General features: G+C 62.4%; 45 protein-coding genes. 26 read left to right on the top strand and 19 right to left on the bottom strand.

What is annotated here, in order from left to right; translation table 11 throughout:
• The 9 genes from LY622_RS00615 to LY622_RS00575 form a co-directional block, all read left to right on the top strand.
• Nucleotides 1-327: integrase core domain-containing protein (locus LY622_RS00615; RefSeq protein WP_234289114.1), on the top strand; the 327-nt coding region annotated here is incomplete at its 5' end.
• A gap of 88 nt (nucleotides 328-415) precedes the next feature.
• The gene (locus tag LY622_RS00610) at nucleotides 416-1054 is read left to right on the top strand and encodes a hypothetical protein (RefSeq protein ID WP_234289113.1); all 639 of its coding nucleotides are present in this window, start codon (nucleotides 416-418) and stop codon (nucleotides 1052-1054) included.
• Nucleotides 1055-1133: 79 nt separating this feature from the next.
• Nucleotides 1134-1670 carry a hypothetical protein gene (locus tag LY622_RS00605; protein ID WP_234289112.1) on the top strand — a complete coding sequence of 179 codons (537 nt, stop codon included), beginning with the start codon at nucleotides 1134-1136 and terminating at the stop codon, nucleotides 1668-1670.
• A gap of 96 nt (nucleotides 1671-1766) precedes the next feature.
• A complete protein-coding gene (locus LY622_RS00600) occupies nucleotides 1767-2096 on the top strand; it encodes a hypothetical protein (RefSeq protein WP_234289111.1) in 330 nt (109 codons plus the stop codon).
• A gap of 127 nt (nucleotides 2097-2223) precedes the next feature.
• Nucleotides 2224-3318, top strand: a complete 1095-nt coding sequence (locus LY622_RS00595; RefSeq protein ID WP_234289110.1) for a nucleoid-associated protein — start codon at nucleotides 2224-2226, stop codon at nucleotides 3316-3318.
• Nucleotides 3315-4298, top strand: coding sequence for a GTP pyrophosphokinase (locus LY622_RS00590; RefSeq protein ID WP_234289109.1), 984 nt, complete (start codon nucleotides 3315-3317; stop codon nucleotides 4296-4298). The genes LY622_RS00595 and LY622_RS00590 overlap by 4 nt, the downstream gene beginning before the upstream one ends.
• A gap of 395 nt (nucleotides 4299-4693) precedes the next feature.
• Complete coding sequence (rho, locus tag LY622_RS00585; RefSeq protein WP_234289108.1) at nucleotides 4694-5653, top strand: transcription termination factor Rho; 960 nt, start codon at nucleotides 4694-4696, stop codon at nucleotides 5651-5653.
• Nucleotides 5654-5783: 130 nt separating this feature from the next.
• The gene (locus tag LY622_RS00580) at nucleotides 5784-6341 is read left to right on the top strand and encodes a dihydrofolate reductase family protein (RefSeq protein WP_234289107.1); all 558 of its coding nucleotides are present in this window, start codon (nucleotides 5784-5786) and stop codon (nucleotides 6339-6341) included.
• A 72-nt stretch (nucleotides 6342-6413) separates the two neighbouring features.
• Nucleotides 6414-6731, top strand: a complete 318-nt coding sequence (locus LY622_RS00575) for an antibiotic biosynthesis monooxygenase family protein (protein ID WP_234289106.1) — start codon at nucleotides 6414-6416, stop codon at nucleotides 6729-6731.
• Between the two features lie 280 nt (nucleotides 6732-7011).
• Here LY622_RS00575 and LY622_RS22705 read toward each other — a convergent pair whose 3' ends face one another.
• Nucleotides 7012-7356, bottom strand: coding sequence for a tyrosine-type recombinase/integrase (locus LY622_RS22705; RefSeq protein ID WP_439649570.1), 345 nt, complete (start codon nucleotides 7354-7356; stop codon nucleotides 7012-7014).
• 242 nt (nucleotides 7357-7598) lie between these two features.
• On the opposite strand from LY622_RS22705, the gene LY622_RS00565 reads away from it, so the two are divergent.
• The 3 genes from LY622_RS00565 (at nucleotide 7599) to LY622_RS00555 (ending at nucleotide 9909) form a co-directional block, all read left to right on the top strand.
• Nucleotides 7599-8162, top strand: coding sequence for a hypothetical protein (locus tag LY622_RS00565; RefSeq protein ID WP_234289105.1), 564 nt, complete (start codon nucleotides 7599-7601; stop codon nucleotides 8160-8162).
• A 232-nt stretch (nucleotides 8163-8394) separates the two neighbouring features.
• Complete coding sequence (locus LY622_RS00560) at nucleotides 8395-9006, top strand: class I SAM-dependent methyltransferase (protein ID WP_234289104.1); 612 nt, start codon at nucleotides 8395-8397, stop codon at nucleotides 9004-9006.
• 111 nt (nucleotides 9007-9117) lie between these two features.
• The gene (locus LY622_RS00555) at nucleotides 9118-9909 is read left to right on the top strand and encodes a glutathione S-transferase family protein (RefSeq protein ID WP_234289103.1); all 792 of its coding nucleotides are present in this window, start codon (nucleotides 9118-9120) and stop codon (nucleotides 9907-9909) included.
• Between the two features lie 153 nt (nucleotides 9910-10062).
• On the opposite strand, the gene nirD is transcribed toward LY622_RS00555, so the two are convergent.
• The 5 genes from nirD to LY622_RS00530 form a co-directional block, all read right to left on the bottom strand.
• The gene (gene nirD, locus LY622_RS00550; protein ID WP_234289102.1) at nucleotides 10063-10434 is read right to left on the bottom strand and encodes a nitrite reductase small subunit NirD; all 372 of its coding nucleotides are present in this window, start codon (nucleotides 10432-10434) and stop codon (nucleotides 10063-10065) included.
• 148 nt (nucleotides 10435-10582) lie between these two features.
• Nucleotides 10583-13138, bottom strand: a complete 2556-nt coding sequence (nirB, locus tag LY622_RS00545) for a nitrite reductase large subunit NirB (RefSeq protein WP_234289101.1) — start codon at nucleotides 13136-13138, stop codon at nucleotides 10583-10585.
• Nucleotides 13135-14451: an NAD(P)/FAD-dependent oxidoreductase gene (locus tag LY622_RS00540; RefSeq protein WP_234289100.1), complete on the bottom strand. Its 1317-nt coding sequence runs from the start codon at nucleotides 14449-14451 to the stop codon at nucleotides 13135-13137. The genes nirB and LY622_RS00540 overlap by 4 nt, the downstream gene beginning before the upstream one ends.
• A 267-nt stretch (nucleotides 14452-14718) precedes the next feature.
• Nucleotides 14719-15756 (bottom strand): CmpA/NrtA family ABC transporter substrate-binding protein, encoded by a 1038-nt coding sequence (locus tag LY622_RS00535; protein ID WP_234289099.1) that lies wholly within the window; start codon nucleotides 15754-15756, stop codon nucleotides 14719-14721.
• 15 nt (nucleotides 15757-15771) lie between these two features.
• Nucleotides 15772-16371, bottom strand: coding sequence for an ANTAR domain-containing response regulator (locus LY622_RS00530; RefSeq protein WP_234289098.1), 600 nt, complete (start codon nucleotides 16369-16371; stop codon nucleotides 15772-15774).
• A 429-nt stretch (nucleotides 16372-16800) separates the two neighbouring features.
• Here LY622_RS00530 and LY622_RS00525 point away from each other — a divergent pair, with 429 nt between their 5' ends.
• From LY622_RS00525 to kynU, 7 genes are all read left to right on the top strand, one after another.
• Complete coding sequence (locus LY622_RS00525; protein ID WP_234289097.1) at nucleotides 16801-19548, top strand: nitrate reductase; 2748 nt, start codon at nucleotides 16801-16803, stop codon at nucleotides 19546-19548.
• 79 nt (nucleotides 19549-19627) lie between these two features.
• On the top strand, nucleotides 19628-20419 hold the full coding sequence (cobA, locus tag LY622_RS00520; protein WP_234289116.1) for a uroporphyrinogen-III C-methyltransferase: 792 nt from the start codon (nucleotides 19628-19630) through the stop codon (nucleotides 20417-20419).
• Between the two features lie 68 nt (nucleotides 20420-20487).
• Entirely contained in the window at nucleotides 20488-20625 is a 138-nt protein-coding gene (arfA, locus tag LY622_RS00515) for an alternative ribosome rescue factor ArfA (protein WP_305038551.1), read from the top strand.
• Nucleotides 20626-20690: 65 nt separating this feature from the next.
• The gene (locus LY622_RS00510; RefSeq protein WP_234289096.1) at nucleotides 20691-21740 is read left to right on the top strand and encodes an AI-2E family transporter; all 1050 of its coding nucleotides are present in this window, start codon (nucleotides 20691-20693) and stop codon (nucleotides 21738-21740) included.
• A gap of 138 nt (nucleotides 21741-21878) precedes the next feature.
• A complete protein-coding gene (locus tag LY622_RS00505) occupies nucleotides 21879-22466 on the top strand; it encodes an NAD(P)H-dependent oxidoreductase (RefSeq protein ID WP_234289095.1) in 588 nt (195 codons plus the stop codon).
• A gap of 106 nt (nucleotides 22467-22572) precedes the next feature.
• Nucleotides 22573-23430 (top strand): tryptophan 2,3-dioxygenase, encoded by an 858-nt coding sequence (kynA, locus tag LY622_RS00500; protein WP_234289094.1) that lies wholly within the window; start codon nucleotides 22573-22575, stop codon nucleotides 23428-23430.
• A gap of 14 nt (nucleotides 23431-23444) precedes the next feature.
• Nucleotides 23445-24695 carry a kynureninase gene (kynU, locus tag LY622_RS00495; RefSeq protein WP_234289093.1) on the top strand — a complete coding sequence of 417 codons (1251 nt, stop codon included), beginning with the start codon at nucleotides 23445-23447 and terminating at the stop codon, nucleotides 24693-24695.
• Between the two features lie 68 nt (nucleotides 24696-24763).
• Here kynU and LY622_RS00490 read toward each other — a convergent pair whose 3' ends face one another.
• The 7 genes from LY622_RS00490 to LY622_RS00460 form a co-directional block, all read right to left on the bottom strand.
• A complete protein-coding gene (locus tag LY622_RS00490) occupies nucleotides 24764-27268 on the bottom strand; it encodes an EAL domain-containing protein (protein ID WP_234289092.1) in 2505 nt (834 codons plus the stop codon).
• Nucleotides 27261-28628: a response regulator c-di-GMP phosphodiesterase, NosR family gene (nosR, locus tag LY622_RS00485; RefSeq protein WP_234289091.1), complete on the bottom strand. Its 1368-nt coding sequence runs from the start codon at nucleotides 28626-28628 to the stop codon at nucleotides 27261-27263. Before nosR (LY622_RS00485) ends, LY622_RS00490 begins: the two co-directional genes overlap by 8 nt.
• 244 nt (nucleotides 28629-28872) lie before the next feature.
• Nucleotides 28873-30135, bottom strand: coding sequence for a response regulator c-di-GMP phosphodiesterase, NosR family (gene nosR / locus LY622_RS00480; protein WP_234289090.1), 1263 nt, complete (start codon nucleotides 30133-30135; stop codon nucleotides 28873-28875).
• Nucleotides 30136-30167: 32 nt separating this feature from the next.
• On the bottom strand, nucleotides 30168-30650 hold the full coding sequence (locus LY622_RS00475; protein WP_234289089.1) for a peroxiredoxin: 483 nt from the start codon (nucleotides 30648-30650) through the stop codon (nucleotides 30168-30170).
• A gap of 51 nt (nucleotides 30651-30701) precedes the next feature.
• Nucleotides 30702-31121 carry a GFA family protein gene (locus LY622_RS00470; protein WP_234289088.1) on the bottom strand — a complete coding sequence of 140 codons (420 nt, stop codon included), beginning with the start codon at nucleotides 31119-31121 and terminating at the stop codon, nucleotides 30702-30704.
• A 175-nt stretch (nucleotides 31122-31296) separates the two neighbouring features.
• Nucleotides 31297-32397 carry a histone deacetylase family protein gene (locus tag LY622_RS00465; RefSeq protein WP_234289087.1) on the bottom strand — a complete coding sequence of 367 codons (1101 nt, stop codon included), beginning with the start codon at nucleotides 32395-32397 and terminating at the stop codon, nucleotides 31297-31299.
• A 107-nt stretch (nucleotides 32398-32504) separates the two neighbouring features.
• Nucleotides 32505-33416 carry a LysR family transcriptional regulator gene (locus LY622_RS00460; RefSeq protein WP_234289086.1) on the bottom strand — a complete coding sequence of 304 codons (912 nt, stop codon included), beginning with the start codon at nucleotides 33414-33416 and terminating at the stop codon, nucleotides 32505-32507.
• A 191-nt stretch (nucleotides 33417-33607) separates the two neighbouring features.
• On the opposite strand from LY622_RS00460, the gene LY622_RS00455 reads away from it, so the two are divergent.
• The 4 genes from LY622_RS00455 to LY622_RS00440 are packed head-to-tail and all read left to right on the top strand — an operon-like array spanning nucleotide 33608 to nucleotide 38300.
• A complete protein-coding gene (locus tag LY622_RS00455; protein WP_234289085.1) occupies nucleotides 33608-34588 on the top strand; it encodes a TAXI family TRAP transporter solute-binding subunit in 981 nt (326 codons plus the stop codon).
• Between the two features lie 22 nt (nucleotides 34589-34610).
• Nucleotides 34611-36530: a TRAP transporter permease gene (locus LY622_RS00450; RefSeq protein ID WP_234289084.1), complete on the top strand. Its 1920-nt coding sequence runs from the start codon at nucleotides 34611-34613 to the stop codon at nucleotides 36528-36530.
• Complete coding sequence (locus LY622_RS00445) at nucleotides 36527-37915, top strand: acyclic terpene utilization AtuA family protein (protein WP_234289083.1); 1389 nt, start codon at nucleotides 36527-36529, stop codon at nucleotides 37913-37915. Before LY622_RS00450 ends, LY622_RS00445 begins: the two co-directional genes overlap by 4 nt.
• The gene (locus LY622_RS00440; protein WP_234289082.1) at nucleotides 37902-38300 is read left to right on the top strand and encodes an AtuA-related protein; all 399 of its coding nucleotides are present in this window, start codon (nucleotides 37902-37904) and stop codon (nucleotides 38298-38300) included. Before LY622_RS00445 ends, LY622_RS00440 begins: the two co-directional genes overlap by 14 nt.
• 121 nt (nucleotides 38301-38421) lie before the next feature.
• On the opposite strand, the gene LY622_RS00435 is transcribed toward LY622_RS00440, so the two are convergent.
• Complete coding sequence (locus tag LY622_RS00435) at nucleotides 38422-39774, bottom strand: NarK family nitrate/nitrite MFS transporter (RefSeq protein WP_234289081.1); 1353 nt, start codon at nucleotides 39772-39774, stop codon at nucleotides 38422-38424.
• A 312-nt stretch (nucleotides 39775-40086) separates the two neighbouring features.
• Nucleotides 40087-40815: a murein L,D-transpeptidase catalytic domain family protein gene (locus tag LY622_RS00430; RefSeq protein WP_234289080.1), complete on the bottom strand. Its 729-nt coding sequence runs from the start codon at nucleotides 40813-40815 to the stop codon at nucleotides 40087-40089.
• 165 nt (nucleotides 40816-40980) lie between these two features.
• Between LY622_RS00430 and LY622_RS00425 the strand changes: the two genes are divergently transcribed.
• On the top strand, nucleotides 40981-42618 hold the full coding sequence (locus LY622_RS00425; protein WP_234289079.1) for a L,D-transpeptidase family protein: 1638 nt from the start codon (nucleotides 40981-40983) through the stop codon (nucleotides 42616-42618).
• A 54-nt stretch (nucleotides 42619-42672) separates the two neighbouring features.
• On the opposite strand, the gene LY622_RS00420 is transcribed toward LY622_RS00425, so the two are convergent.
• The 4 genes from LY622_RS00420 to LY622_RS00405 all read right to left on the bottom strand — a co-directional run bounded on the left by LY622_RS00420 (nucleotide 42673) and on the right by LY622_RS00405 (nucleotide 48148).
• Complete coding sequence (locus tag LY622_RS00420; protein ID WP_234289078.1) at nucleotides 42673-42966, bottom strand: hypothetical protein; 294 nt, start codon at nucleotides 42964-42966, stop codon at nucleotides 42673-42675.
• Between the two features lie 349 nt (nucleotides 42967-43315).
• On the bottom strand, nucleotides 43316-45148 hold the full coding sequence (locus LY622_RS00415) for an ABC transporter ATP-binding protein (protein ID WP_369413698.1): 1833 nt from the start codon (nucleotides 45146-45148) through the stop codon (nucleotides 43316-43318).
• 143 nt (nucleotides 45149-45291) lie between these two features.
• The gene (locus tag LY622_RS00410) at nucleotides 45292-47040 is read right to left on the bottom strand and encodes a peptidoglycan DD-metalloendopeptidase family protein (protein WP_234289077.1); all 1749 of its coding nucleotides are present in this window, start codon (nucleotides 47038-47040) and stop codon (nucleotides 45292-45294) included.
• 256 nt (nucleotides 47041-47296) lie between these two features.
• The gene (locus LY622_RS00405) at nucleotides 47297-48148 is read right to left on the bottom strand and encodes a pirin family protein (RefSeq protein ID WP_234289076.1); all 852 of its coding nucleotides are present in this window, start codon (nucleotides 48146-48148) and stop codon (nucleotides 47297-47299) included.
• Between the two features lie 100 nt (nucleotides 48149-48248).
• Here LY622_RS00405 and LY622_RS00400 point away from each other — a divergent pair, with 100 nt between their 5' ends.
• Nucleotides 48249-49166 (top strand): LysR family transcriptional regulator, encoded by a 918-nt coding sequence (locus LY622_RS00400; protein ID WP_234289075.1) that lies wholly within the window; start codon nucleotides 48249-48251, stop codon nucleotides 49164-49166.
• An 89-nt stretch (nucleotides 49167-49255) separates the two neighbouring features.
• On the top strand, nucleotides 49256-50260 hold the full coding sequence (locus LY622_RS00395) for a glutathione S-transferase family protein (RefSeq protein WP_234289074.1): 1005 nt from the start codon (nucleotides 49256-49258) through the stop codon (nucleotides 50258-50260).
• The last annotated feature ends 231 nt before the right edge of the window (nucleotides 50261-50491 follow it).

The following is a 50491-nucleotide window of genomic DNA, read 5'->3' as shown; positions in this document are numbered from 1 at the left end:
GAGGCCTTCACAAGCCGGAATCCAGCACCTGACCTGCTGTTCCATACGGATCGCGGCATCGAGTACCGGGCTCACAAGACCCAGGCGCTGCTGAATCATCACCGGGTACGGCACAGCATGAACCGCCCGGGACAATGCACTGATAATGCCGAAGTGGAGTCGTTCTTCAAAACGCTGAAGGGAGAATTGCTGCACGCCACCAGCTTCATGACGTTGCGTCAGTTACGAAAACATATCAGGGGCTATATTGATGGCTACTATAACAGCCATCGGCTGCACAGTGGCCTTGGTTACCGGACTCCGATAGAGTTCGAGGAGATTAACTGATGGTGGCGTGTCCACTTTGTCGGGGGAAGTCCATCAATTTTCGCTGCGCTCAAATTGCCCGTTGAGTTGGGCGTTATGTGGGAGAGGAATGTCGATGCCGGAAGCTGGTCCGATCGCGGTCATGAGAAGATCCCTTCAAATGCTGCATCAGGAGCATGTCGGCAACTTGCTGCGGATACCGCAGCCATACCTAGATGAGCTGCGACCCGACCGTCCTGTACCGCTATTGGACGTGTTGGAGAGCTACAACCGGGACGTGGCAGTAGAACTTGCCCGCTTCGGTGACCAGCTGAAGGCGGAGGTGGTCCGGGTTCTTGAGAGGGCTTCCGCAAACGGTGTGTCCGACTTGAAAGAACAGGTTCTCTCGCTGGTCTCGGATGTGCTTTGTCCCGACCTGTACCGGAAGCGGTTTGCGATCTTCATATCCTGCATCGAAAGGCATCTTGCTCGATATGGGCTGCCGCTGGACAAGAGCCGCTATCGCATCGACATCCCAGAATCGCTCGCTTCCGCTCATGCCGAGAACGCATGTAGAAGACTCAAGGCCCAGGTGGGGAACGAGATAGATTTGCTAGCGCTGGGGGTGGGCGCTCAGGGTGCTCCGCAGCAGGACCAAGCGCGGCGAACGACGTACGAACGCCTCAATGACTTGTATGAAAGGCACCAGATGGCGTTCTGGTTTGTAGGCTTGGTGGGGTCGGCGGCCCTCGGCCTCCTCTTCCTTTGAGGGGGCGCACATAACACCTCGGTGGAGCGGACGGCGCTAAGCGCGCCGCCGCTCACCTCTGCGTTAATGGTATCGAAACATGATCTACGAGTCTCAATATTGGAAGAACGATTTGCAGAAGAATGTGTTCTTCCTATTTGAAAAGCTAGATCAAAAAGTTTGGAGGGAGGCTTCATTCGCTGCGGTAGAAAAGCGTGTCATGCTTTCCTGTTACATCGCTAGAAAACTAGCGGAGGCGAGCAAAATTCCTCCAAGTTTGTTCTCGGCTGATGTTCCCCTGTATAGCTATAAAAATAAGGGGAAGGTGGTCGATCTCATGAACTGGCATAGAATTGATGAGTTATACGAGATTGAGGATGCTCAGAAAATAACCAAGCCTTTTTCCTATATCGTGAATCAGATTATCCATAGCTTCATATTTTCGTTTGCATTCAATAACGATAACAGGCTGGAAGGCATCCTCTTTAACTCCGACCGTAGCAAGAAGAAACAGCTCTACATGATAAAGGTCCAAGACTTCATAGATGCTTTGTCACCAATCGCGCAATGCTACATTTCAAGCGCAGTTCTAGAGAGAAATGAAAAGGGTGAGCTCGTCGTTGTGCAAGCAGAATAGACCATTAACAAGGCGCTGTTGTCGGACAATTTTTACACCGCTTCGCGGCTCCAAAATTGCCGCAAAGCTCCGCGTTAAACGTCAAAAGGAATCTCGATGGATCTCGAAAATTTTATTAAAGAGACACTAGTTCAAATATCAAAAGGCGTCAGTTCCGCAAATGACCATCTTGCGCCTGAACGAAAAAAGGAAGATGGAACCGATCTTCCAAAACTATTTCTGCTGCCGCCAGGAACCCGACAGGATCAAGGTCATGGAGTTCACTTCGACGTTGCAGTTACAACACAAAATAAAGATGAGGGCGGCGGCGGCCTAAAAATGAGGCTAGCGGTAGTTGATGCAGATTTAGGAGGTAAGCTTACCTCTGCACATGAGTCAGTGTCACGAATTCAGTTTTCGGTAAATATTGGCAACTGGCATGGCTAGAACGTTTAACCAGCGCAGGCAATCCGACGGCTTTTCCGTTCCGCCTGCGGCTCCACTACAAAGCCGCGGTTGCTGCGGGCGTTAGGCTGAAAATAAAAATCGATTAACACTACCATCAGAGGTGGCAATGCAATTAGTGAACATGACTATCGATAGAATAATAATTCATCAAGTTTATCGAAGAGATCAAGATGGAAACAAAGTAGAGCCTCTGCAAAGCCATGAATATACAAGATTCGATAGCAGCGCCATGGAGGAATTCAAATCGAGAATAAGAGATGCACTTGGTGAAGGCTCAAAGGCAGTCCAAATGCAAATAATGGATCAAGGAGCAGGAGATCTGCCCCACATTGTAGAAAGCATCATATCTGAGGATGACGCGAACTTTGCAGTTTCGTCTTATGATTTTGCTAAAAAGCTAACTGATGCTCAGCAACGGAAATCCATTCCTGGCGGAATATTGGTCGTTTTCACTGGAAAGCAAGGGCATCTGCAAAAGAGGTTTTTGGGTGTCATTAAGGCGGAAATTCATAGCGGCTATGAAAAACATGAAGATCCAACCACTCAGGAAATATCTCTAAAGTTTGTTCAGGAGCTTTTGCTCACGCCAGGAACAAGACTATATAAGACTGCTGCGTTTTTTGAAAAAGATGGCACTGAAAATGGTAGCCAAGATCTAAATGATAAATGGGCTGTTATGATATCGGACTATCAAATAAGCCAAACGGATGGAAAGGCGGCAGCTCAATATTTTTACTCTGATTTTTTAGGTTGTGGTTATCCAGAAACCAGTGCCAGAACTACTAAGAAATTCTATGATTCGGCAAGCTCTTTCATTGATCATCTAGACGTTTCCTCTGAAAAGAAGAGTGATCTTTATAATGCGCTGACCACCTACATGAAAGTTGATACCTCTTCGACAATAACACCATCTGAATTTGCGTCAAGCTATTTCGATGTAGACACCCAAGATTCATTTAGCGCGTATATGGAAGAGGTTGGTATCCCTAACACTTCATTCACTAAAGACAATGCTCATATAGAATCGAAGCTTAAATTTAGGAAGGTTAATTTCAGCAAGAATGTCAAGATCACTGCGCCGTCAGATGTTTTTAAGAACTACGTTGAAATTGAATCAATTGAAGGTGATCCAGACGAATCGGGAACTCCTCAGATCTGGACTAAAGTCATCGTCAAAGACAGGATAACTCAACAAGAATGAATGAATCCGACTTTAGAAAGACATGGGAGGAAGAAAAGCCTGTTTACAGGGCTTGGGGTAAGTACGTTGTTGATAAAATAATTAATTCTATTGAAGATAGCGATATAAAATCTAACGAATTCTTTAAGATCCCGCCTGGCTTCAGGCTTAAAGATGATGGCTCTTTAATTGATAAGGCTTTCTATCGTAGCGGGAAAAATTACTCGGATCCTTACAATCAAATTGAAGATAAGGTTGGTTCACGATTTGTCGTATTGCTCTTAGAAGATATATCTAGAATATGCCAAATAATTGAGTGTTCCGGCGCATGGCAATTTGATAGGTGTAAACATTTTGATGAAGACCGAAAAAATGATCCTTTATTGTTCACCTATCAGTCGGTGCATTATATTCTTCGTCCAAAGTCTGATCTTGAATTTGATGGGGTTACGATTCCTTGCTCTACTCCTTGCGAAGTGCAAATTAGAACTCTCTTACAGCATGCCCACGCAGAACTGACCCATGACGCCATCTACAAATCTAAAAGAACCGTACAGCCTGCTGTGCACAGAACTGTTGCTAAAAGCATGGCTCTCATTGAGACAACCGACGACTTTTTTGTCGATGTTACGAAACAGTTGAATTTTGGCCCGCTAGAAGAACACGCTATTCCCGAAAGATTAGATGGAATTTACTGTAGTGTTACTGGATATAAGCCCCACAATCAGAAATCATCGATTGTGATATGGGATGCATTTGAACAGTTTTTGGATCAGGATCTAATTGACAGTATCCAAGATTTAGTTGAAAAAAATCCACATATTCCTGAAGCAATTAAGTCTCGATATATGAAGGGCAATCTTTATCAGCAGAGCGTGGTTCTTTTCGTATACTGGCTCTTAAAAAAGAAAAGAAGACGTTTATTGAGTGACTGGCCTTTGCCAAAAGAAACTTTAGATCCGCTGGCGAATGATATGGGTGTTAGCACCTGGGATGAGTAGAGTTTACCTAGTTGCCGACATAGCCTAACAATCGGCTGCACAGCGACCGATTTTCCGCCGCTTCGCGGCTCCAAACCGTCGCGTGAGCCAGGCGTTGAGGCTGTAGAAAAAGCCCATAGCCTCCGTCGGTTTGGTAGGACCGGGAAAACAGCCTAGGAGTGGTCATCATGCCCCGCTTCAAGCCCTACAACCATGATCAAAACGCCATGGTGGTGAATCCACTACCAGGATCAGCTCCAACCCGGTACCCTTGAGCACGCAGTGCATTACCTGATCGAGCATAAACTCGACTTGTCGGTTTTCCATCCCAGGTATCGCAACGACGCGACAGGTCGGCTGGCCTATGATGCAGTTATTCTATAAATTCAGGTTATTCAAGGTGATCCATCGATATTATGGCGAGAAAAATACTAGGTTTGAAAGTGAAAAAACAGATAGATGCCAAGCCCGCCGACGAAGTTGCAGATCAATTTCCTAATGATTCCGAAAAACGTTTTTTAAATGGCGTCGCTATTCATCCTTCACCACGCATTTATTTAGAGCTAGGTTCTAAGCAGCGTAGTGTGCGAGCGATGGATTTAATTACGCCAATTGGGATGGGGCAGCGAGGGTTGATTGTTGCGCCGCCAGGCTCTGGCAAAACGACGATGTTAAAACATATCTGTCAGGCCGTGGCAGAAGCTTATCCTGACATAAAGCTGTATGCCTTGCTTATTGATGAGCGCCCTGAAGAAGTGACAGATTTTAAGCGCAGTGTTGCGGCAGAAGTACATGCATCGTCTTCAGATGAAAGCTACACGCAACATGTAAGTGTGGCGGATAAGCTTCTTGAGACGGCTCGTAAGCAAGCAGGCGACGGTCATAATGTGATGATTGTGATTGATTCTCTTACGAGACTCTCGCGGGTTCATAATGCCGAGCAGCGAGGCAATGGTCGCACTATGTCGGGTGGGCTGGATACCCGGGCGTTGGAAATACCACGCAAACTGTTTGGCGCTGCGAGAAAGATTGAAAACGGCGGATCGCTCACCATTCTGGCCACAGTGCTGGTGGATACGGGAAGCCGTATGGATCAGGTGATTTTCGAGGAGTTCAAGGGCACGGGCAATATGGAAGTCGTGTTATCACGGGAAGTGGCAAATCAACGGATTTTCCCTGCGATAGATATTGCCAAAAGCAGCACCCGACGAGAAGAGCTTTTGATTGATGCAAAAGATATTGAAAAAGTAAGGGCGTTGCGTAGAGCTTTGACAAATCTTAAGCCAGCAGAAGGTGCGCAGAAGTTGCTTGAATTATTGGAGAAATATCCAACGAATGCCGAGCTATTAGATATTTTTCACCAGCCTAATGGTTAGAGAGAACTGTACAGTGATGGTGTTCGCCGGACACTCGCTTCGCTCGCGCCGCTGTGCGCGGCGTTAGCCGCTGCAAGGAACTCGTCGACAAGCGACAATTTAGCGGGACACCAAACTCGGAGTAAATGGCATGGGACTTCTAACCTTCAGTCTCAACGTCACCCTGGACGGCTGCGTCGACCACGAGGAAGGCATCGCCGACGACGAGACACACGCCTTCTTCACCCGCCTCATGGACGAGAGCGGGGCGATGCTGTGGGGCCGCGTCACCTACGAGATGATGGAGGGCTACTGGCCGGCGGTCGCCCGCGGCGAGGAGGAGGCGCCGCCAGCGATGCGCAAGTGGGCAGTCAAGCTGGAGGCCAAGCCGAAGTACGTGGTGTCCTCGACGCGAACGGAATTCCCTTGGACCAACAGCCACCACATCGCAGGCGACCTGTGCAAGAGCGTGCAGAAGCTCAAGGACGCGACCCCTGCCGGCGTGCTCCTCGGTAGCGGCAAGCTCGCGACCGAGCTGGACCGGCTGGATCTGATCGACGAGTACCAGTTCCTCGTCCACCCCAGGATCGCCGGCCACGGCCCGACCCTGTACGAGAGCGGGCTGCCCGGCACGCGACGGCTCGAGTTGATCTCGGCGAAGCCGCTCCGCAGCGGCGCGGTCGCCATGCACTACCGGCGCGCGCGCTGACTCGGAGATGGGGCATGTCGCCTAATCACTATTAGAAGTACCCCTGACAGCCATTGCTACCCGGAGGAATCCATGTCGGACATTGCCAACACGCCTGCACCGCCGTATTACGCCGTGATCTTCAGCAGCCATCTCAGTGCAGATGACAAGGGCTATGAGGCAATGGCCGAGCGTATGGTGGCGCTGGCGGCAACGCAGCCGGGGTTTCTGGGCATCGAGTCCGCCAGGGAGAACCTGGGGATTACCGTCTCCTACTGGGAAAGCCTGGAAGCCATACGGCAGTGGAAAAGCAACGCCGAGCATCAGGAGGCGCAACGGCTGGGGCGCGAGCAATGGTACTCCAGCTTTCGGTTGCGAATCGCCAAGGTGGAGCGCGACTACGGCGCTTGATCGTAGCCGTAGGCACTATTTGACCGAAAACCGCCGGCGCTTCTCGAGTGCCGGCGGTTTTTTTTATATCCGTTTGACCCTTACGCCTCGATCCACACCTCATCGCCCTTGAAACTTACTTTCCAGGTTCTCGCGCCGTATCGAAAAGCGCTTCAAGCCCTGAGCGGCAGACCAGCCAAAAGAGCCAGCGAGCAACGACTTTTTCTCCAGTTGCATTACGCAGGCCGGTGATTCATTGAGTAAGCTGAGTGTAATGACATGTTCCGCACGGATTCCAATGTTATCCCGATAAAGGCACACCGGCGGCCTGTGACCGCCAGGAAGGGCTGGTGAGCGGCTCCCAGGCGGTAGCGTGCCCGAATTCCTCGATTTCCCTTATCCCAGTGTGTTTCCGTACACCGGCAAAGCCCTTGCCCAGCACATGCGTGTAGATCTGGGTGGTTTCCACGCCCTTGTGCCCCAGCAATTCCTGAGCAGTGCGGATATCGATTCCATGGCTTAGCAACTGAGTGGCGAATCTGTGTCGCAGGGTATGTGGGGAGTGGCAGCGATGCGGCTCGCATGGCGTGTCTGACGGCTCTTTGCACTGCCGATGGTTGGATATGGTGGAGTACCACCTTGCCATCCATCGCGCGGCAGGGACGGCTGGCAGGGAAGAGCCTTTGCCAAGCCAAGAAGAGGCCGGCATTGGGGTCCAAGTCGCTGTAGTACGCGACCAATGGCCGCTGGACGCCCTTTTCATTGCGGCTACGCCTCCATTACAAGGGCACCGCTAAGCTCAGCGATAGGAGGTGCTAGTCGAATGTCAACTTGTCATTTGGTGCGCCACTCACACCCGTACTCGCGATGCTAATTGGGGGATCTACTATGTCCAGTCTCGTGAACGTCGATTTCGCAGGCGCCGCCAAGCTCCTGAAGACAGCCGCAGAAGTTATCAAGACCGCGACAGAGGCGCTTCGGGACTCCGTAAAGGCTGGCGTCGAAACCATGGATATAGTGGCCGGCCGGCGTGCTCAACACCGGCTCAGGAATATGTATCGTGGCGCAGTAGAGCTTACAGTTCAGCAAGGTATCGCATTATTACCAACTGCTGAGAAGTACCTGAGGGTTCCATCTCCCGGGGCCTGGCAGCAGGTACGGCGAGACATTGAGAAAACCTTGGCTCAGGTTGAGCCATTGACTGCCGATCTGCGTGCCCTCCGCGGTGACTTCATACTCGAGGAAACTTACGCTGCGCTTCTGATAACTATGAAGCAACGCAAGGTTGCTCTTCGACAAGTTCTCGACCTGGCTGAGCCACCGACGAGCACGGAAGATTTAGAGGCATTCCGCGAATTCTTGGTGGGGTACGTTATACTCGTGAGGGAGCTTCAGGGGCTGACCCATGCTATGGCGATTTTCCTGAAGGATAGTGCTCGGAGTGGCGAATAATGCCTTTGGTGGACTTTCCCCCACTCCAGTGGACACGCATCGCGTTAGGCACTGTCTGAAAAGTCGGCGAGCGAGGGTTAGACAAGGCAACAATCGACCGTAAACCGCCGGCCTCCTCGAGTGTCGCGGTTTTTTCTATCCGTTCGACCCCTTACGCCTCGATCCACGCCTCGTCGCCCTTGAAGCTCACCTCCCAGGTGCGCAGCTCATGCCTGACGTTAGGGAGAAGCTCATGAATTGGAAATTCTCGTACGCTATTGGCTTTCATCCCTGGGAGGATACCGACCAGGAGTTCTTTCGATCCCTGGCATCGCTCCTGGAAAATGAGGAGCAGGGCCGTGAGCCACCCTACGGGCGTGCCCTGGATATCGGCACGGGCAGCGCCATCTGGGGCATCGAGCTGGCCAAACGGGGTTGGGATGTCACCGGCGTGGACTTTGTGGAAAAAGCCCTGAACCGGGGGCGCGAGCGTGTCCGGGCCGCGGGTGTGGAGATGAAGCTTGTGCTGGGGGACGTTACTCGGCTTTCAGAGGCTGAAGTCGGTTCCGGCTTTCGGCTCATCCTGGATACCGGCACCTTCCATGATTTCGATACTGAGCAGCAGCAAGGAATGGCCCGCAGCGTAGATGCCCTGGCCACCGAGGACGCTACGGTGTTCCTGCTGTGCTGGCCGCGGCGCCTTCGCCCGTTGATTCGGGGCGTAAGCCGCGAAGAAATCGAGGCCGCTTTTGCTGGCTGGCAGATCACCGACGTGAAACCGTCCTTCTTCAAGCTGCCGCGACTTATGGAATGGGTGCTGCGCCCGGACGAGCACTGGTACCGCCTGCGCCGTGTACAAGCCTGATGTGCTGTCTAACTACCGATTGCCAGCAACAGATTTTCTGAGCCGGGCGTTGGGCGGCCCATTGTATGTCTTGGATGACAGCTTTCCCGGCATGGCTTGAGGATCCGAAGTATGGCTGAGCTGACCGTCTTTCACATTCCCGTCTGTCCATTCTGCCAGCGTTTGGAAATTCTGCTATCGCTGAAGGGCCGTAGGGACGACGTGACGTTTTCCGTGATCGACATTACTCAGCCTCGGCCAGACTGGTTGCTGGCAAAGGCCCGCGGCACTACGGCCCTGCCGATCCTGGAGAACGCGGATGGGCAGGTCATCAAGGAGAGCCTGGTCATCTTGCAGTACCTGGAGGATCTATACCCGAAGCCAGGCGTCGCGCAGCGTGACCCGTATCGGCGTGCGGTAGAGAACATGCTCACGCAAATGGAAGCTCAATTTTGTGCCCAAGGATATACGTATGTGATGAACCAGGACCTCGAGCGGCGCGATGCCCTGAGGGAGGGCATGCTGAAGCAATACGCACGGCTGAATGACTTCCTGGTGGAGCATGCCCCCTCGGGGCCGTTTCTGTACGAGGATTTTGGATGGGCGGAGACGCTCTTCACGCCGTTGTTTATGCGTTTCTGGTTTCTGGAGTATTACGAGGATTTCCAACTGCCCAAGGGGGATCAATACGCCCGGGTGCGGGAGTGGCGTGATGCTTCAATCTCACACCCTGCCGCACAACAAGTCACGAAGGAACAGATCGTAAAGCTTTACTACGACTACGCCAAAGGCGCTGGAAAAGGCATGCTGCTGCCAGGCCGCAGGCGATCGTCCTTCGCATTCGAACCCCATTGGCGAGCGCGTCCATGGCCGCCCAAGGCCAAGTACGAATATGCCGCGACAGATGAAGAGCTAGGGTTGTGATGCTGGCAACACCGCCGGGAGGCCTGCGGCCTCCAGTCGCCGATGCGTCGGACCGGAGCTGAAGCTGCTCCTACAGCGTATTTTTCTTATGTAACCCAAAGCCGCCGGCGCTCCCCAGCGTCGGCGGCTTTTTCTTTTCCGATGGCTGAAACCTCACGCCTCGATCCACACCTCATCGCCCTTGAAGCTTACCTTCCAGGTGCGCAGCGCTACGCTGTCGTCTTCCAGGCACTGGCCGTCTTCCAGGCGGAAGTGCTGCTTGTAGATCGGAGAGGCGACGACGAGCTGGCCCTTGATATCGCCGACGATGCCGCGGGCGATGACGTTGGCGTGGGAGAAGGGGTCGTGGTGGTCGATGGCGTAGAGCTCCTGCTCGTACCCCGGCAAATAGAATATGGCGACTTGTGCCGGGCCTTCCGGGGTTTCCACCCAGGCGGCAATGCCGGAGTAGGGCACCAGGTCGGCGCGGGTGCAGAGGGTTTGCCAGGTCTGGGTCATGGTCTTGGCCGCAATTGCTGAACTCATTTTTTTAATCTCCAGATTCGTTTCGGGAAATCGGCGAGCGGGATGAAGCGCTAGGCGCGCGGCGGACCGAAGGCGAGACATAACGTGGGGTTAGGCGAGCCTTCGGGGTGCCGCGCAACAACGCGATTCGCTCGCGCAGCGATTTCCATTAGGCCGGGCGAAGCTGGCCGCGCTCAGTGGTGTAAATAATGTCCGGGTCCGGGCGCGCGTCGTTGACGAAGCTGCGGAAGCGCTTGAGCTTCTCCGGGTCGCTGATGGCGTTGGCCCATTCGCATTCGTAGGCGTCGATGACGGTTTGCATCTGCCGGTCGAGTTCTTCGCCGATGCCGAGGCTGTCCTCGAGGATCACCTGCTTGAGGTAGTCCAGCCCGCCGTCCAGGTTCTCGCGCCATACCGAGGTGCGCTGCAGGCGGTCGGCGGTGCGGATGTAGAACATCAGGAAGCGGTCGATGATGCGGTAGAGCTGTTCGTCGTCGAGGTCGGTGGCGAACAGTTCGGCGTGGCGCGGGCGCATGCCGCCGTTGCCGCACACGTACAGGTTCCAGCCGTTCTCGGTGGCGATCACGCCGATGTCCTTGCTCTGGGCTTCGGCGCACTCGCGGGTGCAGCCGGAAACGCCGAACTTGATCTTGTGCGGGGCGCGCAGGCCCTTGTAGCGGTGCTCAAGCCTGATCGCCATGCCCACGCTGTCCTGTACGCCGTAGCGGCACCAGGTGCTGCCGACGCAGGACTTCACCGTACGCAGCGACTTGCCGTAGGCGTGGCCGGTCTCGAAGCCGGCTTCGATCAGCTCGCCCCAGATCGCCGGCAGGTCTTCCAGGCGGGCGCCGAACAGGTCGATGCGCTGGCCGCCGGTCACCTTGGTGTAGAGCGCGTACTTCTGCGCCACCTGGCCCAGCACCACCAGCTTGTCGGGGGTGATCTCGCCGCCCGGCACGCGGGGAACGACGGAGTAGGTGCCGTTCTTCTGCATGTTGGCCATGAAGGTGTCGTTGGTGTCCTGCAGCGGGATGTGGGCCGCGTCGGTGATCGGCTCGTTGAAGCAGGAGGCGAGTATCGAGGCCACCGCCGGCTTGCAGATGTCGCAGCCGAGTCCTGGGGCTGATGAAGAGCCGAGACCGTGACCCACCTTGGAGCCATGCTTTTCCATCAGCTCGCTGAAGGTCTTGATGCCCTCGACGCGGACGATGTCGTAGAGCTCCTGGCGGGTGTGGGCGAAGTGTTCGCAGATCGACTTGTCGACCTCCACGCCGCGGGCTTCCAGCTCGTGGTCGACCACGCTCTTGAGCAGTGCGGCGCAGCCGCCGCAGCCGGTGCTGGCCTTCGTTTCACCCTTCACCGCGCCCAGGTCGACGGCGCCGGCGTCCAGCGTCGCGCAGATGTCGCCCTTGGTCACGTTGTGACAGGAGCAGATCATGGCCGTTTCCGGCAGGGCGTCGGGGCCCAGGGTGGGCGCGCCTTCGCTCGAGGGCAGGATCAGCGCGGCGGGGTCCTCGGGCAGGTCCATGCGGTTGGCGTAGTACTGCAGCAGGGTGTCGTAGTAGCTGTTGTCGCCCACCAGCATGGCGCCGACCAGGCGCTTGCCGTCGCTGGAGACCACCAGCTTGCGATACTGCTGCTTGATCGGATCCAGGAAGCGGAACATGCGCGCGCCGGGGGTGCGGTCGCCGTGGGCGTCGCCGATGGAGCCCACGTCCACGCCCATCAGCTTGAGCTTGGTGCTCATGTCGGCGCCCTTGAAGCTGCCGTCCTGGGTGCCGCTGGCCGTGGCGAGCAGGGTGGCGGCGGCGGCCTTGGCCATCTGGTAGCCGGGGGCCACCAGGCCGAAGATGCTGTTGTTCCACAGCGCCACTTCACCTACGGCGAGAATCGCCGGGTCGTTGGTCAGGCAGCGGTCGTCGATCACCACGCCGCCGCGCTCGCCGATCTCCAGGCCGCAGTCCCGGGCCAGGTCGTCGCGGGGGCGAATGCCGGCGGAGAACACGATCAGGTCGGTCTCCAGCACCTTGTCGTCCTGGAACACCATGCGGTGGCGGCTGGCCTCGCCGTCGACGATCTCCTGGGTGGCACGGCCGGTCAGCACCTGCACGCCCAGCGACTCGATCTTCTCGCGTAGCAGCTCGCCGCCTTCGCTGTCGACCTGCATCGGCATCAGCCGGGGGGCGAACTCGACCACGGCGGTGTCCAGGTTGAGGCCACGCAGGGCGTTGGCGGCTTCCAGGCCGAGCAGGCCGCCGCCCACCACCACGCCGGTATTGGCGGTTTCGGCCATGGCGCGAATGGCGTCGAGATCCTCCAGGGTACGGTAGACCAGGCAGCCTTCCCGGTCGTTGCCGGGGATCGGCGGCACGAAGGGATAGGAGCCGGTGGCCAGCACCAGCCGGTCGTAGGGGTAGCGGCCCTGGGGTGTCGTCACCTCGCCGCGGTCGCGGTCGATGGCGGTGACTGCCTCGGAAAGGCGCAGGGCAATGCCGTGCTCGGCGTAGTACTCGGCGGTGGAGAGGGCCAGCGAGTCGGCATCGCGGCCGCTGAAATACTCGGAGAGGTGAACCCGGTCGTAGGCCAGGTGGCGCTCCTCACCGAACACGGTGATCTCATAGTGCTCGGTGGCGCCCTGTTCGACCAGTTGCTCGACCAGGTGGTGGCCGACCATGCCGTTACCGATGACGATCAACTGGGATTTGGTGGCGTTAGGCGTGTTCATGCGGCCTCCTTGACGGGGCGTTCCGGAGAGTCTGGATTGGCGTGTTCGTGAAGCAGGGCATCGGCATCGGCGGCGCCCAGCAGCAGGGCCTGGCGGCAGGGGCCGAGGTCGGTGCCGGCCAGCGAGTGTTCGAAGTACCAGGGGCCCATGGCGGTATCACCGTAGAGAACGGCACCGACGATTCGCCCGTCGCACAGCAGCAGGCGGCGATAGTCGCCCTGCAGCGGGTCGCGGTAGGTGAGCACGTCGTGGTCGGGTTCCGCCTCGGTGGGGCCGAAGGCGTAGAGCGATACGCCGCTGACCTTGAGCTTGGTGGCACAGGGCGTCTCCACATAGCCTGCCGTCGGCTCGCCGGCCAGATGCGCGGCCAGGACCTCGACCTGCTTCCAGATGGGTTCCACCAGGCCGAAGGTATTGCCCTGGAATTCGCAGCATTCGCCCAGGGCGTGGATGGCCGGGTCGGAGGTGGTGAGGGTCTCGTCGACGACGATGGCGCGGTTGACCTCGAGCCCGGCCGCCTGGCCCAGCTCCTTGTTGGGCGTGATGCCAATGGCCACCACCACGCACTCGGCCGGGAGCCAGTGTCCGTCGCTCAGCATGGCGCCGGTGACATGGCCCTGGTCGTCTCCGGTCAGGTGGTCCAGGCCGGCATCGGTATGGATGTCGAGGCCGCGGCTGCAGAGCTCGGCTTCGAGCAACCGGGCGGCGGTGATGTCCAGCTGACGGTTCATCAGCCGGTCGTCACGCTGGATCAGGCTCACGTTCATGCCGTGCTTGGCTTGGCCCTGTTTCCGCAGGCCTTCGGCGGCTTCCAGGCCCAGCAGGCCGCCACCGATCACCACGGCACTGCCGCCGGCTTGCGCGGCACGTGTCAGGGCGTCGGCATCGTTCAGGTCGCGAAAGACGTGGACGCCGGCAAGTGTGAGGCCGGGAATGGGCGGCATCGCCGGGCGTGACCCGGTGGCCAGCACCAGGCGGTCATAGTCGAGGATGCGGCCGGCGTCAGTGGTCAGGCGGCGTGATTGGCGGTCGATGTCGGTGACCCGCTCACCGAGAATCAGGTCGATCTGCTGTTCGGCATACCAGTCGGCATCGCGCAGGGTAAGCGCGTCGCGCTCCATCTCGCCGGCCAGTAGCGGCGAGAGCAGGATACGGTTGTAGGCTGGCTGCGGCTCCTCGCCGATCACGGTGATACGCAGCGACAGGGCCGGCCGCTTGGCCAGGGCTTCAACCAGCCGGTGGCCAGCCATCCCGTTGCCGATGATCACGAGATGCTCGAGCGTGGCCGGCTGGGGTGCGGACTGTGGGTGCATGTAGTGACACCTCCGAAGCGGGTAAGAAAGCAGCGGCACAAAAAGAAGACGCTCCGGCACGACCCCGCCTGGGGTGTGCTGGAGCGTCTTCGCCCGTTGCTACTGTTCGAGAGCGACCGCCATTGATCGCGTGGTTGACTAGTAGCAATCAAGAAGCTGGCCAGAACCCTCTTTCTGTTGGTTTTGTCGTTTTATTTCAGTTTCTTGGGAATGCCTTTCCAGAGGGATTGTCTGGCGCTCAGCCGTTTCCGATCGGCCGCCTGCACGTCACTGGTGCATGGCAGCATCGAAATGCACAGGGGCGTAGCATTCGTGGAGCGTCGGGATGTCCAGGGCACGATCCAGGTGACGCAGGGAGCGGTCCAGCTGTTCGGCAATGCGGCCCATGGCGTCCACGTCGGGGCGCAGGACGCCAGGGCCGAACAGCCGCTGGTGAATCGGGGCAGCGCCCAGGGGCAGGGTGTCGAGATGGCTCACCGAGCGGTCCAGGTAGGGCGGCAGGGCGAGCCACTCCAACGCCTGCCGGCGGTTGTCGGGAGAGTCGGCGAGCCAATCGCTGGCCGCCACCAGCGCCCGGATCAGGGCGGCAAGCGTGGCGGGGTAGTGGTGGGCCCAGGAGCGGGTCACGCCCAATACCTTCTCGGGGTGGTCGGGCCACAGCTGGGCACCGCTGGCCATGAGCTGGCCCACACCCTGGTGCGCGGCCAGGCTGCCCCAAGGTTCGCCGGCGCAGAAGCCGTCGATCTGGCCTTCGCTGAGTGCCGCCACCATGCGCGGGGGCGGCAGGACGACCAGCTCCACGTCGCGGTCGGGGTCGAGGCCGCCCAGACTCAGCCACTCCCGCAGCAGGTAGTGCTGGCACGAGAAGGGGTAGACCATGGCCAGCCGCGGGCGATGAGGGCCGCGCTGCTGACCGAGCCAGGCACCGACGGCGAGTGCGCTGTCGGCCGGGTCGCTGCCCAGGGCGGCACCGCTCTGCTGGCAGAGGGACTCCGACAGCACGATGGCATTGCCGTTGCGGCTCAGGGTGATCGGCGCCAGGGTGTCGCAGGGCGCACGCTCCAGCCCGAGGCTCATGGCCAGTGGCATGGGCGAGAGCATCTGGGCGCCATCGAGCAGCCCGGCGGCCACCTTGTCGCGCAGGGTCGACCAGGCGTTCTCCCGTGACAGCGATACCTCGACCCCCTGTTCGGAAAAGAACCCCCGTTCACGGGCGATGACCAGCAGGGCGGCATCCAGCAGCGGCACGAAGCCCAGGGTCAGGTGATTCAGCTCGGGTGTGGTGTGCATGTCCTGCGGATTCATGAATAGGACCTCGGTTCAGTCAGGCGAGCGCGCGTTCAGGCGTTCCAGGATATCGATGACGCTGTCGGCCACCTCGGCGATGCGTTGGCTGCGGTCCATGGCGAGCTTGCGCAGCATGCGGTAGGCCTGCTCCTCGTCGCAGTCCTGATGCTTCATCAACAGCCCCTTGGCGCGTTCGATGCGCTTGCGCTCGGTGAGCTGGTTGCGGGTCTTCTCCAGTTCGCGGCGCATGGACTGGAAGGCATCGAAGCGGGCAATCGCCACCTCGATGATCGCCTTGACCCGGCCGGGAACCAGGCCGTCGACCACATAGGCGCTGACGCCGACCTTGAGGGCGGCCTGGAGAATGTCCGGGTCGTGCTGGGCGGCGAAGAAGACCACCGGGCGCGGGTTCTCGCGGTTGAGCAGCGCCATGCTGTCCAGGGTGTCGCGGTCGGGGGATTCCATGTCGATGATCACCACGTCGGGCTGGTGCCGGGCGACCATCTCGTTGAGGCTCGCCGGGCTCGTCAGGCGGCAGACCACACGGTGCCCATCGGCGACCAGGGCTTCTTCGACCATGGCGGCGCGCACGACTTCATCATCAACCAGCAGCACATTCAGCGGTGGGGGCATGGCAGTCTCGCTAGTCACGTTGCATCTCTACGCTGCAATGCAAGATACATTCCACATGCCGCTACACCTTGTGATGACAGGCCCTGCCGCCGGGGCGCGTTGGCCTGGTACATCGCCTTGGCCGTTGCCCTGGGCCAGTGCGGGAAATTTCGGCACTACCGTGGTGCAGCATGGCCGTTGGGGTGAGATATCCTGGGGCAGTGGCTGGATGGCGGACCGCCGCCGGGCAGCCAGAGAGCCGTAATGCCGGCGGAAGCCGCTGTCTGGCACGAAGATTGCTTCATCCTGTATAGAAAATGCTCAACGCTGGGCAAAGCAGCAAGAGGCGCCCACCGCGCTTCATCGGCAACGACGCCCACCCGCCGTCTCTTCTACAGAGTCGGCGGGTGGGCGTTTGCATTTTGCGAACATGCGTTACAGGAGATCGTCATGCACCAGGCTCTAACCACTTGCCCCTACTGCGGTGTTGGCTGCGGCGTGCAGGCGGAAGTCGACGGCGAGCGCATCATCGGCGTCAGCGGCGACAGCACGCATCCGGCCAATTTCGGGCGGCTCTGCGTCAAGGGTTCGGCGCTGCACGAGACCCTGGGTGAGCATGGCCGGCTGACGCGTCCCCGGGTCGATGGCGTGGAGGTGGACTGGGACACGGCACTGGATGCCGTGGCCGACAGGCTTCAGGCCACACGCCGTGACCATGGCAACCATGCCGTGGCGGCCTACCTCTCGGGTCAGTTGCTCACCGAGGACTATTACGTCGCCAACAAGCTGTTCAAGGGCTTCCTGGGGACACCGCACCTGGACACCAACTCGCGGCTTTGCATGGCCTCGGCGGTGGCGGCCTACAAGCGCGCCTTCGGCGCCGACGCCGTGCCGTGCAACTACGAGGACCTGGAGGAGGCGGAGCTGGTGGTGCTGGTGGGGTCGAACCTGGCCTGGAACCATCCGGTACTGTATCAGCGCATCAAGGCGGCCAAGCAGATCAATCCGCTGATGCGGTTGGTGGTGATCGACCCCAGGGTCACCGACAGCTGCGAGATCGCCGACCTCTATCTCGGCCTCGCTCCCGGCAGCGATGCGCGGCTGTTCAATGGCCTGCTGGCCTGGATGGACGACCGTTCCAAGCTGGACCGGGTCTACCTGGACAACCATACCCAGGGCATGGAAGAGGCCCTGGCGGCGGCTCGCGAGGACGACACCTCGCTGGAGGCCATTGCCGCCGACTGCGACCTGGACCCGGAGCGGCTGGAAACCTTCTTCTACTGGTTCGCCAGCCACCTCCACGTGGTGACGCTCTACTCCCAGGGCGTCAACCAGTCCTCCAGCGGCACCGACAAGTGCAATGCCATCATCAATTGCCATCTGGCCGGCGGCAAGATCGGCCTGCCGGGGGCGGGCCCCTTCTCGATCACCGGCCAGCCCAACGCCATGGGTGGCCGCGAGGTGGGCGGGTTGGCCAACCAGCTGGCCGCACACATGGATTACCACACGCCGGGCGCCCTCGAACGGGTCACGCGCTTCTGGACGACAGAATCGCTCGAGCCCACCCTGCCCGACGCGCCAGGCCACAAGGCGGTGGAGCTGTTCGAGGCCATCGAGCGGGGCGAGGTTCAGGCGGTGTGGATCATGGCCACCAACCCGGTGGTGAGCCTGCCGGATGCCAACCGCGTGCGGGCGGCCCTGGCCAAGTGCCCGCTGGTGATCGTCTCCGAATGCATGGCCGACACCGATTTGCTCCCCTACGCCGATATCGTGCTGCCGGCCTCGAGCTGGTCCGAGAAGGACGGTACCGTGACCAACTCCGAGCGTCGCATCTCGCGCCAGCGCGGTCTGCTGCCGCCCCCGGGGGAGGCCCGTCACGACTGGTGGATCATCGGCGAGGTCGCCAGGCGGCTCGGTTTCGGCGAGGCCTTTGCCTATGGGCATCCCAGCGAGATCTTCGACGAGCACGCCCGGCTGTCGGGATTCGAGAACGCTCCCGACACCCGGGGCGAAGGCAAGCGGCTGTTCGATATCTCCGGTCTGGCCGGGCTCGACCGCGACGCTTATGATGCCCTGTCGCCGATCCAGTGGCCGGTGACGCGGCAGGCCCCCCATGGCACCGCGAGGCTGTTCGAGGACGGGCGCTTTGCCACCCCGGATGGCAAGGCGCGACTGATTGCCGTGTCCCCCCGAGGGCCCCGACAGGCCTTGAGTGAAGCGCGTCCGCTGCGGCTTAATACCGGCCGGGTGCGCGATCAGTGGCACACCATGACGCGCACCGCCCGTGCCCCGAGGCTGATGAACCACCGCAGCGAACCGTTCATCGAGCTGCATCCCGACGATGCGCTCCACTACGGTATCGGTGACAAGGAGCTGGCGCGGCTGGAGGGTGCGGGTGGAGACTATGTGGGGCGCGTGCGGATATCGAAGGCGCAGCGGCGTGGCGAAGTGTTCGTGCCCATGCACTGGACCGGCCGGTTCAGCGGTGCCGCCCGCATGGGTAGCCTGCTGGCGCCCCACTGTGACCCTATCTCCGGCCAGCCGGAATCCAAGCATGGGGCCGTGTCGATAGCGCCGCTGGCGCCTGGCTGGCAGGCTACGCTGATAGTGGCCGACGACCTGACGCTGGATGCGGCATGGTGCGAGAGTTCGCGTTACTGGGCGCGCATCCCGCTTCCCGACTGTCAGCGATGGCAGCTGGCGGGCGGCAAGGGCGATGCCGAGAGGCATGACTGGCAGGCCTGGCTGGCTCGGCACCTGGCGGTGGCGCCGACGCTTTGGTGCGATGATCCCGTTGGCGGTCGCCTGCGTGCGGCGGGCATCGAGGACGGCCGACTGCGCTGGTGGCTGATGGTAGGCCCCCCCGGCGAGCTGCCCGGCCTGGCCTGGCTCGACGAGCGCTTCCAGGAGGCCGCCCGGGGCGAATGCTTGGATGCGGCGCGGCAGCGGCGCCTGCTGGCCGGCTGCGACGATGGCGCCGCCGACAGCGGCCCTGTGGTGTGCAGCTGCCACCAGGTCGGGCAGCGTACCATCCGCGATGCCATTCGCGGTGGCGATGGCAGCGTCGAGGCGCTGGGCGCCCGGCTGGCCTGTGGTACACAATGTGGTAGCTGTATTCCTGAACTGAAGTCACTGATCGAAGAGGAGAGGGCCTATGCGAGCGCTGAGCCGAAGCCTGAAGGCATTGCTATCGCGTGACATTCTGGCTGCGGGCCTTGCTCGTCTCGGCTTCGGCCGTTCCTTCAGCTGCCTGGGCGACGCCAGGGAGTGTGGCAGCATGCCCTCGCTGGGGCTGCGCGGCGATTGCCAGCCCGGACGTGTCTACCTGGTGGGGGCCGGCAGCGGTGACGTGGAGCTGTTGACCCTCAAGGCCGCCCGCCTGCTGCAGCAGGCCGACGCCATCGTCTATGACCGTCTGATCGGCGACGAGGTGCTGTCACTGATCCCCGCCGGCCGCGAGCGCTACTATGTGGGCAAGGCGCGGGGTCACCACAGCGTGCCCCAGGCCGAGATCGGCGAGCTGATGGTCAGGCTGGCGGGGCAGGGGAAGTCGGTGGTGCGCCTGAAAGGCGGCGATCCCGGTATCTTCGGGCGCATGGGCGAGGAGCTTGCCGCCCTGGCCGAGGCCGGGGTGCCTGCCGAGATCGTACCTGGTATCACTGCCGCCTCGGCCGCCGCCGCCGGCATGGGCATCCCGCTGACCGACCGCGGCCACGCCCAGCAGGTGCGGTTCATCACCGCCCAGCTATGCCGCGAGGGTGGCGAGCCCGACTGGGCGGAGTTGGCCCGCAGGGACGAGACCCTGGTCTTCTATATGGGGCTCTCCAAGGTGGGGGCCATCTGCAGCGGCCTGCGCCTGGCGGGGCTGCCGGATGATTGGCCGATCATGCTGGTCGCCAATGCCAGCCATGACGACCAGCAGTCGCTCACCGGCACCCTGGCGGACATGCCGGACAAGCTTGCGGCCCAGCCGCTGCCTTCCCCCTGCCTGATCGTGGTGGGCAGCGTGGTGAGCATGGTCGCAACGAGCCCCGTGGCGGCGAAGCCGCAGCATGAAACCTTCCCCTGATCTGCTACTCTCAGGTTGAGCCACGCCCAGTCAGCCCCTGCTGCTGACGGACTCGACCGGAGAGGATGATGAAGAAAGCCAGGATTCGTGACAATGCCCTGAAGGCACAGCTGCGCACGCCGATGTTTCGCATGCGCCAGGAGAAACCCAGGAAGGGCAAAGGGAGCTACTCCCGCAAGGGACGGGAGCATCGCCAAGCGGCCTGATCGGCTGTTTCGCGATACTTCCATCCCCCAGGCAGGATGCCTGGCACCAACAGCAGGGAGCTGACATGGATGATGGCTACGGGAACCTGTCGCTGTTTACGCGGCGGTTGCTGATCACCGTGGGGCTGGTCGCCCTGGTGGCGATCCTGCTCTATTTCGCTGCCCAACTGATCGATGTACTGCTGCTGGTATTCGCCGGCATCCTCGTGGCGGTGTCCATTGATGGGGTCTCGCGACTCTTCGCTCGCTACCTGCCGCTCTCGCGGTCCTGGACGCTATCCTTCGCCTTTCTGCTGATCGTGCTCTTGTGCGTAGGGCTGGGTGGCATTATCGGCCCTCCCTTGATGGCGCAGTTCCCGCTGTTGATCCAGCAGCTACCCGAAGCGCTGCAGGAGCTCGCGGCCACGCTGCTGGGCCTGCCTGGTATCGAAGCGGCGCTCAAGGAAGTGGAGGGCCCGGGCCAGCTCATCAATCCGCTGCTGGAACAGTTCACGAAAATCTTCACTTCCACCTTCGGCGCCATCGCCAGCTTCTTCCTGATCCTGCTGATCGGCTTCTACCTGGTGCTGAGCCCGGCCATGTACCTGAGCAACATGCTGCTGCTGTTTCCACCGGCCCGTCGCGGGCGCTGGCTGGAGGTCCTTGCCACCCAGGGCAGGGCCCTGCGTCTCTGGCTGCTGAGCCGGCTGATCTCCATGCTCTTCGTCGGCATCTCTATCAGTATTGGCTTATATTTTATGGACGTGCCCATGGCCGGCGCCCTGGGCCTGATTGCCGGCCTGCTGACCTTCATCCCCTATCTGGGGCCGATACTGGGCATGATTCCCACCGTGCTGATCGCTTTCCTGGCGTCACCCGAGCTGGCGCTCTATGCCATCGTGCTCTATTTCGTCGTGGAAACGCTGGAGTCGAACGTGGTCATGCCGGTGGCCGCCAAGGGGGTAGTGCGCCTGCCACCGGCCTACACCGTCATCGTGCAGCTCGCCGGGGCGGCGGTTGCCGGCCTGGCCGGTGTGATTCTGGCAACGCCACTCGCCGTGGTGGCGGTCGTCGCCATCCAGATGCTCTATATCGAGGATGTGCTAGGTGACGAGGTGGATGTGTTAGGTAAATGATCGGCTGTGTTGACGGCTTTGATGCGGCGTCACCCCAGGGAAGGCCTTATGCTTGATGACAGTCAAGCTTAAGGTGTCGGTTTGTGAGTAGTGTGAAAGCGGTACGGCCTTGCAAATCACCTGGGAGCGCTCGCTGCCATGACAACGCGTATCTTGATTCTCCAGGGGCATCCCGACGCTGGCACGATTCACCTGTGCCATTCGCTGGCCGACCACTACCGGGCGGGTGCTGAATCACATGGGCATGAGGTGCGGGTGGTGGATATCGCCACACTCGAGTTCCCCCTGTTGCGCAGCCAGAAGGCATGGAAGGAGGGGCCGCTGCCCGCTGACCTGCAGGCGGCACAGGATGCCATCGCCTGGTGCCGGCACCTGGTGCTGATCTTCCCGCTTTGGCTGGGCGACATGCCGGCCCTGGTGAAAGCCTTCCTTGAACAGGTGATGCGACCCGGTTTCGCCTTCGAGTATGAGGACGGCAATCCGCTGGGCAAGAAGGGCCTGACCGGCCGCACCGCGCGGCTGGTCGTTACCATGGGCATGCCCGCTCTGATCTACCGGCATCTCTACCGTGCCCACAGCGTCAAGTCGCTGGAGCGCAATGTGCTCGGCTTCGTCGGTTTCTCTCCCATTCACGAGACCCTGATCGGCAGGGTCGAATCGATGAGCGAACGGGGGCGCGCGAAGTGGTTTCGCAAGATGCACGCGCTTGGCACCGAGGCGGAGTAGGGCGGCATCGGGGGCGATTGAATATACGGGCACTGGCAGCCTGCGTAGACTGGCAATAGCATGAGTAATAGCCAACAACGCAGCGTGAGCAGGGAGTGCCCGCAGGATGACGAAACGCGATACCCGCCCGCCGGAAGCCCGGACAGTGGCGCTGGACGGTGAAGACGTCCATTGGGACCAGGACATCAGTTACGGCCAGTACCTGCAGCTCGAGCCCCTGCTGGCCTGCCAGCAGCGGCGCTCGGACCAGCACGACGAGATGCTGTTCATCGTCATACACCAGGTCTCCGAGCTGTGGCTCAAGCAGTGCCTGCATGAAGCCCACGCTGCAGCGGCGCATATCGCTGAAGAAAAGCTCGCTCCCGCCTTCAAGATGCTCGCGCGGGTGGCCCGCATCCAGGAGCAGATGATCCATGCCTGGGAAGTGCTGGTCACCATGACGCCGGCGGACTATGCCAGTTTCCGTGACAGCCTGGGCCAGAGTTCGGGGTTTCAGTCCTATCAATATCGGGAGCTGGAGTTCCTGCTCGGCAACAAGAATCCCAGGCTGGTCGAAGTCCACCGGGGCCACCCGCAGCATTACCAGCGGCTGAGCGAGGTGTTGCATGCCCCGAGCCTCTACGACATCAGCCTGCAGCTGCTGGCGCGGCGCGGCTTCGCAATCCCGCGCGGCTGCATCGACCGCGACTGGTCGCAGCCCTACCAGCCTTGCGATGCGGTGGAGCAGGCCTGGGCCGAGATCTATCGCGCGCCGGAAGCGCATTGGGATCTCTATGAGCTGGCCGAGAAGCTCGTCGATACCGAATACAATTTCCACAAGTGGCGCTTCAGCCATATGAAGACGGTGGAGCGCATCATCGGCTACAAGTCCGGCACCGGCGGTACCGGCGGTGTCTCTTTCCTGGTCAAGGCGCTGGACCTGCAGTTCTTCCCCGAGCTGTGGTCGGTCAGGACCACCATGTGAGGAGTGACGAACCCATGGAACCGGCAACACCACCCAGCCGAGCCGATCTGGCGCGGCTGGACCACGACGATCCCCTGGCCGAGTATCGCGACCGTTTCGTACTGGAGGAGGGGCTGATCTATCTCAACGGCAACTCCCTCGGCGCGCTGCCCCGGGCGGCCCTGAGCCGGGCCGCCGAGGTGGTGGAGCGGGAGTGGGGGCAGGGACTGGTTCGCAGCTGGAATCGTCACGACTGGGTGTCGCTGCCCGAGCGGGTCGGCGACAGGGTCGCGGGGCTGATTGGTGCCGAGCCCGGCGAGGTCGTGGTGGCCGACTCCACCTCGGTCAACCTGTTCAAGTTGGCGGCGGCGGCGATCCGCATGCGCCGGGGGCGAGGCAAGATCGTCTCCGAACCGGGTAACTTCCCCACCGACCTCTATATTCTGCAGGGTCTGGAAGGCTTCCTGCAGGGCGAGGTGCGATTGGAAACGGCGCCCAGGGAGCTGCTGGCATCCCACATCGATGAAGACACCGCCCTGGTGGTGCTCACTCATGTGCACTACAAGTCCGGCGAGCTGTTCGATATGGCCGCCATCACCGCCCGGGCCCACGAGGTCGGCGCCCTGATGCTATGGGACCTCAGCCACAGCGCCGGGGCGGTGCCGGTGGACCTGAACGGGGTGGGGGCCGACTTCGCCGTGGGGTGCGGCTACAAGTACCTCAATGGTGGCCCGGGAGCGCCTGGCTACCTGTTCGTGGCGCGGCGCCATCTGGCCGATTTTCACCAGCCGCTGAGCGGCTGGTTCGGGCACACCGAACCCTTCGCCATGCGTGACGACTACCAGCCTGCCGATTCCATCAAGCGCGGCCTGTGCGGTACCCCCGGCGTGCTTGGCACGGCGGTGATGGAGGTGGGTGTCGAACTGCTGGCTTCGGCGGACATGGCGCTGCTGCGGGCCAAGTCACGGCGGCTTGGGGAGCTGTTCATCCAACTGGTCGAGGCGCACTGCGACGGCATGGGCTTTGCGCTGGCATCCCCCCGGGACGCCGAGCGGCGGGGGAGCCAGGTATCGTTTACCCACGAACACGCCTATCCGATCATGCAGGCCTTGATCGCCCGCAATATCATCGGTGACTTCCGGGCACCGGATATCCTGCGCTTCGGCTTTGCGCCGCTATACGTCCGCCATGTCGACATCTGGGACACCGTGCAGGCCCTGGCCGAGATCATGGCCACGGGCGCGTGGGAAGAGCCGCAGTTCCGGCAGCGCAGCGCGGTGACCTGATGACCGGGCTGTGAGAGCCAGGCTGTGAGAGCCGGGCGAGGTGTGACGTGCGGCGCAGTACTCCTGCTTCAATCGGCCGCCGGACTCTTCATGCTTCGCAACCGAACCTTGAGCATGGCCGCCTCGCGAAAGGCCTGCTGGACCACCAGCCGCAGCTCGTCGTCGTCCCATGGCTTGGTGAGAAACTTGTAGATGGCGCCTTCGTTGATGGCGGCGGTGACCGTCTTGAGGTCGGTGTAACCCGAGAGCACGATCTGGATGGCCTGGGGGTGGAGCTCCTTGACACGCTTGAGGAACTCCGTGCCGCTCATCTCGGGCATGCGCTGGTCGCTGATGACGACGTGCACCTCCTGGGTGGCCAGCAGTTCGAAGGCCTGCTGGGCGCTGTCGGTAGCAAGGATGTGATAGCCGTCACGACGCAGCGCGCGGGTCAGGGAGCGCAGGATATTGGGCTCATCGTCGAGCAGCAGCAGGGTCTGGCTACTGGCGCTGCCGTGCTGGTCGTCCTGCTGCAGCTGACTCGCGGCCTGGTTCTCATGCAGGAAGGTGATCAGGTCGTCGATGGGCATGGGGCGGGCAAAGTAGAAGCCCTGGTAGAGATCGCACATTTTCTTGCTGAGGTAGGCGTAGTGGGCCTGGGTTTCCACACCCTCGGCAAGGACCTTCAGCTGCAGCTGGCTGGCCATGGAGATGATGCCCTGGACGATGGCGGCGTCGCGGTGATCGCTGATGACTTCCCGTATGAAGGAGCGGTCGATCTTGATCTTGTCGATGGGCAGGTATTTCAGATAGCTGAGGCTGGAGAAGCCGGTGCCGAAGTCGTCGAGGGCGATAGTGATGCCCAGGCGGCGTAGCGTCTGGAGGATCTCGATGGCTTTCGTGGTGCTTTCCATCAGGATGTTTTCCGTGAGCTCCAGCTCGAGCAGGGGGGCTGCGAGCCCTGTCTTTTCCAGCGTCTCCAGTATGCCCGGCACAAAACTGGCCCGATGAAACTGCATGGGCGACACATTGACCGCCATGACGTACTCCCCAAACCCCAGGGCGTTGAGCCGAACGTTGTCGCGGCAGGCGGTGCGTAACACCCACTCACTGATGGGAATGATCTGTCCGGTATCTTCGGCCAGGCCAATGAACTCGGCCGGCAGGATGTAGCCACGTTCGGGATGATGCCATCGGATCAGTGCCTCGAAGCCGATGATTCTGCCGCTGGCGTCCTGGACCTGCGGCTGATAGTGCAGCTCGAACTGCTGCTGGTCGATGGCATGCTGCAGGGCATTGCGCAGCATGACTCGTCCGCTCGCCTTCTTTTCGAGACCCTCGGTGTACCACTGGTACGTATTGCGACCCTGACGCTTGGCCTGGGACTTGGCCTGATCGGCCTGCTGGATCAGTTGGGAGGGGTTCGCCACGCCACCCGGGTCCAGGGCGATGCCGATGCTGGCGGTCAGGTGCAGCTCGCTCTGTTCGATTCGATAGGGGCGAGCCACGCTGGCCAGCAGCCGCTCGACGACGAGGAGGACGTCACCTGGGTCGGCCAGGATGATGGCGAACTCATCGCTGCCACAGCGGGCTACGGTATCGCTGGCGCGTACCTGCTTGACCAGGCGAGAGGCCACTTCGACCAGTATCTGATCGCCCAGCACGTGGCCGAGGCTGTCGTTGATCGACTTGAAGTCGTCCAGGTCGATATAGAGCAGGGCGACACTGCCGACCTGGTGTCGGGCAGGGTGATAGCACTGCTGCAGGCGCTCCTCCAGTAGCGCGCGGTTGGGCAGCCCGGTGAGGGTGTCGTGAGTGGCATTGTGCGCCAGGCGCGATTCGTAGGCACGCTGGGTTGAAATGTCATTCTGTACGCCGATGAAGTGGCTGACCTCGCCGTTCTCGTCGAGCACCGGCGAGATATGGAGATCGTTCCAGAAGAGCGAGCCGTCCTTGCGATAGTTGCACAGGGTGGCGTGGGTATAGCGCTTTTCGGCAATGCCGCGCCGGATGACGGCCCGTGCCTCGGGGTCGGTATCGGGCCCTTGCAGGAAGCGACAGTTGCGGCCTATCACTTCCTGTCGAGAGTAGCCGGTGATGTGTTCGAAGGCCGAGTTGACATAGATGATCGGCAGGTCCGGGTGATCGGCTTCGGCGATGATGACCCCATTGACGCTCGATTCGATACCGCGCTCCAGGATGTGCAGCCGCTGTTCGTCATGCTTGCGCTGCGTGATGTCCCGTGCCACCACATAGATGACCGCTTCCGTTCCCAGGTCGGCATTGATCTCTACCCAGAGTATGGCGCCATGTGCATCACGAACGCGTACCTCCAGGGCGTGGACTCGCTTACCGGTCTTGATTCTCTCGATGGCAGCGTCGACCAGGGGCTGGTCTTCCTCCACGACCAGCTGGCTGTAATGGTGGCCGACAAACCATTGCTCCGAATAGCCGAGCAGCTGCTCGAAGACGGCGTTGGTCTGCAGGAACCGACCGTCGAGGTCGATCCGGCAGAACAGCTCCAGGGAGAGGGTGAAGAACTGATCGCGCTGGCGCAGGGCTTCGCGTAGTTCCCGCGGGCTGGGATCAGGCATCGCTTTCACCGATTCCAGGCTTGCACACCATCAGCGTATAGCTGGTGCCCTCGACCTCTTCGAGCTTGCGCAACTTGTCGATCAGGTGCTGGGTCAACTCCTTGCCTTCATTGAGCAGCAGGATGCCGGTTGCTGAATGAATATCCTGTCCCAGGATCATGCCCGGCTCGAGTTGACGGGTCTCAAGCGACAGCATGGTCTTCCCGGCCTGGCCCAGGTCCGGGGCCTGGTCGACGCACAGTGTGATGAAGGCCTTGCAGAGAGCGGGGTCATAGACGCGCCCAGAGAGCTTGCGCATCAAGTCCAGGGCCTGCTGGCGCGGGACCTTGCGGGGCAGGATCATGCCGCGCTGGAGCTCGATGAAGTCGACTGCCAGTGCCAGCAGGCGTGACCCGTAGGGTATGGCCTCGCCCTTGAGGCGGTTGGGGTAGCCGTCCCCATTCCAGTGTTCCCGGTGGTGGCGAATGAGCCGGGCGGTCCCTTGCAGGTGCTCCAAAGACATCAGCAGGCTTTCGCCGGTTTCCGGGTAGCGACGGTAGGCCTTGCGATCCTCGCCGAAGAGGCGCTCCGAGGGGGTGGTCAGCATGCGGTCATTCCAGGCCAGCTTGCCGAGGTTGTACAAGGCGGCCGACATGAGCAGGTCGCGCCGGAGTTCGCCCTCGAGCTCATGGGTATCGGCAAACGCCTGGATCAGGTCGCCGACCTGGGCATTGGCGTGCAGATGGCGCGGCATGCGCTGGGTGATGAGCGACGAAAAGACGCGAGTGGCCATGACATAGCTGTGCTTCAGCTCGTCATAGGCGGTGTCCAGCATGTCGGCGATCTGCTTGAGCTCCTGGGTGCGCGCCTCGACGCGCTGTTCCAGCGTGGCGTTGAGCTCGATGAGTTCCTGGTTCTGCTGCTGGGTCAAGGCTTCAAGGCGTTTCTGTTCGCGCTCGGCCAGCTGATGGGCGACGGCCTGGCGAAGCGTAAGGCGCAGCTTGTCGTCGTCCCAGGGTTTGGCGATGTAGCAATAGATATGGCCTTCGTTGATGGCGCGGACCGTGGCCTGCATGTCGCTCTGCCCGGTCAGCAACACACGGATGCAGTCCGGTGACAGCTGGTGGACCCGGCTCAACAGTTCCGCACCGTCCATGCCCGGCATCATGGCATCGGAAACCACCAGGTCGACGCTCTCCTGTTCCAGTATCTCCAGTGCGGCTTCGCCACCGCTGGCCGTCAGGACACGATAGCTTTCACCACGCAGCACTCGTTTGAGAGAAGAGAGGATATTGGGCTCATCGTCCACCAGTAGCAGGGTGGCCACGGGAGCCTGAGGTGTCGCAGGGTCGGGCAGGGTCTGGTTGGCTTCAGCAGTCAAGGTGAGCCCTCCTCATGGTCAACGCCCTGGGGATGTTTGACTGCAGCAGCTGTGGATTCGCCTGCCTCAGGTCGCATAGCGACCGGCTCATGCGGGCTGCATCGTGATCCTGCATATCGACTCCCCATCCTGGTGGAGCAATCTATGCCTGAAACGGCATGATCCTCACACTTAGATCGGCAGGCGGGGGCTCGGCTTGAGGGTTACTTGGGAAAATTCTTCCGGCGTGTGATGGCAGAAGGGGTCAGGAAAGGTCCTTGGCGAGGGGCCTGTCGGGCTGGTGGTTGAGGCTGTCCGGCGCGATCGCGGATGCCGTGGTCACTGCCAGGTCGGGGGCCTGCTCGAGGCTGAGCTGGATGAAGGCGGCACACAGCTCAGGGTCATAGACACGCCCCGAGAACTTGCGCAGTAGCTCCAGGGCCTGCTGACGCGGCAGCTCGCTCGGCAGGATCATGCCACGCTGCAGTTCGACGAAGTCGACGGCCAGCCCCAGCAGTCGAGCCCCGTAGGGGATGGCTTCCTGCTCCAGCTGGTCGGGGTAGCCGCTGCCGTTCCACCGCTCGCGGTGATGGCGAACGAGCCGGGCGGCTCCCTGAAGCGGGTCCAGCGACATCAGCAGGCTCTCACCGGTTTCGGGGTAGTGCTGGTAGGCTTTCTGTTCCTCGCCGAACAGGCGTTGAGAGGGTGTGGTAAGCAGGTGGTCGTTCCAGCTCAGCCGTCCCAGGTTGTAGAGCGACGCCGCCATCTGCAGGTCGCGTTGTAGCTCGCCTTCCAGCCCATGCACCTCGCTGAAGGCCTGGAGCAGGGCGCAAACCTGGGCATTGGTCTGCAAGCGGTGGGGCAGTCGCTGGTTGATCAGCGATGAGAATACCTGGGTGGCAGCGACATGGCTGCGCTCCAGTTCGGCATTGGCGGCATCCAGCATGGCGGCAAGTTGCCCCAGCTCCTGGCTGCGAGCCTCGACGCGCTTTTCCAGGCTGGCATTGAGCTCGCTCAGCTCCCGGTTCTGCTCCCGGGTGAGTGCCTCGAGCCGCTTCCGTTCGCGCTCGGCCCGCTGGTGGGCGAGAGCCTGGCGAAGGGTCAGGCATAGCTCCTCCGCCTTCCAGGGGATGCCGATGAAGCTGTAGATATGCCCCTCGTTGATGGCACGCACGATGGCGCTCATATCGCTCTGGCTGTCGAGCAGTATGCGCAGACAGTCAGGCCAGCCCTGCTGGATGCGGTTCAGGAGGTCGATGCCGCCCATGTCGGGCATGCGCGCGTTGGCCATGACCAGGTCGATCTCTTCGGCATCCATCAGCGCCAGTGCGGCTTCGCCACCGTCGGCGGTCAGCAGGCGGCAGCCCTCCGGCTGCAGGGTCTCCGCGAGGAGTGCGAGGGTATCGCCATCGCTGTCGACCAGCAGCAGCGTGGCGCGAAGGGGCTGTGTTTCCGGCTCTGCTGCCTGTGTCGACGCGGTCATTCCTGCCTGCGCAATATCGTCACTGTGACTATCGGTTTGCGGCATCCGCCCCTCCCGGCTCCAGGTTGTGCGCCAAGCTAGAGATTCGCCAGCACTGCGTCGACGCTGCTCTTGTCGACCACACCGCGTTCGGTATCGACACCGATATACTGCACCACGCCATCGTCGGCGATCAGTGCGTAGCGCAGGCTGCGCAATCCCATGCCGGCGGAGCTCCGGTCGTTCTCCAGGCCTGCCGCTCGTGTGAAGTCGGCATTGCCGTCGGCCAGCATCAGGATAGCCTGGGCATTCTGGTCCTTCTGCCAGGCGCCCATGACGAAGGCATCGTTGACCGAGAGGCAGGCCAGGGTATCGACGCCACGCGCCAGCACCTCGTCGGCTTTCACCACGAAGCCCGGCATGTGCGTGTTGGAGCAGCCCGGAGTAAAGGCGCCAGGTACGGCGAAGAGCACGACACGCTTGCCCGCGAACAGCTCACCGGTGGCGATATCTTCAGGACCGTCTGGCCCGTTGGTCTTGAGGGTGACGTTCGGGATGGTGTCGCCTGCGGAAAGAGGCATGCATTGACTCCTGGGTTGAGGGGCGGCCTGCTGTCGAGCAAGTTACGGTGTTCAACTGCCCTGGTAGGCGTCGAAGACTTCCTGCCCGGTCATGTTGTGGGTTTCGTTGGCGAAGGTATAGTAGTTCGGCTTCTGGTCGATGAAGATCTGGCTATCGAAGGTCCAGGCCTCGCCGCCGTCGACCAGGCCCACCGGGATGGCATAGTGGTCGCCGGTCTTCAGGCGGAAGAAGAGATGGGTCCCGCAGCGCTGGCAGAAGCCCCGTTCGGCCCATTCCGAAGAGGCGTAGACCGTGATGTTCTCCTCGCCTTCCATCTCGACTTCGCTGACCGACTCCAGGGCCAGCATCGGGCCGCCGCTCCAGGTCCGGCACATGCTGCAGTGGCAGGCGCCCAGGTTTTGCTTGCGGGCGACTACGCCGAGCCGTACGGCACCGCAAAGGCAGCTTCCGCGTGCGGTCATTCCATCCATCGTTGCTTCCTCCCGATTTCGGTAGGCGTTTCATCGCGAGCCGTCACCAGGCTCCGGTAATTTCGACATAGACATAGACATAGACATAGACATCGACAGTGTAACGGCTAGGCCAGGCTTGGGCCTGTGTCCCGTTTCAACCCTGACCATCGCCCGGCGACTTTTCAGACAAAGCTTAGTCCGGCGCTGAGAAGGCCGGGCGATGGAATATGGCGGCCACTTCCACCTCGGCCAGGCCGGTGAGACCGGGCTCCGGGGCCTCGGCGCCGGCGAGCACCGACAGCACCGTTCTCACGCCGCGGGACAGGGAGAGCAGGTGATACCCCCCTTCCAGCACGAAGACCAGCCGACTGTCACAGTGCTTTTTGGCCAGGTCCTGCAGCATGCGCGTCATTGACGCGAAGCCCTCGTAGGAGACATTCAACGCCAGGTCGAAAGGGTGAGGGTCGAACCCGACCGATACCAGTATCAGGTCCGGTTGAAAGGAGTTCGTGGCGGGGACCAGGATGTCCTCGAAGGCCTTGAGGTAGGCTCGGTCGCCGGCTCCTGCCGGCATGGGCACATTGACGGTGGTGCCTTCACCGAGGCCCACGCCGACATCCTCGAGGTTGCCGGTGCCGGGATAGAAGGGGGAGGCACGGTGGATATCGAAGAGCATCACGTCGGGGTCGGCCCAGAAGATGTCCTGGGTACCGTTGGCGTGATGGGCGTCCCAGTCGACGATCAAGACGCGCTCGCAGCCAAGCTCCGCCCTGGCATGGGCCGCTGCCACGGCCACGTTGTTGAACAGGCAGAAGCCACGGGCGCGGACAGGTTCGGCGTGATGGCCGGGTGGCCGAACCAGGGCGAAGGCGCTCTGGGTTCGCCCCTCGATGACGGCTTCCACCGCGGCGATGGTGGTGCCGGCGGCCACTTCTGCCGCCTCGACGCTCCCGGGGGAGACGGCGGTGGTATCGACGTCGAGCCAGGCATTGTGGCCGCGCAGTTCGTAGACATGGTCCAGATAGGAGCTGGTATGGACTCGCCCCAGCTGTTCGCGAGTGGCGGCTTTGCCACTCTCGAATAGCAGGCCGGGTACCGGTTCGAGTTCGAGCAGCTGTCGAATGGCGGTCAGCCGTCCGGCATGTTCCGGGTAGACCCAGGGCACCTTGAGTGCCGACAGTAGTTCGCGCACACGCCGATCCATGCGCCCCGGCAGGAAGGGGGCATCGGAATCCGGTTTATGTGCCAGGACTCGCTCATCGTAAAAGACGGTTACCTGGTTTGCATCGGCCACTGGCAATACTCCTTGCAACGGCGCTGGGGAATTGAGCGGTACAGCGCTTCATCCATATGGGCAAGGATAGTCGAGGGAGTGGCGATATGTCGTTTTCTGGCGGGGCGTCATGGCGACGAGAGGGCCTCGGCCGGCACGGCGGTTTCCTGGATCATGGCGTGGAGCGCCGCGGCGGCCGCCGAGAGGGCGTCACGCCGGCGCATCACGATCCCCAGTTCGCGGCGGATGGTCGGTGTCACCAGGGGGCGGTGGTCGATACCCTGCGAGGCGATCTGGCGAAAGCTGAGCGAAGGCAGCACGCTGATCCCCAGGCCGGCGGCCACCATGCGTCCTACCGTGGCGATCTGGCTGGCATCGCAGATAATATCCAATGGCTGGCCCACTTCCGCCATGATGCGATCGATATCCTGGCGTGAGCTGGAAAGACGATTGATGCCGATGAATGGCTGTCTCGCCAGCTGCGCCCACTCGACGCTTGTCTGCGCAAGCAGCGGGTGTCCCAGGGGGCAGACCGCCACGTAACGGTCCACGAGTACCGGCTCGAAGACGAGATCCTCGGCATCCTGGGGCGATACCGACAGCCCCATGTCGGCGCGTCCCTCGCGCACCATCTGGTTCACCTGCTCGGCCAGCACGTCGTGCAGGCTCAGGTTGATGCGCGGGTAGCGGGCGTGAAAGTTGGCGATGATTCCCGGCAGCAGGCCGGCGGCCAGCGTAGGCAATGCCGCCACGGTGACCTTGCCGCGCTGCTTGGAGAAGCGTTCGCCGAGGTCGGCGAAGGCTTCGTTCCAGTCGTTGAGCAGGCGCACGGCCACCGGCAGGAAGGCGTCACCTTCCGGGGTAAGCGTCAACTGGCGAGTGGTGCGTGAGAACAGCGGGCCGCCCACCGTCTCTTCCAGCTTGCGAATGGCGATGGAGATGGCCGGCTGGGACAGGTGAATGCGCTCGCTGGCCTCGGCCAGGCTGCGGGAGTGGGCGACGGCAACGAAGGCCCTGAGCTGTTGAATGCTGGGGTTCATTTATAAAGTAAAACACACTTTAAAAACTATTCAATATACAAAATAGTCGACGCCCACCATTCTGCTACTGGGACTTCCATCCTTCTCTCATCCGGTTTGCCAAGCAACCATTCCGGTATCCAGTTCATCACAGCAAGTCATCACAACAAGTCATCACAACAATGAGCCCACCGCCGGGCCAAGGAGCCACCATGAAAACGCCAATCAAGACGATGCTCACCGCCATGGCCGCCAGCGTCGGCCTGCTTGCCGCCGCGTCTGCCGTCCAGGCCAACGAACGCCTGCTGATCGGCTCGACTTCGAGTTCCTCCAGCCACTATGGCTACTTCGTCGCCGTCAACCAGATCATCAACAGCCAGGTCGACGGTGTCAGTGCGTCGGTTGCCGAGACCGGCGCCACCGTGGACAACCTGCGCCGCCTCGGCCGCAACCAGATCGACATGGGGCTGGTGACCACCAACACCGGCTACCATGCCTATGCCGGCCTCGAGGATTTCGACGGTCGCCCCGTGGATAGCCGGCTGCTGTGGGTCTATACCGTGGCGCCCCAGAACGTGGTGATGCGCCAGGATGCCGGCGTCACCACTCTCGAGGAGCTCGAGGGGGTTCGCTTCAACCCGGGGATTACCGGTTCGGCCACCGAGAGCACCACCGAAGCTGTACTCGAGACCCTTGGCATCGCGCCTGACTACGTGCGCGGTTCCACGACGGACGTAGTCGACTCCATCAAAGACGGGCGTATCATGGGCTATGCCAAGTCCGGCGTCGGCAATCGCCTGGATGGGTCGACCATGGATATCGCCACCTTCACGCCGATCAGCGTGCTGTCGCTTTCCGACGAACAGGCCGAGACGCTGCGCGCCGAGATGCCGGACGTGGCCATCGTCGATATTCCGGAAGGCGCCGGCGAGGGCATTCCCGCCTATACCACCTGGGCCTTCGGCGTGGCCGTGCATGCCCACCCGGACCTCGACGAGGAGACCGCCTACCAGATCGTCAAGGCGGTGATGGAGAACCCCGAGCCCCAGGCCAATGCCTTCTCCGCGGTACGTGACGCCGACCTCGCTAGCATGACCCTCGAGGTGGGTACCGTGCCGCTGCATGCCGGTGCGGCCCGTTATTTCGAGGAGCAGGGCCACGAGATTCCCGATGCCCTGAAGCCTGCCCAGTAACGGCGATCGATAGGTGCCTGCCATGCGCGCGAACCTGACTAAAGTGCTGGCCCTGATGCTGGGCGGGCTGATTCTCTATACCTCGGCCACCGGCCCCTTCGAGAGCCTGGTCCAGCGCAGCGTCTTTCTCGCGCTGGTGATCCTGCTGGGGCTGGTCGTCTACCCGCTGGGGGCCGGCAAGCGCTGGCGCCCGCTGGGGTTGGCCGTCGACCTGGCCCTGGCGGTGGGCGTAGTGCTGGCCTGCGGCTACGTGGCCATGAACCATGACCGTATTCTGGTGGAGCTGCCCTGGGCATCGGCCCGGGACATGCTGTTCACCGGCGTATTGCTGGTGGCCATTCTCGAGCTGTCGCGCCGCGCCATCGGGGTGATCTTCCCGCTGCTGGTGATGGCGGGGCTGGCCTATGCCTGGCTGGGGGCCGCCATCCCCGGGCCGCTGGGGCACCGTGGCTTCGATGTCTACTACATTACCGAGACCATCTACCTGGGGGACCTGGGCGTCTGGGGCATGCTGGTGGGTGTGGCGGCCACGACCATTGCCGCCTTCGTGCTGTTCGGCTGCCTGCTGCTGCACACCGGTGGCGGCCAGACCTTCATGGACATGGCGCTGCGCATCAGCGGCCGCTCGCCGGGCGGGGCCGCCAAGGTGGCCACCGTGGCCTCGGGGCTGTTCGGCATGGTCAGCGGCAGTGCGGTGGCCAACGTGGCCACCACCGGCAACTTCACCATCCCGATGATGAAGCGGCTCAACTACCCGCGGCCCTTCGCCTCCGGCGTGGAGGCGGTGGCCTCCACCGGCGGCCAGATCGCTCCGCCGATCCTGGGGGCGGCGGCCTTCATCATGGCCGAGATCCTCGGCGAGAGTTACCTGCGCATCGCGATTGCCGCGCTGCTGCCGGCGATCCTCTTCTACCTGGGGGTCTTCCTGACCATCCATCTGGTGGCGAAGCGCCGCAACCTGCAGGTGGTGCCCGACGACGAACTGCCCACCTGGCCCGAAGTGCTTCGCCCCGAGCGAATCATCCCGATCCTGGCGGCGCTGGGCGGGCTCTTCTACGGGGTGCTCAGCGGACGCTCGATCCAGATGTCGGCCTTCTACGGCATCCTGATGACGATCCTGACCTTCGTGCCCTTCGCCTTGCTGGTGAAGATGCCGCTGCGCGAGATAGCCGGCAAGCTGCTCTCGGGACTGATGGATGCCGGCAGGGGCATGGTGATCATCGGCGTGTTGCTGGCCGGTGCCCAGATCCTGGTGGCGATGATCGGCATGACCGGTATCGGCGTGACCCTGGCCAGCCTGATCGTCAATGTCGGTGGCGAGTCGCTGTTCCTGGTGGCCTTTATCGTCGGTGGCGTGTGCCTGATTCTGGGCATGGGCATTCCCACTACTGCCGCCTACGTGCTGGTGGCGTCGGTATTGGCGCCGGCACTGACCACCATCGGCGTCGAGCCGCTGATCGCCCACCTCTTCGTGTTCTACTTCGCCACGCTGTCGGTGATCACCCCGCCGGTGTGCGTGGCCGTGTTCGTCGCGGCGGGCATTGCCGGCACCAACTGGCTACCGGCGGCGGGGGAGGCCGTACGCCTGGCGGCGGCGATCTACGTCATTCCCTTCCTGCTGCTGATCTACCCGGCACTGGCCGGCTTCGGCAGTTGGGTCGATATCCTGCTGGCCAGCTCCCAGGGCGTGGTGTTCGTGCTCGCCTTCGCGTCGCTGATGTCGCGGGTAGCGATCACCGGCAGCCGTATCCTGGACGTGGCGGGACTGCTGCTGGTGGTCGGGCTGGCGCTGACGCCCGGCTGGTTGACCACGATAGGCGCCCTGCTGGTGCTGGCGGGGCTCTATGCCCGTAACCGACAGCGGATTTCATCGACGGCCCACGCTTCGGGTTCAGGCACGCCGAAGCCCCAGGGCGTCCATGCCAAGGAGACGCACCCATGACCTTCCTGTTGGGTAGCGGGGCCGGCTTCTCCGGTGACCGTACCGATGCGGCGATTCCCGTCGTGGCCGAGCTGATTCGCCGCGGACAGCCATCGGCCCTGGTCTTCGAGACCCTGGGGGAGCGCACCCTGGCCGCCGCGCATCGGGCCATGCGCGATGAGCCCGACGCGGGATACGAGCCCCTGCTGGCCGAACTCTTGGCACCGGTGCTGGGCGATTGCCTGAGCCATGGCATCACCATCCTCGGTAACTTCGGCGCCGCCAATCCGGATGGCGCCTGCCATGTGGTCGCCGAACTGGCCGGGCGCGCTGGCTTTCCCCAGGCGCGGATCGGCCGGGTCCATGGCGATGATATCCGGGCGCATCTTTCCAGCCTCGACCTGCAGCGCTGGGAGGCGGAAAACCGCGACCTGCCCGGTGAGGAGACGCTGATCTCCGCCAACGTCTACCTGGGCGCAGAGCCGCTGGCCGAGGCGCTGGCGCTGGGAGCCGAGGTGGTGGTGACCGGGCGAGTGGCCGACCCGGCGCTGTTTCTGGCTCCCCTGGTGCACCATTTCGGCTGGGCCTGGGACGACTGGGATCGCCTGGCCGCCGGCATGATGGCCGGCCACCTCGCCGAGTGCGGGGCCCAGGTCAGCGGCGGCTATTTTGCCGATCCGGGATGCAAGGAGGTGCCCAACCTGGCGACGGTGGGCTACCCGATCATCGAGGTGGAGGAGGACGGCAGCCTGGTGGTCACCAAGCCCCCGGGCACCGGCGGCTGCGTGACCGAACGTACCGTCAAGGAGCAGCTGCTCTACGAAGTCCACGATCCGGCCAACTACCTGACGCCCGACGTGGTGGTGGATCTCACTTCCGTCGAGGTCAGGCAGGTCGGACCCGATCGGGTGGCGGTCAGCGGCATTCGCGGCAAGGCGGCGCCGCAGCGGCTCAAGACCACGGTCTGCTACGAGGGCGGCTGGCAGGGCGAGGCGGAGATCTCCTATGCCGGACCCAACGCCCTGGCCCGGGCGCAGCTCGCTGCCCAGGTGCTGCGCGAGCGGCTGACGTTTCGTGCGCCGCCGGAGCTGCGTACGCGACTGGATATCGTCGGTCTTGCCAGTGTCTTCGACAGCGATGCCGGCGACCTGCAGCGCACGATGCCAGCCAGCGCCAGCGGCGACTACCGCCTGCGGCTGGCCGCGGAACATGCCGAGCGACGCTGGGTGGAGCGTGCCACCCAGGAGCTGCTGGCGCTCTACTGCGCCGGCCCGGCGGGTGGCGGCGGCGTGCGCCGTCATTTTCAGCGGCGGGTATGCACGGCCTCCTACCTGGTCAAGCGCAGTGACGTGGAAGCCTTTGCCACGCTGTTCGAAAAAAGGAGTCACTACCATGTCGCCAGTTGAACCGACCCTGGTGTCACCTTCCGAGCGGTCGCCGGGTCAACCGCTCGACGATAGCGTCACGGTGCCGCTCCACCGCCTGGCCCATGCCCGCGCCGGCGACAAGGGGGACCGCCTCAACCTGGCGCTGTTCGCCTACGATCCGGATCACTACGCCCTGTTGCTGGAGCAGGTCACCGAGGAGCGCGTGCTGGCGCTGTTCGCCCACCGCGGTGCCAGCCGGGTACGGCGCTACCCGATGCCGGGCCTGGCCGGGATGAACCTGGTGATAGACGACGTTTTGCAGGGTGGGGTCAACGGTGCGCTCAACCTGGACGGCCATGGCAAGACGCTCTCGTTTCTGCTGCTGGGGTTGGAGGTCCCGGTATCGTCGATACCCCGGGATTGACGGCTTGTCCCCAACGCAACACGGCCACCCGCAGAGGTGGCCGTGTTGCGTTGGGTGTGCCTTGCGCTGCTTCTCGTGGGGGAAGCACAGCACCTCCTGGCGGTAGTAGTCGTAGCGTGGATCAGCGCAGCGACAGGGCACCGGCACCGGTGTCTTCACCCACGGCATCCTGGTAGGCGGCTGCCTCTTCGGCTTCGGTCTCCGGGGAGAAGCGCACCAGCAGGGCGCATGAGGCCAGCACCAGCACGGCCAGGCCAAGGTAGAACAGCCCCTGCTGATAGGTGATCGCTTCCGAACGGAACAGGAAGGCGGCCGCCACGGCGCCCACGTTGCCGCCGGCACCGACGATGCCGGCCACGGCGCCCAGGGCCTTCTTGTTGATGAAGGGCACCACGCCATAGGTTGCACCCTCGGCCATCTGCACGAAGAGGCTGAATACCAGCATGATGCCGATGGCGTAGGAGAGCACGTGCATCTGCGAGAAGGCGACCAGGGCGATGCCCTCACAGATCAGGGCGATGAACAGCCAGCGTACCCGGCCCTTGAGCCCACCGTTCCTGGCGAACAGGTCGGAGAAGATGCCGCCCATGGTGCGGGCGAAGACGTTCATCAGCCCGAACAGCCCGGCGATCATGCCGGCGGTGGCCAGCGTCAGGTCGAAGTGATCGAAGAAGTAGATGGCGGCAATGTTGTTGATGGTCAGCTCAACGCCGAAGCAGATGGCGTAGACCACGAACAGTGCCCAGACGCGGATGTCCTTGGCGGCCGCCAGGAAGGTCTGGCCGGCACCGCTGTCGCCGTTGGCCTGGGGAAGCTCGCCCCGGGCGCGCAGGTCCTCGAAGTTGCCGTTGGGCGCATCCTGGGTGAAGCGGTAGTAGCAGATGCCGGTGATGAACAGCACGATGCCGGGCACCACCATGGCCAGGCGCCAGCCGAGCGTCTCGCTGACACCCAGCATCAGCAGGCCCGAGAAGATCAGCGGCATCAGGATCTGGGTGGTACCGCCACCCAGGTTGCCCCAGCCGGCGCTGGTGGCGTTGGCGGTGCCGACCACGTTGGGCGCGAACATCATGGTAGTGTGGTACTGGGTGATGACGAAGGAGGCGCCGATGGCACCGATCGCCAGGCGTGCCAGCAGGAAGGTCTCGAAACTGTTGGCGAAACCGATACCCATCACCGGAATCGAGCCCAGGATCAGCAGGCCGGAGTAGGCCTTGCGCGGCCCGATGCGGTCGCAGAGCACGCCGATCAGCAGGCGCACGATCACGGTGATGGCAACCGATGCGATGATGGTATTGCCGATCTGGGTCTGGGTGAGGGAGAGATCTTCACGGACCACCGCCATCAGCGGGGCGATACCGAACCAGCCGAAGAAACAGATGTGAAAGGCGAACCACGAGAAGTGGAAGGCCCGCATCTGCGGGGTACTGAAGTTCAACAGGCGAATCCTGTTGGCCTTGTTGAGGATTTCCATGAGTCAGGCCTCGCGCTTGATGGGTAGCGATTACGGAGAACGAGTCCTTCATCGTTGAAGGTCAGGTTCGACGCACTCGTACTCCGGAGAGCCTGGTCCACGCCTACCACTCTTTGATCTGCATCAAGCAATCAGCTTGCCATTATTCTGTTTATCTCTTTATTTCAATTATTTAGTAGGAAATAGCGGCTTGCCGGCAGCGGCAGGTGCGGCTGTCGGGGAGAAACGATGGTGCAGTGCGAAAGGGCCATGCCCCGCAATGGTGCCATCGGCAGCTCGGTGGCGGCCGCCACCGAGCTGCCGGGCCAAGGGTCAATTCATGGCCACCTGCTGGCTATCACTCTGGCAGGCCAGAAAGGCGGAGCTCTCCAGCCACTCCGAGTCGGGATAGTAGGCGAAGAGGTACTGGTCTTCCTTGATGCTGTCGATCAGCGGGTAGGTGACTTCCTGGCGTACGGCGGGGCAGCCCTGGCTGCGCCCCAGCCGGCCGGTCTTCTCGATGAAGGCCTCGCTGACGTAGTCGGCGCCATGGATGACGATGGCGCGCTGGTAGGCGAGGTCATTGATGCCTTCCTCGAGGCCTTCCAGGCGCAGCGAATAACCGTTGCGGCCGTAGTAGCTGTTCATGGTGCGAAACAGGCCCAGGCTCGACTGGTGGCTGCCGTAGACATTGGAAAAGACCTCAGCCATGGCATCTCCCGTACCCTGGCCGTGAGAGACCAGCTCTTCGAACATCAGCCGCTTTTCCGCCAGGTCGAAGACCCATAGGCGTGGCTCGGTCGAGGGGCGCGAGAAGTCAATCACTGCCAGGCGCTCGGCATTCGGTTCGGCGCAGGCCAGGGCATTGGCGGCGAGCTGGAGCACATGGGGGTCGGCATCTGGCGCCAGGCGGGTCAGGGTAAACCCAAGGGGGGCCTCGTACTGCGGGTCGGCGAGCAGGGCCTGGGCCAGGAAACCGCCGGCCTGAGCGACAGGCGCGGCGAAAAGCAGGGTGGCAAGCGCGGGGCAGGAGAGGCGTGGTAGCGTGAAGTATCGGGTCATGGCCGGCCTGTATGCAGCTCGTCGGGCCGTGTCGCGCAATGCCATCGGCGACACGGCCCGGGTAGAGGGTACGGAGCCAGTGTCCGTGGGCTCCGGATAAAAGCACTATTATGAAGACATGGGCCAGGAAGGCCAGGGCGTCTATCAACGGATTAGGGGTACATCATGCGGGTATTTGTCACGATCGGGTTTGTACTGGCTCTTGTGTCGGGAATGGCGGGGGGCGGCCAGGTCGAGGCGCCGGCGACCGGCAGGGAGGGTGCCGGTGATGTCGCGCAAGCCATCACCCACCTGGTCGAAGGCGAGGAGGATAATCTGCAGGCCTTCTACGACGCTCGCGGCCATCGCCCGGCCTGGCATGACGGCGAGACGGTGGCGGCCTTCGCCGCGGCGCTGCATACGCTCGATACCGATGGGCTCACGCCGCAGGACTATCAGGCCGATGGCCTGGTGGCTGCACATCGCCAGGCCTATGCCGAGGGGGATAACGAGGGGAGTATCGAAAGAGAGGCGCGATTCGACCTGCATGCCAGCCGGGTGCTGCTGACGGCACTCACCCACCTCCAGCGGGGCAAGGTGGATCCACGTGCTATCGATAGCGACTGGGATATCCCCATAGCGGCTGCCGAGCTGGATCCGAAAGCCATTTCCCGGGCGGTGGATGCCCAGCGCTTCGAGCAGGCCTTTGCCGAGGCGCGTCCCGCCTATGCGCCCTATGAGCGACTCCGCTCTGGCCTGGCCCGATACCGGGCCCTCGAGCGGTTGGGTGGATGGGAGAGCCTGCCCTCTCGGCAGCGGGCGCTGCGCCCGGGGGACATCGATGACGATGTGCTGCTGCTGCGGGAGCGCCTGGCCATCATGGGGGAAGTCGAGCTCATGGCCGCTGCCATCGAGGCCTTCCCGGGGGCCGTGCTGGATGGGGCCGATTCGCGGCGCTATGACGCCAAGCTCGAAGCGGCCGTACGGCGCTTCCAGCGCCGCCATCTGCTGGAGGCGGACGGCATCGTCGGTGCCCAGACCCTGGCCGCCCTGAATGTGCCGGTGGAGGAGCGCATCGATCAGATTCGCCTGAACATGGAGCGGGCCCGCTGGCTGTTGCATGGCCTGCCGGAATCCTTCGTGCTGGTGGATATCGCCGGCTATCGACTCAGCTACTTTCGCCCCAATGGGGAAATCTGGCGTTCACGGATCGTGGTGGGGCGACCCTATCGGCGTACACCGTCGCTGCGCTCCGAGATCACCCACATGACCGTCAACCCGACCTGGACGATTCCCCCGACGATCCTGCGTGAAGACGTGCTGCCCGCGGTGCGCCGGGACCTGGGCTACCTGTGGCGTGAGCGGATCCAGGTGCTCAGTCCTTCGGGCGCGCCGCTGGATCCCTGGGAGATCGACTGGTCGCGGCCGGGCAATGTCGTGCTGCGCCAGAGTCCCGGGCCGCATAATGCGCTGGGGGAGCTGGTGGTCCGTTTTCCCAATAACCATATGGTCTACCTGCACGATACCCCGTCCCAGGGCCTCTTTTCCCGGGAGCAGCGAGCCGCCAGTTCTGGCTGCATTCGGGTGGAGAATATCGGCGAGTTCGCTCAGCTGCTGTTCGACGATACCGACAGCGGCCACGATGTGCGGGCGCAGATCGACCGCGGGGAGACCCGCAATGTGCGGCTTGCGGAGCGCATGCCGGTGATCCTGCACTACTGGACCGTGCATCCGGCCGAAGATGGTCAACTGGCCTTTCGGCCCGATATCTACGAGCGCGACGATGCGCTGCTCCAGGCGCTGGATCGGCCGTTGGCGCTGTAATCACGATGGATGAACAATAAAGGCCCCGGTCACATCCTGTGACCGGGGCCGTGGCTAAGCCAGGCGTGCCCCGCAGCGGGGACAGGTTTCATGCGCGCTTTCGGCTGCGGCGGGTTTGGCGCCGGCATCAACCTCGGCATCAACCCTGGCATCAGCAACGGTAGCTACTGCTCGCTCCACAGCGGAGCGCTCCGGGTGCAGCGGCACCAGCTTGCCGCGTTCCCAGCGCAGGCCGATGTCCTTGAGCATGCGGGGGTCGCAGTCGCGCAGCGAGGCATCACGACGACGGTTGGCGTAGTGGGTGCGCACGGCGCGCAGCAGACGATAGGTAATGCGTAGTAGTGCCATGATCTCGGTCTCCTTGGTGCAGGAGGCCGGGACTTGTGCGCGAACAGGATATGACCGGAGGCGGTGATACTTGGCCGCGACAAGTGCCGCGGCCAGGGTCCTTCAGGTGTCGATCTTGCGACGGCTGGCACACGGCAACGGGCGTACTCGCATTGCGTTTTTATTGACGCAATGTAGTGGGCTCGTTGTAGCGATGCGGGCTTGCCAGCGCATGATGGATCCGTCCTGAGGGGTGTCGTTGGTGAAAGGGAAAGAGGTCGTCTCGAGACGACCTCTTTCTTTTTAGCCAATCGCTGATCAAGCGTCAACTGATGGAGCGTATCAAACTGTAGCTGGGGCAGCGTCGGTCTCAGCGATACCCCTTGGCTTGCAGGCGGAACAGCCGGGCATAGCGGCCGTTGGCGGCCAACAGCGTCTCGTGATTGCCCTGCTCGATGATCTCGCCACCGTCGATGACCAGGATGTGGTCGGCGGCGCGCACGGTGGAGAAGCGGTGGGAGATGAGAATGGTCATCTTGTCCCGGCTGTGTTCGCGAAAGTCGTCGTAGACGGCGGCCTCGGCGGCGGCATCCATGGCGGCGGTGGGTTCGTCCAGCACCAGGATGTCGGCGCTCTCGCGCATATAGGCCCTGGAGAGGGCGATCTTCTGCCACTGGCCGCCGGAGAGCTCCTGGCCACCCTTGAACCAGCGACCGAGCTGGGTGTGATAGCCCCCCGGCATGGCACTGATGAACTCCTCGGCGAGCCCGCGGCGAGCCGCCTGCTGCCAGCGTGCCTCGTCCTCGAAGGAGGCCACGTCGCCGGCGCCCAGGTTCTCGCCCACCTTCATCTGGTAGCGCACGAAATCCTGGAAGATCACGCCGATGCGTCGACGCAGGGTCTGCACGTCCCAGTCGCGCAGGTCGCTGCCATCGAGCAGGATTCGCCCTTCGTCGGGTTCGTAGAGCCGAGTCAGCAGCTTGATCAGGGTGGTCTTGCCGGAGCCGTTGGCGCCGACCAGGGCCAGGCTGCCGCCGGGCGTGACATGCAGCGAGATGCGGGTCAGCGCCGGCTTGTCGGCGCCGGGATAGGTGAAGCTGACGCTCTCGAAACGGATGCCGTCACCGGGCCGGGCTCCCTGCGTGAGGGTGCCTCGCTCGGCTGCCACCGGCTGCTCCAGGTACTCGTAGAGGTTCGACAGGTAGAGATTGTCCTCGTACATGCCGCTGATCGAGGTGAGGCTCGCCGAGAGCGCCGCCTGGCCCTGCTTGAAGACCATCAGGTACATGGTCATCTCGCCCAGGGTGAGCTGGCCGGTGACGGTTTCCACCACCACCCAGGCGTAGGCGCCGTAGAAGGCGGCCGTGCCCAGCAGGCCAAGCAGGAAGCCCCAGGTCTCCCGGCGTATCGTCAGCCGCCGGTCCTCGCCGTAGAGCGTGTCGAAGATGGTGCGGTAGCGCGAGAGCAGCAGCGGCTCGAGGCCGAAGAGCTTGACCTCCTTGATGCTGTCCTCTCGTGCCAGCACCGTCTCCAGGTACATCTGCATGCGGGTCTGGGGCGAGCGCCAGCGAAACAGCCGGAAGGCATCGCCGGAAAACTTGGCCTCCGAGGCGAAGACCGGCAGGGCGCCGACCACCAGGATCAGGATCGCCCAGGGCGAGAACTGCACCAGCAGCACGCCAAAGCTCACCAGGGAGATGGCGTTCTGCATCAGCGAGAAGGTCTTGTTGACCAGGCCGAGCGGGCGAATCGAGGCCTCGCGCCGGGCCCGGGTCAGCTTGTCGTAGAACTCGGAATCCTCGAACTGGGCAAGCGACAGGGTGCCCGCCTTCTCCAGGATCATCACATTGACCTTCTGGCCGAGCAGGGCGCGCAGCAGCGACTGCTGTCCCGAGAGCCCGCGCTGGGCCATGGCGATGGCGGCGATGACGCCGGCTTCCGCCAGTACGTAGCGCAGCACAGGCCACCATTCGACCTCGCCGGTGTCGCGATGATGGGCCATGGCGTCGACCACCGAGTCGACGATGAGCTGGCCGATCCAGGCGGCAACGGCCGGCAATATGCCGGCCACCAGGGTGCAGATGGCCAGGCCCACGGTCAGCGGGCGCGAGGTCTGCCACACCAGGGCCAGCGCTCGCCGGCTATAGCGAAACACGCCAAAGAAGGCGCTCAGGCGATTGCCTGCGGGGGGCGGGGTCGGGATGGCATTGCGTGAATAGGACGAGGACAAGGGCGTCTCCGGAAGGGTCCTGGCTCAGCGTCCGTTCTGGTCAGTCAGGGCTATCCTGAACGAACCGACGCCCCACCGGTAGGGCGGGGCGTCGGGTATAGGGCGCAGGCGCGGCGTCAGTCGTCGTCGCTGCCCGATGCCTGGGCCACCACGGTGCCGGTCTCTCCGGAGCGCAGGACGGCCAGCAGCGGTTCGGCTTCCTGCTGGAAGGCCATCAGCCGCTCTCCATCGAGGCTCTGGCTTTCCGGCAGCTCTACCTTCATGGCGTCGACCGCGGTGTTGTTGACGATGACCTCGTAGTGCAGGTGAGGGCCGGTGCTGCGGCCGGTATTGCCCGACAGCGCGATGCGCTCGCCCATCGACACCCGGTCGCCGCGGTTGACCAGCGGACGCGACAGGTGGAGGTAGCGGGTACGATAGCCATTGTCATGACGTACCACCAGGTAGCGGCCTGCCACCGGGTGATTGCCGACCTTCTCGACGCGACCGTCCGCCGGAGCCTGGACCGGCGTGCCCACCGGCATGGCCCAGTCGGTGCCCCGGTGGGGGCTGACCCGCCCGGTGACCGGGTGAGTGCGCCGCGGGTTGAAGCTGGAGCTCATGCGGTAGCTGCCCTCGAAGGGGTAGCGGCTGAAGGCGGGGTCGAGGCTCTGGCCATCGGGGGTATAGTAATTGTTGTCGGCGCTGTTACGCACCAGGGTGAGGTCCATGCGCGCCCCTTCATACTGGATCGCCAGTATGCGGGAGTCGAAGCTGGCACCGTCGATGATGTCGGACTCGATCAGCACCTGGAACTCGTCACCGCGGCGGGTATCGCGGCGGAAGTCGAGCTTCTTCTCCAGCAGCCGTGAGATCTGGGCGACTTCGGTGCTGGAGAGGCCGGTGGCCTGGGCGGAGCGGGCAAAGCTGCCGCTGACGCTACCGGCGAACAGTCGCTGCGTGGCCTCGCCGGCCCGCTCGATGGTGGCCACATCGAAGCCTTCCTCTTCGCGTTCCAGCAGGAAGCCTTCGCGGGCATTCTTCATGACCCGCATGGCCATCAGCCGATCCTGCTCATCCAGCTGGTACTCGAAGGTGTTGCCGGCTCGCCAGTGGGTCAGGACTCGCTGGTCCGGCAGGCTTTCCAGCAGTCGGATCGCTTCGCTGTAGCCAAGGCCCAGTTCGTTCTGGGCCAGCACGGCGAAGGTGTCGCCCTGCTGCACGGTATAGGTCCGCCACTCGGGCACGAAGGGCTCGTCGGCGACGACTTCGTGCTCGAAGACGATGGGCCCATCCTCGAAGAATGCCAGCTCCGCGTCGTCATACTCCTCATAGGAGGTGGCGTCGGCGGCCAGCGCTTCGTCATCGGTATGGGTATCGTCCAGCATGCCGCTGGCCAGGGTGCCGATGACCATGGCCATGTGCAGCGCACCGGAGTCCAGGGTGGTGACCAGTTCGACGCTGGAGGCTTCCGGGGCGATGGCGGCAACCGTCTCGTCCGGCTCCGGCTCCACCTTCGGCGGCGAGGCAAGGAGTTCGGGAGCGGTGTTGGCATCGGCGACACGGGCCACGGCTGTCCCGTTGAGATCGATGATCTCGGTGGGCTTCAACTGGGAAAGGGGGATGTAGCCGCGGGTGGCGTCGATGGCCTGGGTGGCGACCTCGATGGCATCGGCTACCGAGTAGCGGTCGCTGTTGAGCGAGGGGAGACCGGGTTGGGTTTCAGGCGCCAGGGGGTACAGAACGGTCTCGGGTATCTGCCCCTGTCGCTGGGTGTTCTCGACGAGAGTGACAATCTTGTGTGCGCCCAGCACTGTGACCATGGTGGCAACGGGTAACAGTAACAACTTATGCGTGCGGGGCAGCGAATGAAGGATTCGCAACATGGTGTTCGGCCATATAAATAGGTGACATGAATATAAAAAGGCATGGGAACCTTAACCCATGATATATGGTATGCCTAGACTGTAAGAATATACAGCTAAGCATCCCGGGGAGAATTGTCCCTTCTCTCCCGGGTCATGTCACTATTTTCGAACACCGTTCCTCAATGTTTCCATTGAACGGTAACGGGGCAGAAAACACAACCCCTGTACGGCTGGCGTGCAAGCAGGATGGATGAAGCCGGCAGGCCGGACGGCCTCAGAGTGCGGTGAAGGTGCCGTTGCGGTAGTCCGCCAGGGCCTGCTCGATCTCGTGGGGATGGTTCATCACGAAGGGACCATAGTGGACGATAGGTTCGCGGTGGGGCGTGCCGGCAAGAATCAAGCACTGGGCGCCATCCTGGCTGTGCAGGGCCAGTCGCTGGCCCTCACCGAGACGTGCCAGTTGTCCTGCACCCACGGGCTGGCCGTCGATCGTCAGCTCCCCCTCGAAGACATAGACCGCCAGGGTTTCGTCGGCCATGAGCAGGTTCAGCGTGCCACCGGCGGAGAGCCGGGCATGACCCACGGCACCCTTGCCTGCCAGGGCGTCCAGCGGCCCTTCCACGGCATCGTCATCCTCGTTCTGCCAGCGGCCACCCAGCGCTATCAGCTCGGCCCGATCGCCCTGCAGATGTGGCATTTCGCCACTGCGCACATCCCGGTAGGTGGCCGGGCTGAGCTTGTCCCTGGCGGCCAGGCTGAGCCAGAGCTGGAAGCCGTGGAGACCATGGCTGTCGGTCAGGGGCATTTCGGAATGCACGATACCCCGACCGGTGTGCATCCACTGGGCGTCGCCGGCGCGAATGGTGCTCGTATGGTCGAGATGATCCTCGTGGGTGAGTCCGCCATGCAGGATATAGGTCAGGGTCTGGATGCCGCGATGGGGGTGGGGCGGGAAGCCGCCGATGTAGTCGTCGGGGCTGTCGGATCCCAGCTCGTCGAGCATCAGGAAGGGATCGAGGCCGCCATCGAATTGGTGGATGCGCTGGATCTTGACCCCGTCACCGTCCTGGCTGGGCTGGCTGCGCACCAGGTTGAGGATGCGACGGGTCTCGAGGGTGGCGGCCATGGGGAGTGACTCCAGAATTGGGGATATAGCTGGCATTCTAGGGCGGAATTTTCGAAACTTAAGCGCATAGTTTTGCAAACTTCATTCGAGGAAATCGAATATGTCTCGTGTCACTCTGGCCCAATGGCAAATGCTGGCGGCCGTGGTGGACCACGGTGGCTTTGCTCGAGCCGCCGAAGTGGTACACAAGAGCCCGTCGACGCTCAACCATGCGGTTCACAAGCTGGAGCAGCAGCTCGGCGTGAAGGTGCTGGAGCCGGTGGGGCGGCAGGTGAGGCTCACCGAAGCCGGTGAAATGCTGCTGCGCCGGGCGCGACAGCTGATCGAGAGCGCCGAGGCGCTGGAGGATGTGGCAGGGCGGCTGTCGGAAGGGCTTGAAGCGGAGGTGGTACTGGCGGTTGACCAGATATTTCCTCCCCAGGCGCTGGCGGTGGCACTGAGTCGCTTTTCTGCCGCCTTTCCTCATGTGCGGGTGCAGCTGCATGAGACGGTGCTCAACGGGGGTATCGAGATGCTCTACGATGGCCGCGCCGACCTGGTGGCATCCGGCCTCTCCGCGCAGGGGTTTCTCGGCGAGCCGCTGGGCCAGGTGCGCTTCATCGCCGTGGCCCACCCGGAACACCAGCTGCATCGGCTGGATCGACAGCTCGACCTGCGCGACCTGCTGCGCCACCGCCAACTGGTGGTGCGTGACTCGGCGCTGCGCCAGTCGATGGATTCCGGCTGGCTCAAGGCCGAGCAGCGCTGGACCGTCAGTCACCTGGAAACCTCGATCGACATGGTGCGGCGTGGCCTGGGCTTCGCCTGGTTGCCGGACACCCGTATCGCAGCGGATATGGAGGCTGGCGGGGTCAAGGCCCTGCCACTGACTGCCGGCGGCGTTCGAGAAATTCCCATACAGTTGATTTTTCGAGACCGGGATCGTGCCGGACCCGCGACCCATGCCATGGCCGAAGCGCTCCATGGTGCGGTTGCCAGCGAGTGTCCGACGGATGCAGAGAGAGGTGATTCGATTTAGTCGTATGAATGTGGCCAAAAACTGCACTTGAGCGTCGAGAAAATCGGCTTAATCTGATGGCAGACACATCATCTGACCGGGGGCTCATCATGGGGCTGTTGATCGACGGCAAGTGGCAAGACCAGTGGTACGACACCAAGAAGCATGGCGGTGAATTCGTCAGGGAATCCGCCAAGCTGCGGGACTGGATCACCGCGGACGGCGAGGCCGGGCCCGGGAGCCAACCGGGGCTTCCCGCCGAGGCGGGGCGCTACCACCTCTATGTCTCGCTGGCCTGCCCCTGGGCGCATCGCACCCTGATCCTGCGCAAGCTCAAGGCGCTGGACTCGCTCATCGGCATGTCATACGTGAGTCCCCTGATGCTGGACCAGGGCTGGACCTATGACCGGCAGGAAGATTCGAGCGGCGACCCCGTCAACGGCGTCTCCTTTCACCATGAGCTCTACACCATGACCGACCCCCGCTACACGGGGCGGGTGACGGTGCCGGCGCTGTGGGACAAGCGGGAAGGGCGCATCGTCAACAATGAATCCGCCGAGCTGGTGCGCATGTTCAACGATGCCTTCGATGACTTGACCGGCAATCGGCTGGACTTCTACCCGGCCGACCTGCGCGAGACCATCGATGCGGTCAACGACGATGTCTATGACCACATCAATAACGGCGTCTACAAGTCGGGCTTTGCCACCGAGCAGGCCGTGTACGAGAAGCACGTGCTGGCGCTGTTCGAGTCGCTGGATCGCATGGAGGCGAGACTTGCCGAGAATCGCTACCTGGCTGGCGAATGGCTGACCGAGGCCGATATTCGCCTGTTCACCACCCTGGTGCGCTTCGATGCCGTTTATCACGGCCATTTCAAGTGCAATCTGCGCCGCATCGAGGACTACTCGAATCTCTCGAACTACCTGCGCGAGCTCTACCAGTGGCCGGGTATCGCCGACACGGTGGACTTCGGGCATATCAAGCGCCACTACTACTACAGCCACGACACCATCAATCCCACTCGCATCGTGCCGGCAGGCCCGCTGCTCGAACTCGACCGCCCCCACGACCGGGAGCGGTTGGCGGGGAAGGGGGTACGAGAAAAGGCATGAAGCAGGAAGGGTGGGGACGGTATCACGGCTGGCAACACCGCCGGGAGGCTAGCGCCTCCAGTCGTGATCTAAAGATACTCCTACAAATGCTTATCTCTCATTTGGTCTAGAGGATCGCTGTTGGAGCGCTGCTCCGCATCGCGACTGGCGCCGGCAGGCGCCCTGGCGGAGGCTGCCGGAGTTGGCAACAACCGCGCCCATCGGCAACACCGCCGGGAGGCTAGCGCCTCC

This window comes from Halomonas alkalisoli (genome assembly GCF_021412585.1).
Classification (GTDB): domain Bacteria; phylum Pseudomonadota; class Gammaproteobacteria; order Pseudomonadales; family Halomonadaceae; genus Halomonas; species Halomonas alkalisoli.
This window is presented reverse-complemented; position numbering and strand designations above follow the sequence as displayed.

Excerpts from the sequence above, each read along its gene's own strand:
- LY622_RS00560 (WP_234289104.1), top strand. The coding sequence starts at position 8,395 with ATGAATTGGAAATTCTCGTACGCTATTGGCTTTCATCCCTGGGAGGAT.
- LY622_RS00470 (WP_234289088.1), bottom strand. The coding sequence starts at position 31,121 with ATGGATGGAATGACCGCACGCGGAAGCTGCCTTTGCGGTGCCGTACGG.
- LY622_RS00575 (WP_234289106.1), top strand. The coding sequence starts at position 6,414 with ATGTCGGACATTGCCAACACGCCTGCACCGCCGTATTACGCCGTGATC.
- nirD (WP_234289102.1), bottom strand. The coding sequence starts at position 10,434 with ATGAGTTCAGCAATTGCGGCCAAGACCATGACCCAGACCTGGCAAACC.
- LY622_RS00565 (WP_234289105.1), top strand. The coding sequence starts at position 7,599 with ATGTCCAGTCTCGTGAACGTCGATTTCGCAGGCGCCGCCAAGCTCCTG.
- arfA (WP_305038551.1), top strand. The coding sequence starts at position 20,488 with ATGAAGAAAGCCAGGATTCGTGACAATGCCCTGAAGGCACAGCTGCGC.
- LY622_RS00475 (WP_234289089.1), bottom strand. The coding sequence starts at position 30,650 with ATGCCTCTTTCCGCAGGCGACACCATCCCGAACGTCACCCTCAAGACC.
- LY622_RS00410 (WP_234289077.1), bottom strand. The coding sequence starts at position 47,040 with ATGTTGCGAATCCTTCATTCGCTGCCCCGCACGCATAAGTTGTTACTG.
- LY622_RS00440 (WP_234289082.1), top strand. The coding sequence starts at position 37,902 with ATGTCGCCAGTTGAACCGACCCTGGTGTCACCTTCCGAGCGGTCGCCG.
- LY622_RS00425 (WP_234289079.1), top strand. The coding sequence starts at position 40,981 with ATGCGGGTATTTGTCACGATCGGGTTTGTACTGGCTCTTGTGTCGGGA.
- LY622_RS00555 (WP_234289103.1), top strand. The coding sequence starts at position 9,118 with ATGGCTGAGCTGACCGTCTTTCACATTCCCGTCTGTCCATTCTGCCAG.
- LY622_RS00605 (WP_234289112.1), top strand. The coding sequence starts at position 1,134 with ATGATCTACGAGTCTCAATATTGGAAGAACGATTTGCAGAAGAATGTG.
- LY622_RS00510 (WP_234289096.1), top strand. The coding sequence starts at position 20,691 with ATGGATGATGGCTACGGGAACCTGTCGCTGTTTACGCGGCGGTTGCTG.
- kynA (WP_234289094.1), top strand. The coding sequence starts at position 22,573 with ATGACGAAACGCGATACCCGCCCGCCGGAAGCCCGGACAGTGGCGCTG.
- LY622_RS00540 (WP_234289100.1), bottom strand. The coding sequence starts at position 14,451 with ATGCACCCACAGTCCGCACCCCAGCCGGCCACGCTCGAGCATCTCGTG.
- LY622_RS00395 (WP_234289074.1), top strand. The coding sequence starts at position 49,256 with ATGGGGCTGTTGATCGACGGCAAGTGGCAAGACCAGTGGTACGACACC.
- rho (WP_234289108.1), top strand. The coding sequence starts at position 4,694 with ATGGCGAGAAAAATACTAGGTTTGAAAGTGAAAAAACAGATAGATGCC.
- LY622_RS00610 (WP_234289113.1), top strand. The coding sequence starts at position 416 with ATGTCGATGCCGGAAGCTGGTCCGATCGCGGTCATGAGAAGATCCCTT.
- LY622_RS00600 (WP_234289111.1), top strand. The coding sequence starts at position 1,767 with ATGGATCTCGAAAATTTTATTAAAGAGACACTAGTTCAAATATCAAAA.
- kynU (WP_234289093.1), top strand. The coding sequence starts at position 23,445 with ATGGAACCGGCAACACCACCCAGCCGAGCCGATCTGGCGCGGCTGGAC.
- nosR (WP_234289090.1), bottom strand. The coding sequence starts at position 30,135 with ATGCCGCAAACCGATAGTCACAGTGACGATATTGCGCAGGCAGGAATG.
- LY622_RS00445 (WP_234289083.1), top strand. The coding sequence starts at position 36,527 with ATGACCTTCCTGTTGGGTAGCGGGGCCGGCTTCTCCGGTGACCGTACC.
- LY622_RS00435 (WP_234289081.1), bottom strand. The coding sequence starts at position 39,774 with ATGGAAATCCTCAACAAGGCCAACAGGATTCGCCTGTTGAACTTCAGT.
- LY622_RS00525 (WP_234289097.1), top strand. The coding sequence starts at position 16,801 with ATGCACCAGGCTCTAACCACTTGCCCCTACTGCGGTGTTGGCTGCGGC.
- LY622_RS00590 (WP_234289109.1), top strand. The coding sequence starts at position 3,315 with ATGAATGAATCCGACTTTAGAAAGACATGGGAGGAAGAAAAGCCTGTT.
- LY622_RS00405 (WP_234289076.1), bottom strand. The coding sequence starts at position 48,148 with ATGGCCGCCACCCTCGAGACCCGTCGCATCCTCAACCTGGTGCGCAGC.
- LY622_RS00455 (WP_234289085.1), top strand. The coding sequence starts at position 33,608 with ATGAAAACGCCAATCAAGACGATGCTCACCGCCATGGCCGCCAGCGTC.
- LY622_RS00535 (WP_234289099.1), bottom strand. The coding sequence starts at position 15,756 with ATGAATCCGCAGGACATGCACACCACACCCGAGCTGAATCACCTGACC.
- cobA (WP_234289116.1), top strand. The coding sequence starts at position 19,628 with ATGCCCTCGCTGGGGCTGCGCGGCGATTGCCAGCCCGGACGTGTCTAC.
- LY622_RS00490 (WP_234289092.1), bottom strand. The coding sequence starts at position 27,268 with ATGCCTGATCCCAGCCCGCGGGAACTACGCGAAGCCCTGCGCCAGCGC.
- nirB (WP_234289101.1), bottom strand. The coding sequence starts at position 13,138 with ATGAACACGCCTAACGCCACCAAATCCCAGTTGATCGTCATCGGTAAC.
- LY622_RS00420 (WP_234289078.1), bottom strand. The coding sequence starts at position 42,966 with ATGGCACTACTACGCATTACCTATCGTCTGCTGCGCGCCGTGCGCACC.
- LY622_RS00595 (WP_234289110.1), top strand. The coding sequence starts at position 2,224 with ATGCAATTAGTGAACATGACTATCGATAGAATAATAATTCATCAAGTT.
- LY622_RS00580 (WP_234289107.1), top strand. The coding sequence starts at position 5,784 with ATGGGACTTCTAACCTTCAGTCTCAACGTCACCCTGGACGGCTGCGTC.
- LY622_RS00460 (WP_234289086.1), bottom strand. The coding sequence starts at position 33,416 with ATGAACCCCAGCATTCAACAGCTCAGGGCCTTCGTTGCCGTCGCCCAC.
- LY622_RS00450 (WP_234289084.1), top strand. The coding sequence starts at position 34,611 with ATGCGCGCGAACCTGACTAAAGTGCTGGCCCTGATGCTGGGCGGGCTG.
- LY622_RS00530 (WP_234289098.1), bottom strand. The coding sequence starts at position 16,371 with ATGCCCCCACCGCTGAATGTGCTGCTGGTTGATGATGAAGTCGTGCGC.
- LY622_RS00400 (WP_234289075.1), top strand. The coding sequence starts at position 48,249 with ATGTCTCGTGTCACTCTGGCCCAATGGCAAATGCTGGCGGCCGTGGTG.
- LY622_RS22705 (WP_439649570.1), bottom strand. The coding sequence starts at position 7,356 with ATGGCAAGGTGGTACTCCACCATATCCAACCATCGGCAGTGCAAAGAG.
- LY622_RS00505 (WP_234289095.1), top strand. The coding sequence starts at position 21,879 with ATGACAACGCGTATCTTGATTCTCCAGGGGCATCCCGACGCTGGCACG.
- LY622_RS00430 (WP_234289080.1), bottom strand. The coding sequence starts at position 40,815 with ATGACCCGATACTTCACGCTACCACGCCTCTCCTGCCCCGCGCTTGCC.